Annotated in this window: 57 protein-coding genes (1 of these 57 cut by a window edge); 27 read left to right on the plus strand and 30 right to left on the minus strand. The window is 61.2% G+C overall.

The window, feature by feature from the left end:
* Positions 1-514, plus strand: a 514-nt coding sequence (locus DWB85_RS15000; RefSeq protein WP_205422756.1) for a hypothetical protein, incomplete at its 5' end; no start/stop codon positions are given.
* Between the two features lie 2,218 nt (positions 515-2,732).
* Here DWB85_RS15000 and DWB85_RS15005 read toward each other — a convergent pair.
* Positions 2,733-3,104 (minus strand): hypothetical protein, encoded by a 372-nt coding sequence (locus DWB85_RS15005; protein WP_117956284.1) that lies wholly within the window; start codon positions 3,102-3,104, stop codon positions 2,733-2,735.
* A gap of 171 nt (positions 3,105-3,275) precedes the next feature.
* Between DWB85_RS15005 and DWB85_RS15010 the strand changes: the two genes are divergently transcribed.
* From DWB85_RS15010 to DWB85_RS15020, 3 genes are all read left to right on the plus strand, one after another.
* Complete coding sequence (locus DWB85_RS15010; protein ID WP_117956285.1) at positions 3,276-4,952, plus strand: recombinase family protein; 1,677 nt, start codon at positions 3,276-3,278, stop codon at positions 4,950-4,952.
* A 155-nt stretch (positions 4,953-5,107) separates the two neighbouring features.
* On the plus strand, positions 5,108-5,923 hold the full coding sequence (locus tag DWB85_RS15015) for an outer membrane beta-barrel protein (RefSeq protein ID WP_133300633.1): 816 nt from the start codon (positions 5,108-5,110) through the stop codon (positions 5,921-5,923).
* A gap of 67 nt (positions 5,924-5,990) precedes the next feature.
* Positions 5,991-8,183: a TonB-dependent receptor gene (locus tag DWB85_RS15020; protein WP_117956287.1), complete on the plus strand. Its 2,193-nt coding sequence runs from the start codon at positions 5,991-5,993 to the stop codon at positions 8,181-8,183.
* Between the two features lie 4 nt (positions 8,184-8,187).
* Here DWB85_RS15020 and DWB85_RS15025 read toward each other — a convergent pair whose 3' ends face one another.
* Positions 8,188-10,056 (minus strand): hypothetical protein, encoded by a 1,869-nt coding sequence (locus tag DWB85_RS15025; protein WP_117956288.1) that lies wholly within the window; start codon positions 10,054-10,056, stop codon positions 8,188-8,190.
* 87 nt (positions 10,057-10,143) lie between these two features.
* Here DWB85_RS15025 and DWB85_RS15030 point away from each other — a divergent pair, with 87 nt between their 5' ends.
* The gene (locus tag DWB85_RS15030) at positions 10,144-10,539 is read left to right on the plus strand and encodes a SirB2 family protein (RefSeq protein WP_117956289.1); all 396 of its coding nucleotides are present in this window, start codon (positions 10,144-10,146) and stop codon (positions 10,537-10,539) included.
* Between the two features lie 35 nt (positions 10,540-10,574).
* On the opposite strand, the gene DWB85_RS15035 is transcribed toward DWB85_RS15030, so the two are convergent.
* Positions 10,575-10,934 carry a hypothetical protein gene (locus DWB85_RS15035; RefSeq protein ID WP_117956290.1) on the minus strand — a complete coding sequence of 120 codons (360 nt, stop codon included), beginning with the start codon at positions 10,932-10,934 and terminating at the stop codon, positions 10,575-10,577.
* Positions 10,935-10,996: 62 nt separating this feature from the next.
* Positions 10,997-12,064: an SPOR domain-containing protein gene (locus DWB85_RS15040; protein ID WP_162846149.1), complete on the minus strand. Its 1,068-nt coding sequence runs from the start codon at positions 12,062-12,064 to the stop codon at positions 10,997-10,999.
* Between the two features lie 110 nt (positions 12,065-12,174).
* Between DWB85_RS15040 and uvrD the strand changes: the two genes are divergently transcribed.
* A complete protein-coding gene (uvrD, locus tag DWB85_RS15045) occupies positions 12,175-14,328 on the plus strand; it encodes a DNA helicase II (RefSeq protein ID WP_117956292.1) in 2,154 nt (717 codons plus the stop codon).
* Positions 14,329-14,341: 13 nt separating this feature from the next.
* Positions 14,342-15,505 carry a TRAP transporter substrate-binding protein gene (locus DWB85_RS15050; RefSeq protein WP_117956293.1) on the plus strand — a complete coding sequence of 388 codons (1,164 nt, stop codon included), beginning with the start codon at positions 14,342-14,344 and terminating at the stop codon, positions 15,503-15,505.
* Positions 15,506-15,517: 12 nt separating this feature from the next.
* Here the strand turns inward: DWB85_RS15050 and DWB85_RS15055 are convergent, their stop codons facing one another.
* Genes DWB85_RS15055 through DWB85_RS15065 form a run of 3 tightly spaced genes read right to left on the minus strand, consistent with a single transcriptional unit; the run spans position 15,518 to position 17,836 of the window.
* Entirely contained in the window at positions 15,518-15,925 is a 408-nt protein-coding gene (locus DWB85_RS15055; protein ID WP_117956294.1) for an acyl-CoA thioesterase, read from the minus strand.
* Between the two features lie 34 nt (positions 15,926-15,959).
* Entirely contained in the window at positions 15,960-17,321 is a 1,362-nt protein-coding gene (locus DWB85_RS15060) for a TRAP transporter large permease (RefSeq protein ID WP_117956295.1), read from the minus strand.
* Between the two features lie 2 nt (positions 17,322-17,323).
* Positions 17,324-17,836: a TRAP transporter small permease subunit gene (locus DWB85_RS15065; RefSeq protein ID WP_239017345.1), complete on the minus strand. Its 513-nt coding sequence runs from the start codon at positions 17,834-17,836 to the stop codon at positions 17,324-17,326.
* Between the two features lie 98 nt (positions 17,837-17,934).
* On the opposite strand from DWB85_RS15065, the gene yaaA reads away from it, so the two are divergent.
* Positions 17,935-18,720: a peroxide stress protein YaaA gene (gene yaaA, locus DWB85_RS15070; protein ID WP_117956297.1), complete on the plus strand. Its 786-nt coding sequence runs from the start codon at positions 17,935-17,937 to the stop codon at positions 18,718-18,720.
* A 9-nt stretch (positions 18,721-18,729) separates the two neighbouring features.
* Complete coding sequence (locus DWB85_RS15075) at positions 18,730-19,329, plus strand: DUF938 domain-containing protein (RefSeq protein WP_117956298.1); 600 nt, start codon at positions 18,730-18,732, stop codon at positions 19,327-19,329.
* A gap of 26 nt (positions 19,330-19,355) precedes the next feature.
* Here the strand turns inward: DWB85_RS15075 and DWB85_RS15080 are convergent, their stop codons facing one another.
* Genes DWB85_RS15080 through DWB85_RS15090 form a run of 3 tightly spaced genes read right to left on the minus strand, consistent with a single transcriptional unit; the run spans position 19,356 to position 22,062 of the window.
* The gene (locus tag DWB85_RS15080; protein ID WP_117956299.1) at positions 19,356-20,501 is read right to left on the minus strand and encodes a GNAT family N-acetyltransferase; all 1,146 of its coding nucleotides are present in this window, start codon (positions 20,499-20,501) and stop codon (positions 19,356-19,358) included.
* Positions 20,502-20,514: 13 nt separating this feature from the next.
* Positions 20,515-21,375, minus strand: a complete 861-nt coding sequence (ubiA, locus tag DWB85_RS15085; protein WP_117956300.1) for a 4-hydroxybenzoate octaprenyltransferase — start codon at positions 21,373-21,375, stop codon at positions 20,515-20,517.
* A gap of 30 nt (positions 21,376-21,405) precedes the next feature.
* Entirely contained in the window at positions 21,406-22,062 is a 657-nt protein-coding gene (locus DWB85_RS15090) for a chorismate--pyruvate lyase family protein (protein ID WP_117956301.1), read from the minus strand.
* 198 nt (positions 22,063-22,260) lie between these two features.
* On the opposite strand from DWB85_RS15090, the gene DWB85_RS15095 reads away from it, so the two are divergent.
* The 4 genes from DWB85_RS15095 (at position 22,261) to brnA (ending at position 25,217) form a co-directional block, all read left to right on the plus strand.
* A complete protein-coding gene (locus tag DWB85_RS15095; protein WP_117956302.1) occupies positions 22,261-23,631 on the plus strand; it encodes an FAD-dependent oxidoreductase in 1,371 nt (456 codons plus the stop codon).
* Between the two features lie 2 nt (positions 23,632-23,633).
* Entirely contained in the window at positions 23,634-24,206 is a 573-nt protein-coding gene (locus tag DWB85_RS15100) for a DUF1415 domain-containing protein (protein ID WP_117956303.1), read from the plus strand.
* Positions 24,207-24,733: 527 nt separating this feature from the next.
* Entirely contained in the window at positions 24,734-24,994 is a 261-nt protein-coding gene (locus DWB85_RS19990) for a BrnT family toxin (RefSeq protein ID WP_117956304.1), read from the plus strand.
* On the plus strand, positions 24,984-25,217 hold the full coding sequence (brnA, locus tag DWB85_RS15110) for a type II toxin-antitoxin system BrnA family antitoxin (RefSeq protein WP_117956305.1): 234 nt from the start codon (positions 24,984-24,986) through the stop codon (positions 25,215-25,217). Before DWB85_RS19990 ends, brnA begins: the two co-directional genes overlap by 11 nt.
* A 109-nt stretch (positions 25,218-25,326) precedes the next feature.
* Here brnA and recG read toward each other — a convergent pair whose 3' ends face one another.
* The 7 genes from recG to DWB85_RS15145 all read right to left on the minus strand — a co-directional run bounded on the left by recG (position 25,327) and on the right by DWB85_RS15145 (position 32,687).
* A complete protein-coding gene (recG, locus tag DWB85_RS15115; RefSeq protein WP_117956306.1) occupies positions 25,327-27,393 on the minus strand; it encodes an ATP-dependent DNA helicase RecG in 2,067 nt (688 codons plus the stop codon).
* Complete coding sequence (locus DWB85_RS15120) at positions 27,393-28,292, minus strand: hydrogen peroxide-inducible genes activator (RefSeq protein WP_117956307.1); 900 nt, start codon at positions 28,290-28,292, stop codon at positions 27,393-27,395. Before DWB85_RS15120 ends, recG begins: the two co-directional genes overlap by 1 nt.
* Positions 28,292-28,675 carry a RidA family protein gene (locus tag DWB85_RS15125; protein WP_117956308.1) on the minus strand — a complete coding sequence of 128 codons (384 nt, stop codon included), beginning with the start codon at positions 28,673-28,675 and terminating at the stop codon, positions 28,292-28,294. The genes DWB85_RS15120 and DWB85_RS15125 overlap by 1 nt, the downstream gene beginning before the upstream one ends.
* Before the next feature lie 18 nt (positions 28,676-28,693).
* Positions 28,694-30,814, minus strand: coding sequence for a bifunctional GTP diphosphokinase/guanosine-3',5'-bis pyrophosphate 3'-pyrophosphohydrolase (spoT, locus tag DWB85_RS15130; RefSeq protein ID WP_117956309.1), 2,121 nt, complete (start codon positions 30,812-30,814; stop codon positions 28,694-28,696).
* Positions 30,815-30,844: 30 nt separating this feature from the next.
* Positions 30,845-31,111 carry a DNA-directed RNA polymerase subunit omega gene (gene rpoZ, locus DWB85_RS15135; protein ID WP_117956310.1) on the minus strand — a complete coding sequence of 89 codons (267 nt, stop codon included), beginning with the start codon at positions 31,109-31,111 and terminating at the stop codon, positions 30,845-30,847.
* Between the two features lie 94 nt (positions 31,112-31,205).
* Positions 31,206-31,823: a guanylate kinase gene (gene gmk / locus DWB85_RS15140; RefSeq protein WP_117956311.1), complete on the minus strand. Its 618-nt coding sequence runs from the start codon at positions 31,821-31,823 to the stop codon at positions 31,206-31,208.
* Positions 31,824-31,835: 12 nt separating this feature from the next.
* On the minus strand, positions 31,836-32,687 hold the full coding sequence (locus tag DWB85_RS15145) for a YicC/YloC family endoribonuclease (RefSeq protein WP_117956312.1): 852 nt from the start codon (positions 32,685-32,687) through the stop codon (positions 31,836-31,838).
* Positions 32,688-32,818: 131 nt separating this feature from the next.
* Here DWB85_RS15145 and rph point away from each other — a divergent pair, with 131 nt between their 5' ends.
* The gene (gene rph / locus DWB85_RS15150) at positions 32,819-33,541 is read left to right on the plus strand and encodes a ribonuclease PH (protein ID WP_117956313.1); all 723 of its coding nucleotides are present in this window, start codon (positions 32,819-32,821) and stop codon (positions 33,539-33,541) included.
* 107 nt (positions 33,542-33,648) lie between these two features.
* Here rph and DWB85_RS15155 read toward each other — a convergent pair whose 3' ends face one another.
* Entirely contained in the window at positions 33,649-34,413 is a 765-nt protein-coding gene (locus tag DWB85_RS15155) for an exodeoxyribonuclease III (protein WP_117956314.1), read from the minus strand.
* A 276-nt stretch (positions 34,414-34,689) separates the two neighbouring features.
* Here DWB85_RS15155 and pyrE point away from each other — a divergent pair, with 276 nt between their 5' ends.
* Both pyrE and DWB85_RS15165 read left to right on the plus strand, forming a co-directional pair.
* Positions 34,690-35,331 carry an orotate phosphoribosyltransferase gene (gene pyrE, locus DWB85_RS15160; RefSeq protein WP_117956315.1) on the plus strand — a complete coding sequence of 214 codons (642 nt, stop codon included), beginning with the start codon at positions 34,690-34,692 and terminating at the stop codon, positions 35,329-35,331.
* An 88-nt stretch (positions 35,332-35,419) separates the two neighbouring features.
* Positions 35,420-36,067, plus strand: coding sequence for a hypothetical protein (locus DWB85_RS15165; protein WP_117956316.1), 648 nt, complete (start codon positions 35,420-35,422; stop codon positions 36,065-36,067).
* 12 nt (positions 36,068-36,079) lie between these two features.
* On the opposite strand, the gene slmA is transcribed toward DWB85_RS15165, so the two are convergent.
* From slmA to coaBC, 4 genes are all read right to left on the minus strand, one after another.
* Entirely contained in the window at positions 36,080-36,727 is a 648-nt protein-coding gene (gene slmA / locus DWB85_RS15170) for a nucleoid occlusion factor SlmA (RefSeq protein WP_117956317.1), read from the minus strand.
* 115 nt (positions 36,728-36,842) lie between these two features.
* Positions 36,843-37,745, minus strand: a complete 903-nt coding sequence (gene argB, locus DWB85_RS15175; RefSeq protein WP_117956318.1) for an acetylglutamate kinase — start codon at positions 37,743-37,745, stop codon at positions 36,843-36,845.
* A gap of 26 nt (positions 37,746-37,771) precedes the next feature.
* Positions 37,772-40,348, minus strand: coding sequence for a phosphomannomutase/phosphoglucomutase (locus DWB85_RS19795; RefSeq protein WP_117956319.1), 2,577 nt, complete (start codon positions 40,346-40,348; stop codon positions 37,772-37,774).
* A 93-nt stretch (positions 40,349-40,441) separates the two neighbouring features.
* Positions 40,442-41,635: a bifunctional phosphopantothenoylcysteine decarboxylase/phosphopantothenate--cysteine ligase CoaBC gene (gene coaBC / locus DWB85_RS15185; protein WP_117956320.1), complete on the minus strand. Its 1,194-nt coding sequence runs from the start codon at positions 41,633-41,635 to the stop codon at positions 40,442-40,444.
* A 101-nt stretch (positions 41,636-41,736) separates the two neighbouring features.
* Between coaBC and radC the strand changes: the two genes are divergently transcribed.
* From radC to DWB85_RS15210, 5 genes are all read left to right on the plus strand, one after another.
* Positions 41,737-42,411 (plus strand): RadC family protein, encoded by a 675-nt coding sequence (gene radC / locus DWB85_RS15190; protein WP_117956321.1) that lies wholly within the window; start codon positions 41,737-41,739, stop codon positions 42,409-42,411.
* A 153-nt stretch (positions 42,412-42,564) separates the two neighbouring features.
* Positions 42,565-42,801 carry a 50S ribosomal protein L28 gene (gene rpmB / locus DWB85_RS15195; protein WP_117956322.1) on the plus strand — a complete coding sequence of 79 codons (237 nt, stop codon included), beginning with the start codon at positions 42,565-42,567 and terminating at the stop codon, positions 42,799-42,801.
* Between the two features lie 11 nt (positions 42,802-42,812).
* Positions 42,813-42,968, plus strand: a complete 156-nt coding sequence (gene rpmG / locus DWB85_RS15200; protein WP_117956323.1) for a 50S ribosomal protein L33 — start codon at positions 42,813-42,815, stop codon at positions 42,966-42,968.
* 116 nt (positions 42,969-43,084) lie between these two features.
* A complete protein-coding gene (gene mutM / locus DWB85_RS15205) occupies positions 43,085-43,897 on the plus strand; it encodes a bifunctional DNA-formamidopyrimidine glycosylase/DNA-(apurinic or apyrimidinic site) lyase (RefSeq protein ID WP_117956324.1) in 813 nt (270 codons plus the stop codon).
* Between the two features lie 57 nt (positions 43,898-43,954).
* Positions 43,955-44,308, plus strand: coding sequence for a hypothetical protein (locus DWB85_RS15210; RefSeq protein WP_117956325.1), 354 nt, complete (start codon positions 43,955-43,957; stop codon positions 44,306-44,308).
* 33 nt (positions 44,309-44,341) lie between these two features.
* On the opposite strand, the gene coaD is transcribed toward DWB85_RS15210, so the two are convergent.
* Both coaD and rsmD read right to left on the minus strand, forming a co-directional pair.
* Complete coding sequence (gene coaD, locus DWB85_RS15215) at positions 44,342-44,824, minus strand: pantetheine-phosphate adenylyltransferase (RefSeq protein ID WP_117956326.1); 483 nt, start codon at positions 44,822-44,824, stop codon at positions 44,342-44,344.
* Between the two features lie 45 nt (positions 44,825-44,869).
* Entirely contained in the window at positions 44,870-45,457 is a 588-nt protein-coding gene (gene rsmD / locus DWB85_RS15220) for a 16S rRNA (guanine(966)-N(2))-methyltransferase RsmD (RefSeq protein ID WP_117956327.1), read from the minus strand.
* An 81-nt stretch (positions 45,458-45,538) separates the two neighbouring features.
* On the opposite strand from rsmD, the gene ftsY reads away from it, so the two are divergent.
* From ftsY to trmB, 6 genes are all read left to right on the plus strand, one after another.
* Positions 45,539-46,948, plus strand: coding sequence for a signal recognition particle-docking protein FtsY (ftsY, locus tag DWB85_RS15225; RefSeq protein ID WP_117956328.1), 1,410 nt, complete (start codon positions 45,539-45,541; stop codon positions 46,946-46,948).
* The gene (gene ftsE, locus DWB85_RS15230; protein WP_117956329.1) at positions 46,945-47,610 is read left to right on the plus strand and encodes a cell division ATP-binding protein FtsE; all 666 of its coding nucleotides are present in this window, start codon (positions 46,945-46,947) and stop codon (positions 47,608-47,610) included. Before ftsY ends, ftsE begins: the two co-directional genes overlap by 4 nt.
* Before the next feature lie 23 nt (positions 47,611-47,633).
* Positions 47,634-48,575 carry a permease-like cell division protein FtsX gene (gene ftsX / locus DWB85_RS15235; RefSeq protein ID WP_117956361.1) on the plus strand — a complete coding sequence of 314 codons (942 nt, stop codon included), beginning with the start codon at positions 47,634-47,636 and terminating at the stop codon, positions 48,573-48,575.
* Positions 48,576-48,721: 146 nt separating this feature from the next.
* Positions 48,722-49,576 (plus strand): RNA polymerase sigma factor RpoH, encoded by an 855-nt coding sequence (rpoH, locus tag DWB85_RS15240; RefSeq protein ID WP_117956330.1) that lies wholly within the window; start codon positions 48,722-48,724, stop codon positions 49,574-49,576.
* Between the two features lie 97 nt (positions 49,577-49,673).
* Positions 49,674-50,051, plus strand: coding sequence for a DUF423 domain-containing protein (locus tag DWB85_RS15245; RefSeq protein WP_117956331.1), 378 nt, complete (start codon positions 49,674-49,676; stop codon positions 50,049-50,051).
* Position 50,052: 1 nt separating this feature from the next.
* Entirely contained in the window at positions 50,053-50,739 is a 687-nt protein-coding gene (gene trmB / locus DWB85_RS15250; RefSeq protein ID WP_117956332.1) for a tRNA (guanosine(46)-N7)-methyltransferase TrmB, read from the plus strand.
* A 9-nt stretch (positions 50,740-50,748) separates the two neighbouring features.
* Here trmB and hemW read toward each other — a convergent pair whose 3' ends face one another.
* The 6 genes in view from hemW to DWB85_RS15280 are tightly spaced (at most 10 nt apart) and all read right to left on the minus strand, a layout consistent with a single transcriptional unit that may run on beyond the window.
* On the minus strand, positions 50,749-51,882 hold the full coding sequence (gene hemW / locus DWB85_RS15255) for a radical SAM family heme chaperone HemW (RefSeq protein ID WP_117956333.1): 1,134 nt from the start codon (positions 51,880-51,882) through the stop codon (positions 50,749-50,751).
* 4 nt (positions 51,883-51,886) lie between these two features.
* Complete coding sequence (gene rdgB, locus DWB85_RS15260; protein ID WP_117956334.1) at positions 51,887-52,483, minus strand: RdgB/HAM1 family non-canonical purine NTP pyrophosphatase; 597 nt, start codon at positions 52,481-52,483, stop codon at positions 51,887-51,889.
* A gap of 7 nt (positions 52,484-52,490) precedes the next feature.
* The gene (locus tag DWB85_RS15265) at positions 52,491-52,931 is read right to left on the minus strand and encodes a DUF4426 domain-containing protein (protein ID WP_117956335.1); all 441 of its coding nucleotides are present in this window, start codon (positions 52,929-52,931) and stop codon (positions 52,491-52,493) included.
* A gap of 7 nt (positions 52,932-52,938) precedes the next feature.
* A complete protein-coding gene (gene metW, locus DWB85_RS15270) occupies positions 52,939-53,529 on the minus strand; it encodes a methionine biosynthesis protein MetW (RefSeq protein ID WP_117956336.1) in 591 nt (196 codons plus the stop codon).
* Positions 53,529-54,677 carry a homoserine O-succinyltransferase MetX gene (metX, locus tag DWB85_RS15275; RefSeq protein ID WP_117956337.1) on the minus strand — a complete coding sequence of 383 codons (1,149 nt, stop codon included), beginning with the start codon at positions 54,675-54,677 and terminating at the stop codon, positions 53,529-53,531. Before metX ends, metW begins: the two co-directional genes overlap by 1 nt.
* Before the next feature lie 10 nt (positions 54,678-54,687).
* Positions 54,688-54,964 carry the 3' portion of a YggT family protein gene (locus DWB85_RS15280; RefSeq protein ID WP_117956338.1) on the minus strand. Its footprint extends 311 nt past the window's final position, so only the last 277 of its 588 coding nucleotides appear in the window; its start codon lies beyond the right edge, outside the window; the stop codon is at positions 54,688-54,690.

Here is a 54,964-nt window from a genome sequence, read left to right on the forward strand (position 1 = left end):
GTATTATGATGTGCCAAGGCTTGAATCTCCCGAGTTTTACAGTGTTTGTTCGCACTTCCATTGTACCAACTTGTTGAGATTCAAGCCTTTTTTATGTCTGATTTATGGGACAGCAGTGACCTCAACCTTCGAAGTAAAAGGTAAGTTTCTGGATCAATTGGAGAAGGTCTTTTGGAAGGAAGAAATTTTCGATGGTATCGATCAACTTGAAGTGCTGATCAACTTTAGTGAAAAGATTGGATACAAGAGGTTCACTCGTTCAGGAAAAGTAACATGGATTGTAGAAAAAAACCGACCTGATCTTCTGGACCGTCTGAAGAAGGAGCTGGTGACTCGTGAGAAAGAATCAGAATACACGACTGTCTCAACGGTCGAGAAACTAGACGAATATTTTCCCTCGGAAATGGAGGTGACATATCCGTTTCGGGAGTATCAATTCTACAAGTGGGACAATTATCAACAGTCGACAATGATTCATCTTGTAGATGACGTCGTGAGATTTTCGGTTACATGATCTCACAGACAATACATTTATCTTAGATGATGCTTTCCGGGAAATTGACCGAGAGAAACTGAACGGGAGACTTGTTGACCCTTCTTGATGTACCGACGAACAGACCGAATTTGTGAGTCGGTATATTCCATTTTACCTTTCTTATTCAACTCAGGTGGAACAGAAAGTTGATAAGGGACCCACTTACTCTTGGGTCTTGAAGAAAGTCGTTCAACAACTTCCTTACAGAACTCAGAATTTACTGGTGGCCTACCTTTGTTAACCCAGATCTGATAAATCAGGAAGATTTCATATTCTGTCTTCCCCCGAATCTCTACACCGGGTGTGAAGTCGTATTTGTTCTGAAGGGACTTAGACGGTGATTTCACTTTTCGTGGATCGACTCCCAGTTCCACCAACCGTTGTTTTTGACGACCTTCTATTAACTCCTTAATGGTCTTAATCGACTGTGTGATCGGTTGGTTGATAGGTATTGAAACATTCACGACGTTTGGGTTCTTAGATACACGAGAAATTTCCTCAACTCTCGTGTCACCGAACAAGTACGAATGTGTTTTCCACCAGTCATCGAACTTGGTTTGACGGACAACTCCCCAGGGACGATAGAAGTCCTCAGATCTCCTCAGATTGTCCTGTAACTCTGGATCGTCCAAACAAAGCTTGTAGTACTCAAACCACAATCGAATGTGTTGACGTCGAGATTTGACCTTTATCTGAGGAGATTTGGACATGGTTTTTCTCGGTGAAAAGTAAAGATCTTATAAATATCAAATATATAAGGAGTGAGTAACGTGAATTATGTCGTATCGGGAGAGTTACGGAAAGAAACTAGAAAGTTTCTACATCTAAGTGATTTAGAAAACTGGTGGGGAGTGACTCTTACTCTGAAGCAAAGAGTGGAGGGACAAAAGCTAGATGAGATTACGTGTCATCAGAATCTACGACATTTTTTGAATGTGATGAACGGTGAAATATTCGGTAATCGTTACAGGAGATTCAACACTGGATTGGAAGTCATCTCTTCATTAGAAAACTCGTGTATAGACAGACTTCATTATCACTTGGCAATCAAAAACCCTCTCCCCAAAAACCCTGACAGATTTGAAAGACTTATTCGAAGTGGTTGGACAAACACTCGGTGGGGATACAACCAAATCGACATCGTTCATCAGATTGATAATGGATGGATCGATTACATCACAAAAGAAAAATACAGAGATACAATAGATTGGTTAAACACTCATAGGAATTGTTGAATATAAATTCCGTTCCTCAACCTTCTATTCAAAAAGGGAGTCAATTGACTTCTTTAATCCGAAGTATTGCCTAATGAAAAGTAAAAGTTCTTTAAAGTCTATTTGGAGTAAAACTATGAACAATATTAGAGAAAAGAGACTAGAAGTTCTTTCGAGTTACTTGGCTGTTATTTGCAGCCAGAAGAACATAGATATTAGAAATCACCTGAAAGATTTAAGAATTAAGCTCTTAAAGAATCAACGTATCTCTAGAGGAGAGTTAGAAATCGTTCTTAAGTTTCTAGTAAATGATTCAAAGGATTCTTTGGATACATTACGTGATAAGTACCTGTGTCTAACACGACCTCAAGTTAACCCTAGAATGACAACCAACACGTTAGAACAGTTCATGTATGGAGGAGATTAGTGGACAATTCAAGAAGACTAATGAATTTTAGAGTCCCCTATATCGTGGGTTCGAATTTCTCGAAAGTGTGTCAGTTGAATAACACGAGTATGACGAATCAGATCATTAGATTCATGGAAATCTATACATCAGAGATGACAGCAAAAATTTCTGATCAGATTCGTAGAAATGAGGACATCGGTAAAACCCTTTCTAACCACCTAGAATCGAAATTTGATGTCAGTAGTATGGAGACACTGGTATCTGATCTAGAATCCTCAAATACGTCAATACAAAAGGATAAACACCAGGCTTCGGATGAACCGGAGAATCAAAATGATTGGAGAAATCATCGATGATCTCCTCCGTAGTTTCTCCCAAAACGAAAACTGAATTGATTTCACGACTCTCCAAATCTCGAGTTACGAATTTGTTGGTTAAAGAGGTCTCGAAGTCAGAGGTGACCTCGATTCAAAAAGAGGTGAAGTCGTTTTTGGGTAACGACGAATCGGTAACCATAATAATGGTCAAGACCAAATAGAGTCCGACGGTGTAAGTGACCGTCGGACCTGATAGATCACTCCTTACCGAATTTCTTTCGGATCTCCCGACTACCCTTTGTTAGCACCTGATCAAACTCACCCTTCATTACGAAAGATTTTACGGATTCAAGACTGTTTTCAACGTCATTGAGAGAACTGCATTGGATCGAGAATTTGCCCTTCCCAAGTTCCAGAACGTGCTTGCCGTACTTGATAGGAAGAAAGTAATTACCCTCTTCATCGATCCAGAACCATACACGGGTAGTCTTCTCACCCATGCGATACTTCTGAACCAGATCCAATTGTCTATTGATCGACTTCAAGAGACGTTCACGACGTAGCACGATTGGATTCTGCTGGTCGGGCTTTTTGACAGGTACAAGGTTTAACGATTGATCAAGCTTCATGATGACCCTCCTCAGGTTGTCCCGGGGACCATCAGACGTTATCCAATTGAAGACAACGAGATAGATCGGAATCTAATAGATCATGGTTGATGCAGATAACATATTGATTTCTAGCAAGAAATTGTGGGTCCAGAGTTGTCTTGTTCTGCAAATTTATCGAATATAGATGTCATGAAACCCTGTCTTCACATCTATACCCGAGTGTCTTCCTCAATTCAGGAGGAAGAGGGGACTTCGTTAGAAAACCAGAAGAACTTGGGTATCAAAAAGTCAGAGGAACTGGGTATCCCTTATAAGGTTTGGAATGAAGGGGGACAGTCTAGTTTTCATGATGACCTCGAAAACCGACCCGTATTGGTAGAACTGTTAAGTCGTATTGAGAACGACGAAATACAAGATCTATTTGTATACAACACGGATAGACTGTCTAGGAATCAGAAAACCTGGGGAATGATCCGATTCAAGTTGTTGGATCACGGAGTCACTCTCCATACCGTGTCTGGACGGATGGAACTCAAGAATCCGATGGATGATTTGATCCTAGGAATAATGAGTGAAATCAGTCAGTACGATAATAAGGTCAGAACGGAGAGATCCCGACAAGGCAGATTCTTGAAAATTCAGTCCGGTAATTGGAGAGGGGGGCCCCCACCTTTCGGTTATCGGATCAATGACAAGAAGCTAGAGGTCGACGAATTCGAAAGTAAGTGGATCAAAAAGATTTTCGAGCTGTACTCGGAGAATGTATCCACAACGAAAATCAGGGAAAAACTGAATACCAATGGAGTACTGACGAGACGGGGTAACTCCAATTGGTCTATGGGGTCGATTCAAAAAATTCTGAGTAACACCGTTTATATTGGATACTACCTTTATACGGATAAGTCCTTAGGTGAAACGGTCAGAATATCGACCCCCCCAATAGTTGATCAGATCACCTTTGATAAGGTCCAGAGAGTAAGAGAACTCTCTTTAAAGAGAAAACAACGACAGAACCCAACTAAAAGATTCTATCTACTCAGAGACCTTCTCGTTTGTGGTCACTGTGGTAGTCAAATGTCTGGTCGTATCAAAGAATCCAAGAATGAATACCATTACTACTGTCCTAAAAAAGAGAGGGATTGGGTAAAGGGTAAGAAGAACCCTAAGAAGTGTAGTAGAGGTCATGGATGTTCCATGATCCGATCCATGAATATCCCAAAAACCGATGACCTTATATGGGGTACCGTGATGGAGACCGTGAGGGATTCGTATCACCTGAAAGAGGAGTTTCGGGACAAGGTCCTACCCGAAATTATTGAGAATCGGAAAGAGGGATCGAAGACTACCAAGAAGTTGAAGGACCGAATCAAAAGGTATCAGAAAGAACTTTCCGAGATTGAGTCGACAATTTCCAAGTTTGAAACCGATGTTCTCCTAAAACGACACTCTGGAAATCCGAATCTAATCAGAAAGAATCTCAAAGAAGAACAGACAAAGATCGAAGAAAAACTGGACCAGTCAAAACAGGAGTTCCAGTTCTTCCAGGTTGAAAACTCTTGGGTGGATTGGTTATCCCTCTTCAAAACCGATGTCGAGAGTAAGTCCAATCTCAGTGACCAAGAGAAACGGGACTACTTACTCAAAATCTTGGATCATATTGAGGTGTTCTGGGATCAGGATGAAAAGTATCATCAACTGAAACTTTCATTCCGAGTCCCCATAGTGAATGACAAGATCGACTACCTGAATCCTGAGAGGAGATCAGAGGGTTGGTCCATCCAGGATGGTGTGGATTTTCTGATGGTCGACGGACATTTGAACAAGGGTCCTGGTCGACCAAAAAAAAACATTGGTGAATCGGTATGATGGAATCTCAGAAAACCCCCAAACCATATTATTCGGTTACGGTGGAATAACAAACTACCCAAAGGGTCCGGCAGGCGTCATAATCATTGGACTGGTGGGTCCGGAACCAGTGGCGTTTCTGGATCTGGTTGGAATAAGCCCGGTGGGACTAAATTATGAACCTTCGCTTTCCCCTGTTTTCACTACTCCTGATCTCCATCTCGAGCGTTGCAGCCGAAGATTCCGCTACTTTCCATGTCAGGGACATGATCGGCGTGGGCGCGGCCTACCAGACCGTGGACGCTGACCTGCGCGCGTCGGTGGGCAAGCTGCCGGAGGTGAAGGTCGACCTGGATGACCTGGGCATCAAGGACGATGATGCGAGCTGGGCACTGGAGGGACGCTGGCGGTTCAAACCCAGGTGGATGTTGGTCGGCCTGGCCTACCAGTTTGACCAGAGCGGGCGTCGCGCTGTTGAAAAAGATTTCAACTTCGATGGCAAGGAGTTCCAGGCAGGTGCTTCCGTTGATACCAAACTCAGCATCGACACCTATATCCTGGACATCATGTATTCGGCCTACAGCACCAGCAACGCCGAGTTTCTGCTGGGGGGAGGCATTCATGCCATCGACCTGGAAACCTCCATCACCGGGCGCGCGTTTGTGGGCAATATCGAACGCGAGGCCAGCACAGGCTCCAGTGAACTGCTGGCACCCCTGCCCAATCTTCGGGCCCAGGCCTATTACAAGCTGAATGACCACTGGGGGCTGGCACTCTACGCGGGTTGGCTCAGCGCCAACTATGGCGACTATGATGGCGGCTTCACCTATATCCATCCTCGCCTGGCCTTCGGCATTGGCGACACCTGGGCGCTGACGCTGGGTTACCAGTACGTCAAACTCGACCTCACCCAGGAGAAGTCGTCCAACCGCGAGAATGAATACGATATCGATTTCAGAGGGCCCACACTGTTCCTGAATTACCGCTTCTAACTGAGGCTGATCCGAGCGGCATTAACGTCTCTGCAATCCTGCAACCATTCCTTCTGGACCTGATTTTATGTCTGTACTTGCCCGGCGGCCTGCCCTGAGGTTGTCGCTATTAGCCTGCGGTGTTGGTCTGGCCCACTATCATTATGTGGCGCAGGCAGCACCGCTGGTGCTGGAAGAGGTGCTGGTCACTGCCCAGAAGCGGACAGAAAACGTGCAGGACATTCCTCTCACGATCAATGTGGTAGACGCCTCCACCATCGACGATTTCAGCATCCGCACCACCACGGACCTGGCCGATTCGGTGCCGGGCCTGGTGATTCAGCACACCCCGCAGAACCTGGCCCAGGTAACCATACGCGGCCTCGGCACCGGCTCGGCCAGTGAGAGTCTCGATCAGTCAGTCGGGCTGTTTATCGACGGCATCTGGACCGGCAGAATCCGCGAGTTCCAGGCCTCGTTGTTCGACCTCGAGCGGGTGGAGGTGATCAAGGGCACCCAGAATACGCTGCTGGGCAAGAACACCAGCCTGGGCGCGCTGAGTATCGTCAGTGTGCGCCCGGGAGAGGAGCTGGCCGGTTACCTGCAGGCGGATTATGAAACCGTTTTTGGCAGTGTATACACCACCGGCGCTGTGGATTTACCCAGCGCCCTGGGCAACTACCGGCTGGCGTTCAACCAAGTCGACGAGGCGGGTTATGTCGACAACCTGACGACCGGTAACGAGGTGCCGGCGCGCGAGCAGTCGACCCTGCGCCTGGGTGCCAACTTCACGCTCGGTGGCAGCGGCGAGCTTTACGCCAGCTACCAGTACGACGACCTGCGCATTCGCGGTGACGCCTTCCAGCCCGATCAGGACCAGCTCGGTTTCATGCAGGGCATGGATCCCGGCGCCGATATCGGCCTGGATCAGCACAAACACGCATACACCTCCTATGGCAGCAGCGGCGATGCCGACGATGAGCAGACCACCCATCGGGCCACGCTGCACTACCAGCAGGGCCTGGGTGATATGACCTTTACGTCGTTCAGCGGCTGGTCGGAGTACGACAACGACCGGCTCACGGACACCGATTTCCTGTCGGTGGATTACCTGACCTCGGTCTTCGCCAGCGACTACGAACAGTTCACCCAGGAATTCCGCATAGCCTCGCCCGTCGGTGAGCGCTTCGATTACCTGCTGGGGGTTTACTACCACGACAGTAGCCTCGAATACGCCAATATCACCGACGCCGCGTTTCCGCCGCCGTATACGCTGGGTCCACTGCCGGTAGACTCCGCCAGCCTCAAGACCTATGACCAGGATACGACAGTGCTGGCAGGCTTTGGCCAGTTGCGTCTGTACCTCGACAGTGCCTGGCAGCTGGACCTGGGCCTGCGCTACACCGATGAGGACAAGGACGCCGTCTGGGGCCGGCAGCGGCTGCGCAGTGGCGGACCGCTGGCCGATATTCTGGCCGATGTGGTGGCGCCGGTAGTGGCACCCACCGAACTGGCCCGCTCGGAACACAACCTCGATGGCTCGGCCAGCCTGCAGTACGATGTCAGCAGTGAATTGACCGGCTATATTTCCTGGGCCAGGGGCAGCAAGAGCGGCGGCTTTACCAATGACGTGGCGGTGCCCGAAGAGGCGGAGTTTGCCACCGAGGAAGCTGAAACCACCGAACTCGGCCTGAAGTGGCAGCTGGCGGATGGTGCAGGCCTGCTCAACGCGGCCCTGTTCAATACCGACATCGATGACTTCCAGGTCGTATCGTTTATCGGCACCGGCTTTCTTACCTCCACCGTACCGGCGCGCAGCCGGGGTCTGGAACTGGAGACCCGCTGGCTGCTCGGCCCGGCGCTGGTGCTGGGCGCAAGCGCCACCTACGCCGATGCCGAGGAAACTGACACCGGCCTGCGCCTGCCCTACGCCCCCGAATGGTCCGCCTCAGTGGACGCGGCCTGGACCCTGCCGATCCCGGGAAGCGCCCTGCAATGGCGCCTGGAGGGCGCCATCAATTATCGCGATGAGCAGTTCCAGCAGCGGGGAGAGACCAGCCCTGACGGTGCCCTGACCCTGGTGGACCTGCGCCTGGCGGTGGCGGCCGCGGCAGGGGACTGGGAGCTGGCCCTGGTGGGGCGCAACCTGCTGGACGAGAGCAGTTCATTTGGCTTCGACTTTCCCTATTTTGGCGGCCAGCTGGTGCCCGCGGGTACGACCACCATTGGCAGTGTCAGCCGGCCGCGGACGTTTGCCCTGCAGGGGCGTTACCGGTTCTGAGACCTTAGTGGCGGTGGCTGCGCTGTCGGCCGCTGCGCTGGTGCATCTGCCGGTGGCTGCGTAACTTCGCCGCCTGCTGTCTCGCCAGTGCCGGCGGCGGGATAAACCTGCCGGGGGTTCGCGGGGTGACACTGGGCAGCTGATCGAGGTTCTCACACAGGCTGAGGCCCCGTTCCAGCGTGCCCGGCGCCGGCATGGCATCGAGGTAGCGGGACACATCTGCCTCGCCGAGAATGCCCGACAACACCAGCCGGGCCCGCTCCCTGATTGCAGGCCGGGCAGCGCGGTTGATGTTGCTCCACTGCACGGTGTAATCACGACAGTCCTCGGTTTCCGTTTCCGGGGCATCGACGAAGGACACTATCCGCTGCACAGCGAAGTAGTGGCTGGTCAGCACCTCTTCCACCAGCATGGCGGTGTCCTCATAGGGGGTGGCATAGGCATACAGCGCGTTGGCCGCGTCCTGGGCGAACTCCAGCCCGAGTTCGCGGGCGCTCAGTTGCAATACGGTTTGGGATACCGGCGCGCCAAAATACAGGATGTCCGCCAGCTGGTAGAGAAAGGTGGATGCCAGCGGATTGGTGCTGAGCAGTTGCAACGAGGGGCTCTGGCGCTCTGCCCGCAGCGTGGCATCGAACACGGTTTCGTTCGTTGGGGTGGTGCCGAGCAGCGCCGGCGGCATGGCGTCGTTGGCATGCGCCAGTTCGTGAATCAGCAGGTTGGCCACCGGCAGGACAATGTCCTGCAGTTGCCGCGACTCGGACGCCTCATACAGGTAGGAGGGTGTCCAGGCGGCCCCGTTGCCGCTGATGTAGAGATCGTAGGAGATAAACTTCAGGCCCTCGCCGAACTCGGTGCGATAGTCGGGCTCCCAGCCGATGGTCTGGCGCTCTTCCGGGGTAAGCCACAGGTCCTGCGGGTCGAGGTACACCGCCCCGGTGGCGGAGGTGTAGAAGGCGGGGCGTATGTCGGCGCCGATGACCACCGCGGTGGCGCCGCGGAACAGCTGCAGCATGGCGGGCGGCAGTTCGCGCAGCACCTGCTTGAAGCGACGCCCCATCCACGGGTGGGAGACCGCCGTGCGCGCCAGTACATCGTAGACCGTGACGCTGGCCTGGAGGTCGCCAATAAATGGCAGGGTCGTCAGGTCGCAGAGCTGGAAGGGTGTGTTCGCCGCTACACAGGCCGGGAGCACGGCGGCCCAGGGCGAGGAGGCGTCGTAAGCGCTAAAGTCCCGGGCGATAACCTGGCTGACCAGGCCGAAGCTGATGGAGGCGCTGGCGATGGTCCCCTCGCTGTCGGTGGCTGAGGCGAACAGCCAGTAATCGCCGGGCGGATAGTCGTCGCCGGGTAGTGAAAACAGCAAGTCAGGACCCACGCGGCGTGCCGGAATAATGACCTCAAGGTCCGGTGAGGCCATGAAATAGCGCGGGCTGTCAGCTCTGTGTACGCCGCGCAGGTCGATGCTGGCAAGGGGCACAGAGAGCGCCCGGTTTGCAGCGTCCCAGTAGGTCTCGTAGTACCAGATTTCCAGCGGACCGCGGTAATCGGGGCGAAAACGGGCCCCCAGAGGAATACTGTCATCGCGGCGCCATAACTGCTTGTCCAGGGACAGCTCGCAGGCACCGTAGGTCGTGTTGCAAATGTCCGTCCAGCGGCCAAAGCTGTAGCCGGGGGCCGGCACCGGCCAGAAGGTCTCCTGGAAATCTTCCTTGATATCGAAGGTGTAGCCGGCGCGATACAGCTGCCGCGTTTCCTCGCCGAACACATAGCCCTGGCCGCTGACCTTCACCGGCATGCGGCAGGCGGCCAGTAACAGGGACAGGGTAATCGCGGCCAGGTGGATGGCGCGCTGGGTGTGGCGTCGGTTCATTTCGCTATTCCAGCAGTTGCGGCGGCAAACCCCGTCCGCTGTCCGCTATTCGACCATGGATTAAAGCATTGCTGGTACACTGGGAGAATGACGCTCTTTACAATCCTCAAGCTGGTCCACGTGAGCTGTGCGCTGGTATCCATTGCCGGTTTCACCCTGCGTGGTTACTGGGCGCTCACGGACAACCCCTGGCGCCAGGCGCGTCTCAGTCGCGTACTGCCGCACCTGGTGGATACGCTGTTGCTCGGGTCGGCGATAGGCATGCTGGTTCTCTGGGGGGCCTCGCCGCTGGCCTTGCCCTGGGTGTTGGCCAAAATACTGGCGCTATTGCTGTATATTGGCCTGGGCATGGTGGTCATGCGCTTTGCCGCCCGCAGGCGCGACCAGCTGCTGGCCTATATCGCCGCACTGGCAACTGCGGGCTACATTGTCGCTGTGGCCCGGACCCACTCGGCGTGGGGCCCGCTGGTGATATTCTGGTGAAAGCCGGGCCGCCCCGGGCGGGCGGCCGCTAAAGTTCAGCCCGGGTTGGCGGCCTTGTATTCCCGAATCTCGGTATTGAACTCGCCGGCGACGGCTTCCTCGGCGGAAACGGCGGCGTTATAGGTGTCCTGTACGGTCTGGTAGGCCTCCATGGCGCCTTCTTCCCCGGCCTTGACCGCGGCTTCCGCTGCGGTCAGCGCGGGTTCCAGGCACTTCATGTAATCCAGGTTCGCGGTCTGAAATGCCTTGACGGCCTTTTGTCCGGCGAGCATCTGTTCCATGGTGGCGGTGGCGCCGTCGGGCATTTCCGGCTGCGCCGGGGGCTCGCAGTCGGCGGCGAGGGCGGAGGTGCTGCCCAGGGCAAGCGCCAGGGCGGTGTACTTGATTGCTTTCATGGTCTTATCTCAGCAGTGTTTCGAGGAATTAGACATTAACAGTAGACGCTGGTTCTGCCAAGTCAGCCGGATTGTCCCACCCACAGTCTGGCCAGGCCGTAATCTGCTTCCAGGCGGCGGGCAATGGCCTCTGCCGCGGCCTTGTCCGGCAGGTCGACAACCCGCACCCGGTAGATGGTGCGGCCATTGCTGTCGCCGCTGGCCACAATGACCCGGCCCTTGCCGGGGTGCAGTTTACTGGCCCAGCTTTCGGCGGTGCTGCGCTGGCTGTAGGAGCTGAAATTGACAAACCAGCTGCCCGCCGCGGCAGGGGCGCTGCTGCTTGCCGGTGCCGGCCTCGCCACCGGTTCCGGTGCCGGCTTTGCTGCCGGGGTCGCCTCGTTGATGGCTTCCTGCTGGGCGGTCAACTGTTTCTCCAGCCCGGTGACAATGGCCTGCAGGCTGCGGTTCTCCCGGCGCAGTTCTGCCACCTGCTGCTCCAGCAGGGTGTTGCGCTCCGCGGCCTGCTCCGCAGCCTGGCGGCTGGCGGTGACCTCGGATGGCGCCGCCGCTGTGCCCAGCTTTGCCTGCAGTTCACGGATCTCTTCCTGCATCCCGGCCCGCTGATCGATGACCCCGTAACCGCCGGCCACCAGCAGCCCCAGGGCGATCAGGGCTACCACTATCATGCCCGGGGAGATCGACAGCTCGCGGCGTTCTTCCTCTTCATATTCCTCGTCTTCAAACGCCTCCCAGTCGTCGCTGTCGCCGGCGGTACTGGCAGTGGCGGCCAGCGGCAGAGCGTCCTCGGCTTCCGGCGGCTCGTCATCGAATGCGCCGGGCGGATTGGGGCTGGCTTCCCACAGGTCGGGTTCTTCCCGCCCGGTGTCCGCGGACTCGCCCCACGGATCCCGGTTAGCAGCCCCCGTTTTGCCGTCCGGGTCTTCCTCCTCCAGCTCCCAGGCCAGGTCCTCATCGCCGAATTCAGGTTCCTCGTCGTCCACCTCGGTGTATATGGCGGCAAAGTCGCTGTCACGATCCGAGTCCTCAAACTCGTTCGTGTCCTCGAAATCGCTGAACAGGCTGTCGCGACGGGACTGGTCCTGGTCTGCTGCCTGCGTTGGCGTGTTGTCGTCGTCCCGATCGCTCATGGCGGACTGTGCCCCGTTGTCCCTGTGTCGGGGGATAGTAGCAGAGCGAACCACCATTTTCTGTAGCGAATTTTTGTCCGCGGGGTGGCTGTCTCGGTTAGAATGCGGCGATGGATGTATCGGATATTCTCTCCCCCCTCAACGAAGCCCAGCGCGACGCCGTTGCCGCCGAAAGCCAGAACATGCTGGTGCTGGCCGGTGCCGGCAGTGGCAAAACCCGGGTGCTGGTTCACCGCATCGCCTGGCTGATCCGCGCCGAGGGTTACTCGCCCTGGTCGATACTGGCGGTAACTTTTACCAACAAGGCAGCCCGCGAAATGCGCTCCCGCATCGAGGAGATGTTGAGCATTCCCGGCCACGGCATGTGGGTGGGCACCTTCCACGGCCTGGCCCACCGCCTGCTCAAGGCTCACTGGAAGGAGGCGGGCCTGCCGCAAAACTTCCAGATCCTGGACAGCGATGACCAGCTGCGGCTGGTCAAGCGGGTCTGCCGTGAACTGGAGCTGGATGAAAGCCGCTGGCCGCCGAAACAGGCCATGTGGTACATCAACTCGCAGAAGGACGAGGGCCTGCGTTCGCACCATATCGAGGCGCCCCACGGCGACCTCTACGCCCAGACCATGCTGCAGGTTTACCGCGCCTATGAGGCCGCCTGCGAACGCGCCGGTATGGTGGACTTTGCCGAATTGTTGCTGCGCGCCCACGAGCTGTGGCTGCAGAGCCCCGAGGTGCTGGCTCACTACCAGGGCCGGTTCCGGGAAATCCTGGTGGACGAATTCCAGGACACCAATACCATCCAGTATGCCTGGCTGCGGGTGCTGGCGGGCAAGCAGATTCCGGTGATGGCGGTGGGTGATGACGATCAGTCGATCTACGGCTGGCGCGGCGCCAAAATTGAAAACATCCAGCGTTTCGGCGATGACTTCAAGGGCACCCACACGGTCCGCCTGGAGCAGAACTACCGTTCCACCCAGACCATTCTGCAGGCCGCTAACGGGGTCATCGCCTTCAACTTCGGCCGGCTCGGCAAGGAGCTCTGGACCGCCGGCGAGCAGGGTGAGCCCATTACCCTCTACGCCGGCTTCAACGAGCACGACGAGGCCCGGTTTATCGTCGAGCAGATCGAGCAGTGGGTGAATAACGGCAACAACCGGGCCTCCACCGCCATACTCTATCGCTCCAACGCCCAGTCCCGGGTGCTGGAGGAGGCGCTGATTCGCGCCGGCATACCCTACCGGATCTACGGCGGCCAGCGTTTTTATGAACGGCTGGAAATTCGCAATGCCCTGGCCTACCTGCGGCTGCTGCAAAGCCGCGGCGACGACGCCGCGGTGGAGCGGGTCATTAACACCCCGCCGCGGGGCATTGGCAGCAAGACCCTGGATGTGGTGCGCAGCTGCGCCCGCAGCCGGGAGCTGTCCCTGTGGCAGGCGATTGCCACGGTGATCGCGGAAAAACTGCTGCCCGCGCGGGCCCTGTCGGCGCTGCAAGGTTTCCAGGTACTGATCAACGAACTGGACTCCGGCACCGATGAACTCAGCCTGGAAGAGCTGGTGGAGCACGTGATCGGGCATGCCGGCCTGATCGAGTATCACCAGAAGGAAAAAGGCGAGAAGGGCCAGGCCCGGGTAGAAAACCTGGAAGAACTGGTCAGTGCCGCCAAGCAGTTTGTCAGCAACGAGGCGGAGGACGGCTCGCCCCTGCAGCAGTTCCTCGACAACGCAGCGCTGGACGCAGGCGATGCCCAGGCCGACGAGCACGAGGACAGTGTCCAGCTGATGACGCTGCACTCGGCCAAGGGCCTGGAATTTCCACTGGTATTCCTCGCGGGTATGGAGGAGAACCTGTTTCCCCATCGCATGTCTATCGAGGAGCCCGGGAGGCTGGAGGAAGAGCGCCGCCTGTGTTACGTCGGCATTACCCGGGCCATGGAGCAGCTGGTAATCACCTATGCCGAGTCCCGGCGCCTGCACGGCAGCGAGAGCTTTAATGCGCCGTCGCGATTCATTCGCGAAATCCCCGCCGAGCTGCTGCAGGAGGTGCGCCTCAACAACACGGTGGCGCGCCCGGTCAGCAGCCTCAGCCAGGCGACCGTGCCGGATACCGGACTGAGCCTGGGCCAGCGGGTCTATCACCAGATTTTCGGTGAGGGCACCGTGCTAAACTTCGAGGGCAGAGGCAGCAGCGCCCGGGTAGAAGTCAACTTCGATGACGAAGGCAGCAAATGGCTGGTCTTGCAGTACGCCAATTTGCAGCTGGTATGACAGGAAAATAACAATGGCAACGGCTCCTGCGGAAAAGCGCTTCGCCCCGGTCATCATCCTCCTGCTGGTGGCGGCGCTGGTTGCCGTGATCGGCCTCTGGGCCACCGACAAAGCCGGTCGCCAGGGCAGCGCCCACCAGGGAGAGGCGCTGGCCACCTCGGACGAGGTATTCGAGTGGAAGCTGGTTACCACCTGGCCCAAGAACTTTCCCGGCCTGGGCTCGGCGGCGGAAAACCTGGCCCGCATGGTCGACGAGATGAGCAATGGCCGCCTCAGGATCCGGGTCTACGGCGGCGGTGAAATTGTCCCTGCCCTGGGGGTGTTCGATGCCGTCTCCCAGGGAGTGGCCGATGCCGGCCATGGCGCTGCCTACTACTGGAAGGGCAAGGTGCCCTCGTCGGTGTTCTTCACCGCGGTGCCCTTTGGCCTCAACGCCCAGGAAACCTTTGGCTGGCTGCACTACGGCGGTGGGCTGGAGCTCTGGGAGGAGGCCTACGCGCCCCACAACCTGGTGCCCATGGGCGGCGGCAGTACCGGGGTGCAAATGGGCGGCTGGTTTAACAAGGAAATCAACTCCATCGCCGATTTACAGGGCCTGAAAATGCGTATTCCGGGCCTCGCCGGGGAGGTGTTTACCGCTGCCGGGGGCACCTCGGTTACCCTGCCGGGCAGCGAACTCTATACGTCCCTGCAAACCGGGGTAATCGATGCCCTGGAGTGGGTTGGGCCCTACAACGACCGGATTTTCGGCTTTCACCAGGTGGCCAGGTACTACTACTACCCGGGCTGGCACGAGCCTGGTTCGGTACTGGAATTTATCGTCAACAGGGATTCCCTGGCCGCGCTGCCCGCAGACCTGCAGGCCATTGTGCGCTATGCGGCCCGCGCTTCCAGCCAGGATATGCTGGACGAGTACACGGGGCGCAATAACGAATCCCTGCGGGAGCTGATTGAAGAGCATGGCGTGGAGCTGCGGCGCTTCCCCGATGATGTGCTCAGGGCGCTGTGGCAGGGTACCCGCGAGGCGCTGGACAAACTGGTGGCCAACGACCCCATGGCGGCGCGTGTCTACGCGTCCTACGCAGAATTTTACAAGGGAGTGCGCAACTACCACCACATCTCCGAGCAGTCCTACATCAACCTGCGTGACGTGGTGCTCGAAGATGAGGACTTTTAGGGCCTGCTCACCCTAAGCGGACGGGCCCTGGCGCTTGATGGCGCGGGTGCGGCCGTTGTCGTCGATAGCGACGAAGACGAACTCGCCTTCGGTCACCTTCAGCGGCTCGCCATCGTGCTTGGAATTGATCCACACCTCGACAATGATGCGAATGGAGCTGCGGCCGATTTCCAGTACGTCACAGTAGCAGGACACCACCGCGCCCACGTGGACCGGTGTCAGGAAGGCCATGGCATCAATAGCCACGGTGGCCACCCGGCCACCGGCGACCTCGGCGGCGGTGACCATGCCGGCAATATCCATTTGCGACATCAACCAGCCACCGAAAATGTCCCCGTTGGGATTGGTGTCCTTGGGCATGGCCACGGTCTGCAGGGCCAGGTCGCCGTGAGGCACGGGGGTGCTGTCGATGTCGTTCATGCGCTTGCGCCTGGTCAGGTTGTCGGGTTGATCGTCACTTTTGCAGCAGGGCGGGTAGCCAGGTGGCCATTTGTGGCCAGAACCACAACGCCGTCATCAGTAGTAGCTGGATGATTATAAAGGGTACCACCCCGCGGTAGATAGCCCCGGTGGGCACGGAGTCCGGCGCTACCCCGCGCAGGTAGAACAGGGCAAAGCCAAAGGGCGGGGTGAGGAAAGAGGTTTGCAGGTTGAGGGCGATCATGATGCCCAGCCAGATCGGGTCCAGGCCCATGGCCAGCAGGATCGGGCCGACGATAGGCACCACCACGAAGGTAATTTCGATAAAATCGAGGATAAAGCCGAGCAGGAAGATCACCACCATGACTACCAGGGTCGCGCCCATCACCCCGCCCGGCATGTCGAGGAAGAAGCCGTGAATAAGCTCCTCCCCGCCAAAGCCGCGGAATACCAGTGAGAACACCGCGGCGCCGATAAGAATCATGAACACCATGCAGGTGACGCCCATGGTGTCGATCACCGCTTCCCTGAGCAGGGCAAAGTTGATCTGCCGGCGGGCCAGCGCCAGGCACAGGGCGCCCACCGCGCCAAAGCCGGCGGCCTCGGTGGGCGTTGCGGCACCGACCAGGATGGACCCCAGCACCAGTGCTATCAGTACCAGCGGCGGCAACAGGCCGCGCAGGACTTCCCCCGGGGAGACCGGTTCTGCATCCGCCGGTGGCGCAGCCTCGGGGTTAAGGCGAGCGATAACGGTCAGGTAGATGATATACAGGGCCACCAGCACCAGGCCGGGAATGAGGGCGCCCACGAACAGGTCGCCCACGGATACCGTCTGGGTGCTGAACACCTTCATTTTCAGCTGCGCCTGCTGGTAGGCGTTGGCGAGGATGTCTCCCAGCAGCACCAGGGCGATGGAGGGGGGAATGATTTGCCCCAGGGTGCCGGTTGCGCAGATGGTGCCGGTGGCCAGCGCCGGGCTGTAGCCGGCGCGCAACATACTGGGCAGCGACAGCAGCCCCATGGTGACTACCGTGGCGCCGACAATGCCGGTACTGGCTGCCAGGAACATACCGACCACCACCACCGAGATGCCCAACCCACCCTGCAGGCGGCCGAATACCCGCGACATGCTGCCCAGCAGTTCCTCGGCAATGCGCGACTTTTCCAGGATGGTGCCCATGAGGATAAACAGCGGCACCGCGATCAGGGTGGTGTTGTTGATAGTGCCGAACACCCGACCGGGGAAAGCGGCGAGAAAGCCGGCGTCGAATACCCCGGCAAGAATGCCGCCGGCGGCAAAGGCCAGGGCGGTACCGGCCAGGGTGAAGGCGACCGGGTAGCCGAGCATCAACAGCAGGCAGACCGCCAGGAACATGTACAGCGAGAGATACTCCATGCTCAGCCCTTGCCGTCTGCCAACACCAGCGCATTGCGCAGGGTTTCCGCCACGCCCTGCAGCAGCAGATTGATGCCGAGGGCCGGGATCAATGCCTTGAGTGCGTAAACCGCGGCAATGCCCCCCAGTTCCGATGAGGTTTCGCGCATGGCCCAGGATTCGCTGACAAAGTCCCAGCTCACGCCGATAATAAACAGGCAAAGCGGGAGCAGGAATACCACACCGCCGAGGGCGTTCACCCAGGCCCGGCCGCGAGCGGTAAACCCGCGGTAAAAAATATCCACCCTTACGTGCACATTGTGCTTCAGGGCGTAGCCGGCGCCGAGCAGGAACAGGGTGGCGTGCATGTAGGTGACCAGCTCCTGGGCAAAAATCGAGCCGCTGTTAAAACCGTAGCGCATGACCACGATAACAGTGGTGAGCAGCGCCATGGCGAGCACCAGCCAGGCCAGCGCACGGCCAAAATGGTCGGTAAAGGCGTCTATGGTCTGCACAAACTTGCGCACGAGGGCCATGCGGATCAGGTCTTTTTTATTGCACGGTGGGCAGAGTATCATAGCCCACTCGCCGAAGGGGACTCCCCGGCGCTGCACTAACCGACAGGCCCTGAGTAATGCTGACTGTGATTTCGCCGGCGAAAACGCTGGATTTTGATACCCCGCCCACCACCCGCAAGGCCACCCAGCCGCTGTTTATCGAGCGCGCTGGCGAACTGGTCGAGGACGCCCGCAACATGAGTCCCGACGATATCCGTGCGCTGATGGGAGTCAGCGACAATATTGCCGAGCTCAACCACGCCAGGTTCATGAACTGGTCCGCGCCCTTCAGCCTGGACAACGCCAAGCAGTCGGTACTGGCGTTCAAGGGCGACGTTTACACCGGGCTGGAAGCGGAGACCCTGAGCGCCGACCAGCTGGGTTTTGCCCAGAAGCACCTGTGCATCCTGTCCGGCCTGTACGGGGTGCTGCGCCCGCTGGACTTGATGCAGCCCTACCGGCTGGAGATGGGTCTCAAGTTCGCCAACCGGGGCGGCAAGAATCTCTACCAGTTCTGGGGCGATGACATCAACAAGGCGGTGGCCAGGCTGCTGCAAAAATCCGGCTCCCGGGTGCTGGTCAACCTCGCCTCGAACGAGTACTTCAAGTCGGTGCAGGCGCGCCAGCTGGATGCGGAAATCATCACTCCGGTGTTCAAGGACCTCAAGAACGGCAAGTACAAGGTCATCAGCTTTTACGCCAAGAAAGCCCGCGGCCAGATGGCGCGCTATATCATCGAGAAGGGCCTCAACGAGCCGACGGGCATGAAGCGCTTCCGCAAGGACGGCTACCGCTACAACAAGGCCGAGTCCAGCGCCCATGAGTGGGTGTTTACCCGCGACGAAGCGCCGGCGGCAAAATAGGCCGGCGCCGTGGACAGCCTGCCCTTTTCCCAGGCCTGCGAGAACAACAAGGGTCCCATCCTGGCGGTGCTGGCGGAAGCCTTCGCCGACCGCACCCGGGTACTGGAAATTGCGGCCGGAACCGGCCAGCACGCCTGCTGGTTTGCCGGTCATCTGCCGCAGCTGCAGTGGCAGCCCACCGAGCTGGCGCAAAACCTGCCCGTGCTGGCGCCGCGCTGTGGCGCCTACGATGGCGCTAACCTGCTGCCGCCCTGCGCGCTCGATGTCAGCTCCCGGCCCTGGCCCTGCGGCGATTTTCCGGACGCGGTTTTCACCGCCAACAGCCTGCATATCATGCCCTGGGACTCGGTACAGGACCTATTTGCCGAGCTCGGCGCCCGCGCCGCTGGCGATACCCTGCTGGCGATTTACGGCCCGTTCAACTACCGCGGCCAGTACACCTCGGACAGCAACGCCAGGTTTGACCAGTGGCTGGCACAGCAAAGCCGCCACAGCGCCATCCGCGATTTTGAACAGGTGGACGCGCTGGCAGTGGCGACGGGCTTTGCCCTGGAGGCCGATGCCGGGATGCCCGCCAACAATCGCCTGCTGCTCTGGCGCAAAGCCTGAGCGGACATGAAACGCCCAGCGGATAATCAGCGGCTTTGCTTGAAGGGCAGCAGGGTTTCCGCTTCCTTGCGGTAGGCTTCGGTGTGGGGTCGCTCCCGGCGGGTGAAGTCGGCCACCGCCGCTGACAGGCCGGGATCGGCTATCCAGTGGTTGGAGAAGGTTGTCACCGGGCGGAAGCCGCGCTGGATCTTGTGTTCACCCTGGGCGCCGGGATCGAAGCGGCCGATGCCCTGCTCGATGCAGTACTCGATGCCGCGGTAGTAGCAGGCCTCGAAATGCAGGCAGTCAAACTCCTGTTCACAGCCCCAGTAGCGGCCGTAAAGCGTATCCGCGGAGCGGAAGTACAGGGCGGCGGCAACGGCACTGCCAGCATGGCTGGCCATGACCATGATGACCTGGTCGCCCATGCCCGCCGCCACCCGGGTAAAAAACGCCCGGGTCAGGTAGCCGCCGTGGCCGCTGCGTTTGGCATAGGTGTACTGGTAGAAGTGATAGAACTTTTGCCAGTGTTCGTCGCTGATCTCGTCGCCCACCAGGGTCTGCAGCTCCAGGTTTTGTTCCTGCACCCGGCGGCGCTCGCGTTTGAGTGACTTGCGCTTGCGACTGCTGAAGCCGGCGAGGAAGTCGTCGAAGTCCCGGTAGCCTTCATTGAACCAGTGAAACTGGGTGGCCCGGCGCTGGTGAATACCCCGCGTGAGCAGCTCGGCGGATACCGATTCCTCGGGGAACAGCAGGTGCCAGCTGGAGAGCTCCCGGGCGCGGGCAAACTGTTCCAGCGCCTGAATGGCCAGCTGCCAGGCCTCCCCGGCACTGAGCTCGGCGCGGTGACAAAGCCGCGGTCCGGTGGCGGGGGTGAAGGGGATGGCACTGACCAGCCTGGGGTAATACTGCAGGCCGCTCTGCTCCCAGGCCTGGGACCAGGACCAGTCAAACACGTACTCACCGTAAGAATGGGGCTTGAGGTACAGGGGCAGGGCCACCACTGCCGTTTCGCCGTCCCGCAGCAGCAGGTGGCAGGGCTGCCAGCCGGTCTCGGCGGTGGTGCAGCCGGTCTGCTCCAGCCCCAGCAGGAACCGGTGCCGCAGGAAGGGGTAGTCAGTGCCGCAGAGGGCTTCCCACTCGGCGGCATCCACCTGCTCCAGGCTGGTGACGAACTCGGCGTTCACGGGCACCGCAACTCCCGGATCAAAGGGCGTAGTCCAGCAGCAGGCCGATGAAGATCACCGCGCCTACCCAGTTGTTGTGAAGAAAAGCCTTGAAGCATGCGGCCGGGTCCCGTTCGCGTATCAGGTACTGGTGGTATACGCACAGGCCCGCCGCGCCGACCAGCCCCAGGTAATAGAACAGGCCGAGGTCGAAGCTGACACCGGCTGCCGCCATCAGCGCCAGGAATGCCAGCTGCAGCAGGCCGATCATGTGCCGGTCGCGATCGCCGAACAGGATGGCGGAAGACTTGATGCCGACGACCAGGTCGTCCTCGCGGTCGACCATGGCGTACTTGGTGTCGTAGGCCATGGTCCACAGCAGGTTGGCGCCATACAACAGCCACAGCTCCGTGGGTAGTTCCCCGGTCTGGGCGGCAAAGGCCATGGGGATGCTCCAGGAAAATGCGGCGCCCAGCACGACCTGCGGCAAGTGGGTAAAGCGCTTCATGAAGGGGTAGGTGGAGGCCAGGGCCACGGCGCCGAAGGACAGCTTTATGGTCAGCGGGTTGGTGAACAAGACCAGCACGAATGCGCTTAGCAGTAAGCCCAGGAACAGCAGCCGGGCGTCTGCCACCGATACGGCGCCGGTGACCAGTGGCCGCCCGCGGGTGCGGTTTACATCCCCGTCCCAGTGGCGGTCGGCGAGATCGTTGACCACGCAACCGGCGGAACGCATGAGGAAGGTGCCGAGGCAAAAAATCAGCAGCAGGTCCCAGTCCGGTCGCCCCTGCGCGGCAATCCACAGGGCCCAGAGGGTGGGCCACAGCAGCAGCAGGGTGCCGATCGGCTTGTCAAAGCGGATCAGCTGGAGCAGGGCCTGGAATTTGGACTCGGTGGACATGGTGCGCTTGTTTGGGGCCAGACCCCAAGCTTACTGTTTCGGGCTGACAATTGCAGCGCTGACTTTGCCGCGCTGGGTCCTGTGTACGGGAAGCACGCCGGGCCAGGGCTCGAAGGCCTGCAGGAATACCTCACTGACCATCAGCGTGCGACCTGCAATAGTAAAGCGCGAGCGCCTTGCCCAGGCCGGCCCCTGCTGGCGCAGGCCAGCCGGGACATAGTCGCAGGCGCCGTTGAGCCGGGCGACCTCGAAGGGGCTGCGGCGCATCCCCGGGTGGCTGAAAAGAATGGCGCCGAGAGGGCGATTCTGCAGTCGCCGCAGGTGCGCCAGCTTGCCGGTCAGGCTGGAGATGGGCAGCACCGAGCGGGCGAAAACCACCCTGTTGCTTCCCTGGTTCAGGGCGACTTCCCGCACCAGCGCCAACTGCCGGTTCGGTAAGCCCAGCAGCTGGCGTTCCGACGGCAGCGGCACTTCCCAGCCCTGGTAGAGCCGGCGGACACTGAATGTGCCCCGCTGCTGGTCGATCAGCCTGCCGGTGAGGGAGCCATCGTCCAGCAGCCAGCGCCGTACCGCCGGCGCCAGCTCACCGGTGGTGAGCTGTTCCACCGGTCGCCACAGGGGTTCGCGCCGCACCCGGTGAATGGCGCGGGGCGGATGAACATTGGCTGTGCGGGTGTGTTTATTCATGCAGTGGCGAGAATGCGCGATCAGCACGCCCCTTGCAAGGCGTTGCTGGCCTGAAATGCCACTGGCCGCGACCCACATAGCCCTTGCACAATTTTCACACAACCCTATAGTGTTGCCCCCTGAATTTGTTTCCCCGGCGCTGTCGTCAGCATTGGGGAGTAACCTCCGGAAACAGAGACAGCACGAGCGAGCACAACGATGAGTAGATGGGAATGTATAGTCTGCGGCCTGATATACGACGAGAAGGAAGGCTGGCCCGATGACGGTATCGCCCCCGGAACCCGCTGGGAGGACGTCCCCGAGGACTGGCTCTGCCCCGACTGCGGCGTGGGCAAGGAGGACTTCGAACTGCTCGAGGAGTCGCCGGTGGACGATACTCCCCATCATGAGGAACCGGTGGTCGATACGGTTCACTCGCCGGTGGTGATCCTCGGCACTGGCCTCGCCGGCTACGGCCTGGCCAAGGAGTTCCGCAAACACGATACGGACACGCCGCTGATCCTGATTACCTCCGATGACGGCCGCTCCTACTCCAAGCCGATGCTGTCTACCGGCTACACCAAGGACACGTCCACCGACGACCTGGCGCAACTGGATGCCGGCAGCATGGGCCGTATGCTCAAGGCCAGCGTGTGGACCATGACCAGGGTCAGCGCTATCGACACCGAGAACCAGCTGATCAAGGTGGGTGACGCTGAGACCGCGGTCCACTACGGCAAGCTGGTACTGGCGCTGGGCGCCGATGTGATCCGGCCGCCCATCGAAGGCGATGGCCTGGACAAGGTTTACTCGGTTAACGACCTGCTGGATTACGACGACTTCCGCACGGCGATGAAGAAGAACGACGTCAAAAAAGTCTGCCTGATCGGCGGCGGCCTGATCGGCTGCGAGTACACCAATGACCTGATCAACGGCGGCTTCCAGACCGAAACCGTGGACCCGCTGGGCTACTGCCTGCCGACCCTGTTGCCCGAGCCCGCCGGCAAGGCGGTGCAGGCGGCGCTTGAGGAGCAGGGCGCGAAGTTCCACTTCGGCCCGCTGGTGACCGAGGTCAACAAGGCTGATATCGGTGTGGAGGTAAAGCTCAACAACGGTGAAACCATTGTCGCCGACCTCGTGGTCTCGGCGGTGGGTGTGCGCCCCCGCGTCGAGCTGGCCCAGGCATCCGGCATCGAAACCAACCGCGGCGTGGTGACCAACCGCCTGCTGGAGACCAGCGCGCCCAACGTGTACGCGATGGGTGATTGCGCCGAGGTGGCCGGACACGTGCTGGTTTATGTCGCGCCGCTGATGGCCCAGGCCCGGGCCCTGGGCAAGACCCTGGCCGGCGAACCCACTGAGGTCAGCTACCCGGCCATGCCGGTTACCATCAAGGTCCCCGCCTGCCCGGTCACCGTGGCCCCTCCCCCTGCCGGGGTCGAAGGCGAGTGGAGCTTTGAAATTGATGGCCACAACGTCAAGGCCGAGTTCCGCGACGCCAGCGGCGCCCTGCTGGGCTTCGCCCTTACCGGTGAGGCAACGCGGCACAAGATGGCCCTGCAGAAGGAACTGCCGGCGATCATGGCCTGAGCATGCCCAATCCCGGGCGTGCCGCAGAGCAACAGACCCGCCGCTGGCTCGAGGAATTTGTGGTGGGGCTGAACCTCTGCCCCTTTGCCCGCCCGCTGCTGGATTCCCCCCGGCTGCGCATTGCCAGCTGTGCCGCGGACGAACTTGCGGCGCTGCAACAATTCTTTCTCGCCGAGCTGGACCTGCTGCAGTCCTCCCCGGAGATGGAAGTGGCCACCAGCCTGCTGGTTTTTACCGGCGCCCTGGGCGACTTCGACGACTACCTGGGCTTTCTCGATCTGGCCCAGGAGCTGCTGGATGCCGCCGGCCTGCGCGGTGTGCTCCAGTTGGCCAGCTTCCATCCCGACTACCAGTTCGAGGGCGAACCCGCCGCTGCCGCCAGCCACTTCAGCAATCGCTCCCCCTGGCCGACTATCCACCTGATCCGGGAAGATATGCTGGAGCGGGTGCTGCTGGACTTTCCCGACCCGGAGGGAATTCCCGGCCGCAATGTCCAGCACCTGCAGGCCCTGGGGCCGGAAGAACTGCAGTCGCGCTGGCTGGCGCTGAAACGTTCCGGGCCGACAGACCCATAAAACCAGCGAAATCGGTTACCAGCGGCAGCAACGCGTTTCCGCGGAAGCGCGCTGTGCAGTCGTCCTGGAGTGAAGCCGGAAGGCATATGCTGATCTGACACAACACCGCCATGTATTTGCGGGGCTTGTTATGTCTGCGACCCGCAGTAAGGAATGGCCGTATGCCTGCGCACACTGAATTGTTACAACTGATAAGCTGTTAATGTGCGCAAGTCTCTTTGTTGGGTTAAGCTAGAACCACGAGACTTCGAGAAGGAATTCGAGTCATGTCAGTATCTGCGCCGGGCAGTACATCATTGCATCAGTCCACTCGGGCAGTAGGTTCCATCCTTTCGCGTTTCCGCGGAAACATTTTTCCCTTCCACGCTTGGCGCAAATTAATAAGTTGCGCCAATTCGCCCCTGGCGGGGCCGGACGCCCAAACCGCTACGCGGTTTCTTCGCCTTTGCGCAAGGCGTTATGGGCTCCTCCCGTACCCATCCCACCTCTTGTCAGGACGCTAATATTGGTATATTTTCTATACCACTATGAAGTTCCAGTACGACCAAAGAAAGAGCGCATCTAATCTCAGGAAGCATGGGATAGATTTTGAGCAGGCGCAATTCCTGTGGGATGACCCTAACTTAGTTGAGTTAGCCGCGAGGTCTGATGATGAACCAAGATCAATCGTAATCGCTCGTTTCAATAGGCAGTACTGGTCTGCCGTTTTTACCCTTAGAGACGAGGAGATTCGATTAATATCGGTCAGGCGATCTCGAAAAGCTGAGGTAGAGCTCTATGAAAGCTAAAGATTTTGACAAAAAATTCGACCAGGGTAAGGAAGACATAGTTGAAGACCTGGATCTTTCCAGTCTCAAACGGCCGAATCAAACACCGCGACGAGTTAACGTAGATTTTCCCGAATGGATGATTGTCTCTCTGGACAGAGAGGCGGCACGGCTGGGAGTCACGCGACAATCGATCATCAAAGTCTGGCTGGCTGAACGCCTTGAACACGCCTCTAACAAGTAAAGCAGGCGGATGGCTTCGCCGCGGACTCTTCAGGCGTTATTCTGCGGAGAGCGGCAACATAAGTTAACTTCAGGCACACTGCGGTAAAAGCCGCTGCACGATTCGCGCCTCACACCTTGGCAAATTCGCGCTTGCTGCCGGTCCAGCGCTTGATCAGGGGTTCGATCAATTCCGGGTGACTGGCCTGGATTTGGGTCGCCAGTGACTGCACCTGGTCCAGCAGGTGATTGTGCGCCGGCAGCTGGGCGATGCGAAATTCCATCAGGCCGGTTTGCCGGGTGCCGAGTACTTCCCCGGGGCCGCGCAGCTCCATGTCCTTTTCGGCGATAAAAAAGCCGTCGTTGCTGGCGCGCATGGCCTGCAGGCGCTGTTTGCCATTGAACGACAGGGGGCTCTGGTACAGCAGCACACAGTGGCTGGCGGCGGTGCCGCGGCCCACGCGGCCGCGCAGCTGGTGTAACTGGGCGAGGCCCAGTCGCTCCGGGTTCTCGATGATCATCAGGCTGGCGTTGGGAACATCCACGCCCACCTCGATGACGGTGGTGGCGACCAGCAGGTCTATATCGGCAGCCTTGAATGCCGCCATCACGCTGTCTTTCTCGGCGGGCTTCAGGCGCCCGTGCACCAGCCCCACCCGCAGCCCGGGCAGTGCCGCTGCCAGTTCCGCGGCGGTGGCCTCGGCGGCCTGCGCCTGCAGTACATCGCTTTCCTCTACCAGGGTGCAGACCCAGTAGGCCTGGCGGCCGCCGGCGCAGGCCTTGCTGACCCGCTCGACAATCTGCTCGCGGCGGCTGTTGTCGATGAGTACCGTCTCCACCGGTTGCCGCCCCGGCGGCAGTTCATCGATCACCGAGCAGTCCAGGTCGGCGTAGGCCACCATCGACAGGGTGCGGGGAATCGGTGTCGCGGTCATCACCAGCTGGTGCGGGCGGCCGATGTTCTGCCCCGATTTTTCGGTCAGCGACAGTCGCTGGTGAACCCCGAAGCGGTGTTGCTCGTCCACCACCACCAGGCCGAGCCGGTCGAACAGGACATCGCTCTGGAACAGGGCGTGGGTGCCGACCACCAGTCCAGCGTCACCGGCGGCGATGGCCTGCAGTGCCGCCTGACGTTTTTTGCCTTTACTGCGTCCGCTGAGCCAGGCAATGTCAATGTCCAGGCCGGCGAACCAGGTGGCGAAGTTGTTGCGATGTTGCTCCGCCAGGATTTCAGTGGGCGCCATGATCGCCACCTGGTAGCCGCTGGCAATGGCCTGCAGGGCAGCGGCAGCCGCCACCAGGGTCTTGCCGGAACCGACATCGCCCTGCACCAGTCGCAGCATCGGGTGGGGGCGGGCAATGTCGGCGTTGATCTCCGCCATCACCCGCTGCTGGGCGCCGGTGGGCTGGAAAGGCAGCGACGCCAGGAAGCGCGCCAGCAGCGCCGGGTCGCCGCCCAGCACTGGCGCGCCCTCTGCCTGTTGCTGCGCCCGCAGTCCCTGCAGGGTGAGGTTGTGGGCCACCAGCTCCTCGACCGCCAGCCGCAGCTGGGCCGGGTGCTCGCCATCGCGCAGGGCGTCCTGGGGGGCGTCCGGTGGCGGCGAATGCAGGTAAATCAGCGCATCGCCCAGACCGTAGGCGAGATGGTGGTCGGCTGGCAGCAGCTCCCGGGGGGCACTGTGCCTGAGCCGGCTGACCGCCTGCATGCACAGGTTGCGCCACTGGTTCTGGCCAATATTGCCAGTGGCGGGATACACCGGCGTCAGCGCTTCCTCGACGGGTACATCGGCGGCGTTTACCTGGCGGTACTCCGGGTGATACATCTCCAGCCCGCTGCTGCCGCGACGCACCTGGCCGAAGCAGCGCAGCCGGGTGCCGGGGCTGAGACTGTTTTTTTGCGCGGCGGAGAAATGAAAAAAGCGCAGGCTGATGGTGCCGCTGCCATCCTGCAGGCGAACCACCAGGCTGCGGCGCCGGCCGAAGGCAATGTCGGCCACCCGCACCTCTCCCTCTATCACCACGTCCACCCCTTCCCGGGTAGCGCCTATGGGAGTGACCCGGGTGCGGTCCTGATAGCGCAGCGGCAGGTGAAACAGCAGGTCCTCTACCCGGTGGATACCGGCGTCAGCGAGTTTGGCTGCCAGCTTGGGGCCAACGCCGCGGAGCTGGCTGACCGGGTCAGCGGCAATGCCCGACACTAATCTTTCAGCGCCTCGGCGAGTACATCAATGGCCTGGTGGCGGGGGTAGCTCACCCGCCAGGCCAGGGCAATCGTGCGGTGGGGGTTGGGGTCGGAGAACGGCCGCAGGACCAGCTCCTGTTCGCCGTAGGAAGCCACATTGGCCGCCGACTCGGGCAACACGGTGATGCCCATGCCGCTGGCGACCATATGTTTGAGGGTCTCCAGTGAACTCCCTTCCACCACCGCCTGGTCGCGGGCATTGTGCGCGGCGATGGATTCCTGCAAGCCCGGGCAGGCCTCGAGCACCTGGTCCCGGAAGCAGTGACCCTCACCCATCAGCAACACCCGGTGTTCCGCCAGGGCTGCCGGGTCAATTCTGTCGCTGGCGGCCAGGGGGTGGTCCTTCTGCAGCAGCACCATGAACGGTTCATCGAACAGGGGGCGGGTTACGACCTCCGGTTCGGTAAAGGGCAGGGCGATGAAAATGGCGTCCAGGGCGCCGCTGCTCAGCTTTACCCGCAAATCGGCGGTGTAGCTTTCCTCAATGTACATGGGCATGCCCGGCGCCAGTTTGCGGATGCGCGGCACCAGCCGGGGAAACAGGTAGGGTCCCACGGTGTAGATGGCGCCCACCGAGAGCACACTGCCCAGCGGGTCCTTGCCCTGCTCGGCGAGGTGTACCAGGTTGTGAATTTCCTGGAGTACGGTGCGGGCCTGTTTGACAATGCGCTCGCCGATGGGTGTTGGGCTCACCTTGTGCCGGGCGCGTTCGAACAGGCTGATACCCAGCTCTTCTTCCAGTTTTTTTATGGCGATGCTGAGCGTGGGCTGGCTGACGTTGCAGGCGTCGGCCGCCTTGCGGAAGTGCCCCGCTTCCGACAGGGCGACCAGGTAGCGCAGTTCAGTGAGCGTCATCAGACAGCCAGAATGGCTTCAACTTCGATGTCCACCGCTTTCGGCAGGGCGGCGACCTGGACGCAGGCGCGGGCCGGGTAGGGCTCGCGGAAGTACTCGGCCATGACCTCATTGACCGCGGCAAAGTCGCCCAGGTCGGTGAGGGAAATATTGATCTTGACGGCCTTGTCCAGGGAACCGCCCGCCGCCTCGGCGATAGCGGCAAGGTTGTCGAATACCTGCTTTGTCTGGGCCGTGATGTCGCCGCTGACCAGCTCCATGGAGCCGGGAACCAGCGGGATCTGGCCGGAGACCCATACCGTATTGCCCACTTTCACGGCCTGCGAGTAGGGGCCAATCGCTTCCGGTGCATTGGGGGTGGAGATAATGGCGCGGTTGCTCACGTGCTTGCTCCTGCTTGCCTAGTTCTTGAGACGGACTACCTTGCGCACGGAACTGGTGCTGCGCAGGCGTTTCATGATTCGCGCCAGGTGGACGCGGTTCTTAACCAGCATCTCGAGGTCGACGAAGGTAAACTGGTAATCCTTGTCCTCGGTGGAGATTTTCTCGATGTTAACGCCCATGGCGTTGATGCGGGTCGCCAGCACGGCGATCATGCCGCGGCGATTCTCTACCTCGATGCGCAATTCCACTGCGTATTCGCCTTCGACCTGGTCGTCCCAGCGCAGGGCCACCAGGCGTTCGCTGTTCTCGCGCATGTCGTTGAGGTTGTTGCAGCGCTCGCGATGCACAACCACGCCTTTTTCCGAGCTCAGGTAGCCCTCAATGGGGTCACCGGGTATCGGGTGGCAGCACTTGGCGTAGGTGAGCATAAAGCCCTCGGTGCCGCGGATCGCCACCGGGTGGGCGTGGTCCGGTTCGGAGTGGTCCGCATCCTCCTCGCCGAGGATTTGCTGGGCGGTGATCGCCGGCAGTCGGTTGCCGCGGGCGATGTCCTCCAGCAGCTGCTCCAGGCCGGGGTACTGGTGCTCGCCGAGAAACTCCTCCAGCTCGTCTTCCGGGATGGTCTCCAGGCTGCTGTCCATGGCAGCCAGGGCCCGGTCCAGCAGTCGCCGGCCCAGGGCGACCGAGTCTTCCCGGGTCTGGTGCTTGAGGAAGTGGCGGATGTTGGTCCGGGCCTTGGCGGTCACCGCGTAGTTGAACCAGGACGGGTTGGGGCTGGCGCCTTTGGCGGTGAGAATTTCCACCGTCTGACCGCTCTGCAGGGGCTCCGACAGGGGCGCCAGGCGGCGGTTGATGCGGCAGGCCACACAGCTGTTGCCGACATCGGTATGGACCGCGTAGGCGAAATCGACGGCGGTGGCACCCCGGGGGAGTTCCATGATGCGGCCCTTGGGGGTGAACACGTAGATCTCGTCCGGGAACAGGTCGATCTTGACGCTTTCAATGAATTCCAGCGAGTTACCCGCCCGTTGCTGCATTTCCAGCAGTCCCTGGACCCACTCCCTGGCCCGGGCATGGCTGCCATTGGTGGACTGGGTGTCGCTCTTGTACAACCAGTGGGCGGCGATGCCGTTGTTGGCCATGTCCTCCATCTCCCGGGTGCGGATCTGGATTTCAATGGGGACTCCGTGCATGCCCATCAATATGGTGTGCAGCGACTGGTAACCGTTGGCCTTGGGAATGGCGATGTAATCCTTGAACTCCCCGGGCACCGGCTTGTACAGGCTGTGCACGCAGCCCAGTACGCGATAACAGGTGTCCACGGAGTCGACGATGATGCGAAAAGCGTAGATGTCCATGATCTCGGAGAAGGACTTCCGCTTGGACTTCATCTTCTTGTAAATGCTGTAGAGGTGCTTTTCCCGGCCCATCACCTCGGCTTCGTGGCCCTCCTGGGCCAGGGTGGCCTCTATCTGCTGGCGGATTTTGTCGACCAGCTCCTTGCGGTGGCCGCGGGCGTTGCGCAGGGCCGCCTTGATGCGGCGGGCGCGCATGGGGTGCAGGGCGGAAAAACCCAGATCCTCGAATTCCATACGCACGTTGTTCATGCCCAGGCGCATGGCGATGGGGGCGTAGATCTCCAGGGTCTCCCGGGCGATCCGCCGGGCCTTGCTGGTCTGCAGCACGCCCAGGGTGCGCATGTTGTGGAGCCGGTCCGCCAGCTTGACCAGGATAACCCGTATGTCCCGGGCCATGGCCAGGGCCATCTTCTGGAAGTTCTCCGCCTGCTTCTCTTCCAGCGACTCGAACTCCATCTGGGTCAGCTTGCTGACCCCGTCAACCAGCTCCGCCACCGGGGCGCCGAACTGCTCGCCGATGGCGGACTTGGGAATGCCGGTGTCCTCGATGACGTCATGGAGCATGGCGGCCACCAGGCTCTGGTGGTCCATGTGCATGTCGGCGAGGATGATGGCCACCGCCAGCGGGTGGGTAACGTAGGGCTCGCCGCTGCGCCGCAGCTGGCCATGGTGGGCCTGCTCGGCGAAGTAGTAGGCGCGTTTTACGCTATTGCTTTGCTCCGGGGTGAGGTAGCTCTGGAGCGTGTGGGTGAGGGCATCGATCGGCTGAACGGCGTTCATGGATATGCTGTTCTGCGATGCCCCTTCAGCTTAGAGGGGCTCGCTGCTGGCCTCCATCATGACTTCAGCCAGTTCCTCCTCGGCTTCCAGCTCGTCCTCGCGAGTGAGGATGTCGGGGGTGATCAGGCCTTCGGCGATTTCGCGCAGGGCGATCACGGTGGGCTTGTCGGATTCCTCCTGGACCAGGGGATCCTTGCCGCCGGTGGCCATTTGCCGGGCGCGCTTGCTGGCTACCATGACCAGCTCGAAGCGGTTAGCGACGTTTTCCAGGCAATCTTGAACGGTTACACGTGCCATGAATAAAATTTCCATTAGTGAGTAATTAAACAGGACCGGAAATTATACCCGTGTGCGGGTCATTGCTCCAGCGTGAATAATGCCCGCCGGGGGCTCAGCTGAACAATTTGTTGAGCAGCGGTTCCAGGGTCTGGCGCTGCTTGCCCGTGGCCAGGCGGTGGCAGCTGACAATGGCCTGCAACTCCGCCACCGCCCGGTCGAAATCTTCGTTGACCACCAGGAAATCGCTCTCCACATAGTGCGACATCTCCTCGACCGCTTCGGCCATGCGGCCCTCGATGGTGTGGGAGTCATCCTGGCCGCGGGCGGTCAGGCGCTGTAGCAGGGTCAGCCGGGAGGGGGGCAGGATAAAGATCGCCCGGGTAGCCGGCAGCAGGCGTTTCACCTGGGCCGCTCCCTGCCAGTCGATCTCGAGAATGACATCGGTACCGGCGGCCAGTTGCTCTTCCACCCAGGCCTGGGAGGTGCCGTAGAGGTTGCCAAAGACCCTGGCGTGCTCGAGGAAGGCCGCTTCTTCCAGCATGGCGAGGAACTCAGCCTCGCTCACAAAGTGATAGTTAACGCCGTGTTCCTCTCCCGGGCGCATCTCCCGGGTGGTGTGGGAGACCGAGACCCGCAGGTCCGCGGTGCGCTCGATCAGGGCGGCCACCAGGCTGGTCTTGCCGGCCCCCGAGGGTGCGGAAACGGTATACAGGGTTCCGGTGCGACTCATCGGCAGGTGCCCTTATTCAATATTCTGGATTTGTTCACGCATCTGCTCGATCAGTACCTTCAGCTCCACCGCACTCTGGGTGGTGCCGCTGGAGGTTGACTTCGACGACAGAGTGTTGGCCTCGCGATTGAGCTCCTGCATCAAAAAATCCAGGCGCCGGCCACAGGGACCCCCCTTGTCCAGGGTCCGGCGAACCTCGGCCACGTGTGCGTCGAGCCGGTCCAGTTCCTCATCGACATCGGCCTTTTGCGCCATGTGCACCAGCTCCTGCTCCAGCCGGCCCTGGTCGACCTCCACATCCAGTTCGGCGATCCGGGCGACGACCCTGTCGCGCTGCTGCTGCAGCAGTTGCGGCACGCGCTGACGGGTCTCCGCCACCGCGGCTTCCACCTGGCTGATCCGTTCGTCGATCAAGGCCGAGAGTTTTTCTCCTTCCCGGGCACGGTTGTCGGCCACGGTGTCCAGCGCCTGTTCAAACAGCGATCGGGCCGACCGGTGCAGTTCCTCCTCGGAGTGCTCGGGGGCGCTGCAGACGCCGGGAAACTGAAGTACTTCCAGTGCTGTGGGTTGGCGGGTGTCGATAACTGCAGTCACGCGTTTGGCGGCCGCTGCCAGCTGTTGCAGCTGCTCCTGGTTGATCTCCAGGGATGCGCTGCGTTCGGGATGAGGCTGGATCCGCATCATGCAGTCCATCTTGCCCCTGGCCAGCTTGCGCGCCGCCAGTTCGCGCAGGCGGGTTTCCAGCGCGCGCAGGCTGTCTGGCAGCTTGAAGCTGCAATCCAGGTAGCGATGATTGACGGATCGCAGCTCGACGGTCAGCACGCCCTGCTCGGTATTGCTGCTCTCCCGGGCAAAAGCGGTCATGCTGTGGATCCTGGCCAATACTGCGCTTCCTTGTAATTTAACGTGGGCTGGAAAGTGTAGCAGCTTGCCGGGACTGCTCACAGTGGGCTGCGACGCGTATACTTGCGCATTCTTTACAGTGGAGAGCTTGCATGCAACGCCCCAGCGGTCGCAACCCGAATGAGCTTCGGGACATTACCATCACCCGTAATTTTACCTGTCACGCAGAGGGTTCCGTCCTCATCTGCTTCGGCAATACCAAGGTTATTTGCACCGCCAGCGTGGAGGAGGGGGTGCCCCGTTTCCTGCGCGGCAAGGGCAGCGGCTGGGTCACCGCCGAATACGGGATGCTGCCGCGCTCGACCGACAGCCGCATGGGGCGCGAGGCCGCTCGCGGCAAACAGGGTGGCCGCACAGTGGAAATCCAGCGCCTGATAGGACGCTCCCTGCGCGCCGCCCTCGACCTGAAAAAGCTCGGCGAGAATACCATCACCATCGACTGCGACGTGATCCAGGCCGATGGCGGTACCCGCACTGCCTCCATCACCGGCGCCCTGGTGGCGCTGGTGGACGCCATCAACTACCTGCAGCGGCAGAAAATCATCAACACCGACCCGCTGCTGGAGATGGTGGCCTCGGTATCCGTGGGGGTCTACCAGGGGGTGCCCGTGCTGGATCTGGACTATCCCGAGGATTCGGCCGCCGATACTGACATGAATGTGATCATGGGTGAATCAGGCGGCTTTATCGAGGTGCAGGGCACCGCCGAGCAGGCACCGTTCAAGCGCGATGAGCTCAATGCCATGCTGGACCTGGCCAGTGAGGGGATTTTCCAGCTGATCGGGAGGCAGAAGGCGGCGCTGGCGGAGGGTTGAGGTTTTCGGCACTTGCTTTGTGGGCGCGCCGGTTGGACCTAGCAGATGTAAGTTCCTGGCTTTACCGGGATGACGTGCCCCCAGGATGACTAACGGGCTGTGGAGGACTACAGCTCGATGTCGTAATCCATGATCACCGGGGCGTGGCTGGAGAACTCGCGGCTCTTGTAGATAGCGCCGTAGTCCACCGCGTATTGCAGCCCCTTGGAGATCACGTGGAAGTCGGTGCGCCAGCCATTCTTGCTGCGGTCGCCCCCGGGCCACCAGGTGAATTCGTCCTGGTCGGAATTGATCTCACGGAAGGCGTCCACGTAGCCTTCGGTGAACAGCTCGTTCATCCACTGGCGCTCCTCCGCCAGAAAGCCCGATACGGTGCTGTTGCTCTCGGTGTCCTGGACATCGCCGGGGGTGTGGGCAATATTCCAGCCGCCACAGATAATGAATTCACGGCGCTTGTTGCGGACCTTTTGCAGATGGTTGCCCAGCAGCTCGAAAAATTCGTTCTTGCGGGCCTGTTGCCCAGCGTTTCCCGGTTCGGCGTGAGGCGCCAACAGACAGCCCACGCTGATGTTTTCGTAGTCCGCCTGGATGTAACGGCCTTCCATATCGAAGTCGGCGAAACCGAGGCCAGTCATGATGGCCTTGGGCAGTTGGCGGCAGTAAATGGCCACGCCATTGGCCTTGCCGTCGATGTCGTCGAAGAAATAAGGATTATAGTCTTCCGGGAAGAACAGGTTGTCCTGCAGGTCGTACTCAGAGCACTGTAAATCCTGGATGCAGACAACGTCGGCGTCCTGTTCTTTCAGCCAGTCGTAAAATCCATTTTCAGCGGCCTTCCTGATGCCGTCGGCGCTGAAGCTGATGATGCGCATTAATAGCCCCTTGATATGAGAGCGTGTATTATGTCCAACCCAGGCGGGCCACCTGTTTCAGGCGGCCTCACGGACAGTCCAAACTCGTATTCCGATTACTACTGATTTCAGTCCCGCTACTGTTACTGTTTATTTGTCTACTCCGCCAACTCATGGGCTCGGAGCAGTAGTAGAGACCGGGTAGCCGCTCATTCTATCCGGGAATGGGCGGATAACAAAGTCCGGAATCGGGTGGCAGTTGTGAATTCAGGCCACACCTTGAGGAGAATAATCCCCATGCAGGCGTACCAGACGGAATTTATTGAGCTGGCGAAAGAGTACGAAGTGCTCAAGTTCGGCGAGTTTACCCTGAAATCGGGCCGCATCAGCCCCTATTTTTTCAATGCCGGGGCATTTGACAGTGGCCGGGCGCTAGCCGCCCTGGGTCGTTGCTACGCCAACCGCATAGCCGCCTCCGGCATCGAATTTGATGTGCTGCTGGGGCCGGCCTACAAGGGTATTCCCCTGGCGACCGCGACCGCGGTGGCCCTGGCCAACGACCACGGCCTGGATGTGCCCTTTGCCTATAACCGCAAGGAAGCCAAGGCCCACGGCGAGGGTGGGGTGATGGTAGGGGCGCCGCTGAGAGGCCGGGTGCTGGTGATTGACGACGTCATCACCGCCGGCACTGCGGTGCGTGAAGTGATCGCCATGATCGAGGGGGCGGGCGCGAGGCTGGCAGGTGTCGCCATCGGCCTCAATCGCCAGGAGCGGGGCGAGGGCGAACTGTCGGCCATCCAGGAACTGGAAAAAAACTATGGCGTGCCGGTGCTCAGTATCATCGACATGAGCCACATCATCGCCTACCTGGAGCAAACCGGCGAATCCGCAGAGGTGCTTGCGAAGATGAAGGAATACCGCGATCGCTACGGGGTGTGACTTGTTCCTGCCAGCACCAGCGCCTATATTGGGCGGCATGAATCGCAAGCACTCACTAATTTGCGGCGTTACTGTCGCGGCATTGTCCATGTTGCCGTTTACCGCTTCCGCGGTAGAGCTGTACCGCTACACCAATGACCAGGGCAACATGGTGGTCGACTACCAGGTACCGCCGGAGTACGTCAAACATGGCTACGAGGTCCTCAACGACGAGGGCGTGGTGGTGCGGGTGGTCCCGCGGGAACTGTCCGAGGAAGAGCAGAAAGAGGCCGACGCCCGCAAGCGCCTGGAAGAGGAGGCCCTGGCCGAGCAGCAGCGGCTGCGGGAGTGGGACGAAGCCCTGCTGCTCCGCTACAGCTCCATCGAAGATATCGAGGCCGCCCAGGAGCGCGCCCTGCGTGATCTGAGAATCCGGGTCAGCATCCTCAAGTCCAACAAGCGCTCCCTGAAACAGCAGGTGGAAAATTACCAGGCCCAGGCCGCGGAAATGGAGCGCATGGGCAATCAGGTAGACGAGGCGCGGCTACAGGCCATCGCCGACCTGCAGGCGGAAATTGCAGTCAGCGACCGGGCCATCGCCGATCGCAATGAGGAAATTGAGGAAGTCCAGGCCGCCTACCAGGCGGATATCGAGCGTTTTACCGTGTTGCTGGACATGGTGGAGTTCCGGCGCAACATGATGGCCCAGCAGCGGGCGGAACAACAGAAGAATACGCGGCAAGACCCGCGCCGCTGATCAGGCCTGGCCTCAGCCCTGGCCCAGGGGCTGGGCAAAGCCACCCTGTCCTGGCAGCGGCTGGCTGACGGCCTCCTTGAAGAAACCACTTATCAGCAGTTCCCACTGCAGCTTCCAGTCCTCGGTCGGCGAGCGCTTGAAGCCGGAACGCACGTACTGGGATATGCGCCCTTCGGCGGTGGACATCAGCAGGTTGGCAGCAGCGGCAACGGGAATGACGGGGCGCAGGCCCTCGCGCATTTCCGCTTCCCGGATAACCTGCTTGAGCTGGGTTTCGAAGCGGTCAAACAGCTGGGCAACCCGCAGATGCAGGCGCTCGGTCTCGCCGGCCAGGGCGTCGCCGGTAAGGATACGGGTAATGCCGGGGTTGCGCTCGGTGAAGGCCAGCAGCAGCATCAGCATTTTTTCACAACGGCCTGCGGCGCCGGGTTCCTCGGCGAGGATGAGCTTGATGCGACTGAACAGGGTGTCCTCGATGAACTCGATCAGTCCCTCGAACATCTTGGATTTACTGGGGAAATGCCGGTAGAGCGCGGCTTCCGATACACCCACGTGTTTTGCCAGTCCCGCAGTGGTGATCCGGTTGCCGGGATTGGCCTCCAGCATCTGGGCAAGAGCTTCCAGAATCTGCTGGCGCCGTTGGGACTTTCTGGGAGGCATGAAAATTACACGTCGCTCGGATTGTGTCCATGCTAGCGATTACCCGTGGGCCCTGCAATAAGCAGGGGCGAAAATTGCCTGAGAATATAGTGCCAACGGGCACTGGGTCACACAATCAGTGGCGCCTGTTGGTAATCAGGGTGCCAATACCCTCGTCGGTGAAGATTTCCAGCAGTACTGCGTGCGGCACCCGACCATCGATGATGTGCGAGCTGGCGACTCCGGATTTTACCGCGTCCAAAGCGCAGCTGATCTTGGGCAGCATGCCGCCATGGATAGTGCCGTCGGCGATCAGCGCATCCACCTCGTCGGTGCTGAGGCCGGTGAGAACATCGCCGCTTTTGTCCAGCAGCCCGGAGACGTTGGTCAGCAGCATCAGTTTTTCCGCCTGCAGCACCTCCGACAGCTTGCCCGCTACCAGGTCGGCATTGATGTTGTAGCTGTTGCCCTCGCGGTCGACCCCGATCGGGGCGATAACCGGTATGAAGTTACTGCCGAGAATGACCGACAACACCTCGGTGTCAATCTGCTCCACCTCGCCCACATGGCCGATATCAATAATCTCCGATGCGTCCAGTTCCGGGCTGTGGCGGCTGACCTTGAGCTTGCGGGCGCGGATGAGCTGGCCGTCCTTGCCGGTAACGCCGATGGCCTTGCCGCCGTTGCGGTTGATGGAAGAGACGATCTCCTTGTTCACACTGCCCCCGAGCACCATCTCAACCACATCCATGGTCTGGGCGTCGGTAACGCGCATGCCGTTGACGAACTCGGTGTGTATGTTGAGCTTTTCCAGCAGCTGGCCTATCTGCGGGCCGCCTCCGTGGACGACCACGGGGTTCATGCCCACCAGTTTCATCAGTACCACATCGCGGGCAAAGCTCTCGTGCAGCTCGGGGTCTACCATGGCGTTGCCGCCAAACTTGACCACCACGGTCTTGCCGGTGAAGCGCTGGATATAGGGCAGGGCTTCGGTGAGAACCCGGGCGATGTTAAGAGCTGCGGCGCGGTCGAGAGACATGTGATACCTGTTGGAGCCGGAGTGGCTCAGAAGTTCAGTTCCAAAGTGGAGTCCACCAGCGCTATCTGCTCGCGGAACTCGCTCATGATCATTTCCAGCGCTGCCTCGCTGGTGGCCTCAAAGCGGGCAGTGAGCACCGGGTTGGTGTTGGACGCCCTGAGCAGGCCCCAGCCCTCGGAAAAATCGACCCGGATGCCATCCATGGTATTGACCTTGCCGGAGGAGAAGTCGGTGTTGCGAACGATGCGGTCCATCAGCGCGTACTTGGCTTGCTCGGCGACCGGTATGAGAATCTCCGGGGTGTTGACGGTTTTCGGGAAGCTGTCGATGATGTCGTCGAGGCTGTCGCCCTGGGTACTCATGATCTCCGCCAGGCGGCCAGCGGCGTACATCCCGTCATCGAAACCAAACCAGCGTTCGCCGAAGAACATGTGGCCGGAGAACTCGCCGCCGAGCAGGGCCCCGGTCTCGGCCATTTTTTCCTTCATGAAGGCGTGGCCGGTCTTCCACAGTACCGGCCGGCCGCCATTGCCGGTGATCAGCTGGGTCAGGTTGCGGCTGCACTTGACATCGAATACCACGTCGGCCCCCGGATTCCGCGACACCACGTCCTGGGCGAAGATCATCAGCAGGACGTCCGAACGAACGATGTGGCCGCTGCCGGTGACGATAGCCAGGCGGTCACCGTCGCCGTCGAAGGCAACGCCGAAGTCGGCTTCCTCGCGCACCACCGCATCGCTCAGGGCGCGCAGGTTGTCCTCGTTGGAGGTGTCCGGGGAATGGTTGGGGAAGTTGCCGTCGACGCTGCAGTACATGGGAACAACCTCACAGCCGAGCTCCTCGAACAGCAGCGGGGCGACATCGCTGGCGGCACCATTGCCAGCGTCCACCACGATCTTTAGCGGCACGGCGATGGCGATGTCATGGGCCACCTGGTCGATATAGGCAGGCACCACATCTTCCCTGATCATGCGGCCGTTGCCCTTGCTGAATTCCGCCCGGATAACCCGGTCGCGGATATCCTCGATGCCGCCGGCGTGGATGGTATGCTGGTTGAGCACGATCTTCAGGCCGTTATCCGTCTTTGGATTGTGGCTGCCGGTAATCATCAGCCCGGAGCGGCACTTGAGGTGGTGGGTGGCGAAATAGAGTACCGGGGTGGGCACCAGGCCGATATCGATAACGTCCCTGCCGGATTCCATCAGCGCTCGCACCAGCGCCGACTTCAGCGCCGGGCTGGAGTTGCGGCCGTCGCAGCCCACCAGCAGCGACTGCTCCTGCATTTCCCCCGCCAGGGTGCCGATAGCGAGACCGATTTTCTCCATAAGCTCCACGGTGAGCTCGCTGTCAGCGTCACCGCGAATATCATAGGCGCGAAAGATGTGAGCGGGAAAATTACTGGGAATCCTGGCGGGCGATGCCGGTTCTTCCTCGACCTCGAGGTCCAGTTCCAGTACCTCGTCCAGGTCGCCGGCGGACGAGCCCTCTGCGAACTCGGTGACCGCGTCGGTTTCGCTGCTGCCGGCGGCAGGCGCAATGCTGCCTCCTTCTGCCTGGCGCAGGGCGCGCAGGGTGGCCCGGCGCAGCTGGCGGGCAACGGCAACCAGTTCCGGTATGCTCAGGTTCAGCTCTGACTTGCGGTCGGCGGCGGCGATCATCCGGCTGACATCATCCTCAATGATCCGCGGCATGCGCAGGGCAACAATGGCGAAGCCGCCCAGCGCCGCCACCAGGGAGAGTCCGAGGACCAGGTAAATCGGTCCGCTGGATGCCCCCAGGGAGGCAATCAGTTCTGTCGAGGGGGTGAAGGCGACCCGCCAGTTGCTGTCGGGTATGGTCGTGTAGCGCTGGTACCTGGTGGCGTTGCCGCTGCCGGCCTGGGCGATGATATTGGTGCTTGTTTTACCGTCGATGGCGGTGTAGATCTGCTCCAGGGCGTACTTGCCGGTGCCGGCGTTTACTGCCTGCAGCTCCCTGGAGAAGGCTGCATTGTCGATGGTTGCGACCAGTACCGCACGCCGGTCCAGGTGCTCGACCAGCTCGGCAATCGTCGTCAGCCAGCGGTCTTCAAACTGAAAAGCTTCGGGCAGGGTTTGCTCACCGCGGGCGGTGCGCCTGACCAGGTCGACTTCGATGTGATTGCGCAGGCCCCGGGTCCCGCGCTCGAATTCCGCCGTACCCATATCACCCACGGGCACCAGCTTCAGGGTCAGCAGGTCGGGGAAGTAGGGCAGAATCGCCTGTTCCAGCGCCTTTATCTCCTCCTGCCCGCGGCCGGCAATGGCGGCCCGGGCCAGTGGCGACCGGGCGGTGCTCTGCAGGCGCTCGCGCATCAGGGCGATACGGGCGTTGATATTGGTTGCCTGCTGCGTGGCGTAGGCGCCGGCGACCCGCTCCGCCTGCCGGGTTTTGACCCCGGGCTCGCGGACCAGCAGCAGGTAGGTGAAGCTGACCACGATGACCAGCAGGGTGACCAGCAGGCCTGTACCCGCGGTCTTGTAGGTGGCGTTACCGGAGGCCGCAATACCCTGGGGATTGGCCGCTTGCTGGCGTTTTGGCTCGCTGTTGGAGCCCTGTTTCTTGTTTTTCAGTTTATTCAGCATTATCCCTGGCCGACATTACCGATGTAGCACATGTTATTACGCCGGGCGCCCCGGGTGAACGCGCATTGCGACTTTTTATCAGGGTCCGCGGGTTCAGCAGCGGCTGGCGACCAGTTCCACGATCTGGCGGGCAATGGTGGCCTTGCTGGCGCGGGCCAGGCTCTGTTCGCCATCAGGCCACAGCACCGTCACCGCGTTCTCGGCGCTGTTGAAGCCAATGTCGCTCGCCGAGACATCGTTGGCAATGATCATATCCAGGCCCTTGCGCTGCAATTTCGAGCGGGCGTAATGCAGGACATCCTGGGTCTCGGCGGCGAACCCAACCGTGAAAGGCCGATACTCGCCGGCGGCCACGGTGGCGACAATATCCGGGTTCTTCACCAACTCCAGGCTAATGCTGTCGGCGGCGCCTTTTTTGATCTTTTGCGTCTGCACCTGTGCCGGGCGATAGTCGACCACCGCTGCACAGGCGATAAAAATGTCACAGTCGCTTACCAGCTGCTGGCACTTCTCCAGCATTTCCCGGGCACTTTCCACCCGGTGGCACTGCACGTGTTCCGGGGCCTGCAGATTGACCGGACCGCTGACCATGGTGGTGCGGGCGCCGGCGTCCACGGCCGCCGCAGCCAGGGCATAGCCCATCCTGCCCGAACTGTGATTGGAGATATAGCGCACCGGGTCCAGCGCCTCCCGGGTCGGGCCGGCAGTAAGCAGTACCCGTTTTCCCGCCAGCAGGCCGCTGCTGAACATGGCCGCTGCCGCCTCGGCGATAACCGGCGGCTGTTCCATGCGGCCCGGGCCGACGTCGCCGCAGGCCTGTTCCCCGGTGGCTGGTCCGACAATCCGGAAGTTGCGCTGCGCCAGGGTTGCGACATTGGCGGCGGTGGCGGGAGCTCGCCACATTTGCTGGTTCATCGCCGGGGCGAGGAGTCTGGGCGCTGCTGTGGCCAGGGCAACGGTGGTCAGCAGGTCGTCGCCGCGGCCGGCGGCCAGGCGGGCGATGAGGTCCGCGGTGGCCGGTGCTATCAACAGCAGGTCTGCCCAGCGGGCGAGTTCGATATGCCCCATGCCCTGCTCCGCTTCCTCGTCCAGCAGCTCGGTGTGTACCGGGTGGCCCGACAGCGCCTGCAGGGTCAGCGGGGTGATGAACTCACGAGCGCCCCGGGTCATGATGACCCGCACCGTGGCACCGAGTTCCTGTAGCTGGCGCACCAGCTCCGCCGACTTGTAGGCGGCGATACCGCCGCTCACGCCGAGGAGGACATTGCGATTAAATAGATGTGCCATTAGCGGACCTGAATTGCCACAATAGTTGCCTGAAGGCATGGAACGATACCACCTGCTCCCGGTATTTGACACCGGGGCGGGCGGGCACAGGGAGGAGCGCCGTGGCAGAGTCGGGATGGGAACCGGGAGAGGGACCCCGGGACAGGTTGTTGTTGCGCGGGCCCCAGAGCCTGGCCGATGCGGAGTTGCTGGCGGTGCTGCTGCAGACCGGTTACCGGGACTGCAATGCGGTGGTCCTGGCCCGCCAGCTGCTGCAGCAGTTTTCCGGACTTGCCGGCCTGCTGCGGGCGGATGCCGCCAGTATCCTGGCCTGCCAGGGCGTGGGCCACGCCAAGTACGCGCTGTTACGGGCCTCGGTGGAGCTGGCCCGGCGGCTGGCGCTGCAACAGCTGGAGGACGTCGATGTCCTGTCCAGCCCCCAGCGCACCCGGCAGTTCCTGCAGCACCATCTCGGCGGCCAGGTAAGGGAAATCTTCAGCGTCATCTTTCTCGACAACCAGCACCGGGTCATTTGCTGTGACGACCTGTTTCTCGGTACCCTCGACGGCGCGGCGGTCTATCCCCGGGAGGTGGCGGTGCGGGCGCTGCAGTACCGGGCCGCCGCTGTTATCTTCGCCCACAATCATCCCTCCGGTGTCGCCGAACCCAGCAGCGCCGACCGGCGCATCACCGAGCGGCTGGTCGCGGCCCTGGGGCTGCTGGACATCCGGGTGCTGGACCACATTATTGTCGGCGCCGGCCAGGAGTTTTCCTTTGCCGAGGGCGGCCTGCTGTGAGTAGCGCGGTGCGCAAACTCCGTGGCGGGTAGTCCTTGCCTTGGGCTGGACGTTCTGGTATAAAGTCGCGCTCCGCGCGGCTGGGGTCCTTTTTTTGGGGCCCGTAGAGGCCTCTTAACTATTTAATTCCCCCGATTTGGGAGAGACAGGATCATGGCAAGAGTATGTCAGGTTACCGGCAAGCGCCCGGTTACCGGAAACAACGTATCACACGCAAAAAACCGCACCCGTCGCCGGTTTTTGCCCAACCTCCACAAGCACCGTTTCTGGGTGGAATCCGAGAAGCGCTTCGTCAGCCTGCGGGTGTCCTCCAAGGGGATGCGTATTATCGACAAGCGAGGCATTGAAAGCGTTCTTGACGATATCCGTGCCCGCGGCGAAAAGGTATAAGGAGTAGCACGATGAGAGACAAGATTCGCATGAATTCGTCAGCTGGCACTGGTCACTTCTACACCACTGACAAAAACAAGCGCACCACCCCCGACAAGCTGGAAATGAAAAAGTACGATCCCGTTGCCCGCAAGCACGTGATCTATAAAGAAGGCAAGATCAAGTAATCAGCCTTACCGGCGCACGTCGAAAAACCCCGGCCAGACCGGGGTTTTTTGTGTCTGCAGCCGGGAGACTATTGCCAGTGTGAACAGGCTCTGATGTCAGTCAGCGATAGCAGCGAATGCCCGAACTTCCAGAGGTAGAAACCACCCGCCGGGGCGTGGCTCCCCATGTGAGCGGCCGCAAGGTCCAGTCCCTGCTGGTGCGGGAGCGCCGGCTGCGCTGGCCCATTCCCGATGACCTGCCGGCAATAATTGCCGGGCAACAGCTTGCCGCGGTAGAGCGCCGGGCCAAGTACCTGCTGTTTCACACTGCTCCGGGATCGGTGCTGGTGCACCTGGGCATGTCCGGGTCACTGCGCCTGGTCAGCCCGGCGGAGCCCGCCGCTTTCCACGATCATTTCGACATGGTGTTCAGCGGCGGTAACATCCTGCGCTACAACGATCCCCGCCGCTTTGGCTGTTGCCTGTGGCAGCCCGCGGGTGAAACCCACCCGCTGCTGGCCGGGCTGGGTCCCGAGCCCCTGTCCGCCGATTTCGACGGCGAGCTGCTCTACCGCCGTGCCCGCGGACGCCGGGGGCCGGTCAAATCCTTCCTCATGGACCAGAAGGTCGTGGTCGGGGTTGGTAATATTTACGCCAACGAGGCCCTGTTTCTCGCCGGTATTCGCCCCAACAGAGCGGCGGGCCGTATTTCCCGGGTCCGCTACCAGGCGCTGGCTGATCGCATTAAGCAAGTGCTTACTTCGGCGATAGAGCAGGGTGGCACTACCCTGCGCGACTTTGTTGGCGGTGATGGCAAGCCCGGATATTTTGCCCAGCAGCTCTACGTGTACGGTCGCCAGGGATTGCCCTGCAAGCAGTGCGGGGAAAAATTGCAGGAAAGTCGAATTAGTCAGCGAACTAGCGTGTACTGCGTGGCTTGCCAGCGATGAACAGGCTACACTAAAAACTCCATAGGGGACGGGGAAGGGACCTCGGGGAGAAATACAATGAAAACAAACAAAAGCGCGCGGCGCCTGGTAACAGCCCTCATGATTTCCTGCCTGATGGTGCCGCAGGCACTGCTGGCGGAATCGGCAATCGATGAAAGCCCGAACGAGTGGGCCATGGTGGGAGACCTGCTGGTAGCCCGGCCGGTGGGCCTGGTAATGACAGCGGGTGGCGCGGCGGTATGGCTGGTGAGCCTGCCCTTCACCCTGCTGGCGGGACACGCCGGAGAGGCGGCCGAGACCCTGATCCTGGGGCCCGGTGAAACCACCTTCATGCGCTGCCTGGGTTGCCGCAACACCGGCTATACCCACAAGGACGTCGAGGCCATTCGCGCCGCCCGCGAAGACGGTTAAGCCGCGGAGCGTTCGCTCCGCCCCTGCCCTACATCAGGAGAAACGCGCCTCCAGTGCCGTCGCCACAGGTGCCGGCACGAAGGGCGTGATGTCGCCATTCAGGGCGGCTATTTCCCGCACCAGGGACGAGGAGATATACGACAGGTGTTCCGAGGGCGTCAGGAAGATGCTCTCGAACTCCGGGTAAATGGCCCGGTTCATATTGGCCAGCTGAAATTCGTATTCGAAATCCGCCACCGCACGCAGGCCGCGCAACACGCAGCGGGCGCCCTGGCTCTTGGCGAAGTCGGTGAGCAGGTTGCTGAACCCGGTCACCTCCACATTATCCAGGTGCGCCAGGGCAGTGCTGCACAGGTCCACCCGCTGCTCCAGGTCGAACAGGGGGGTTTTCTTCTCGCTGTGGGCGATGGCGACCACCACCTTGTCGAACAGCCGGGCAGCCCGCTCCGCGAGATCGACGTGGCCGTTGGTAATAGGGTCGAAAGTACCCGGGTAGATGACCGTGTTGGTGCGCATTGCTGTCTGCCTGGCAGTGGTTGGAGCCGCGGATGGTAACCCGATTCAGGCTGGAGCGACAACGAACAGGCGGTAGCACACCTCGCCGGCGCGCTTTTCCCGGTGCAGTGCCCAGGTGGCCGGCAGGTCCGGGAGTTGTTCGCGAGCGCCGGTTTCGATGTACACCAGTCCATTGGCGCTGAGCTGCTGCCGGCCGGCGAGCAGCTCACAGCTGGGGCCGACCAGGTCGAGGCCGAACGGCGGATCGATAAAGACGATGTCCCAGCTGCTGGCCGCCCGCTCGAGGAAACTGGCCGCCTCGATCCGGTGACAGTGTCCCCGCTCCCGGGCTCCCAGGGTGTTCAGGTGATGCTCGATCTGGCCCAGGGCGGCAGAGTCCCGGTCGACGAAATCGCAGCTGGCAGCGCCGCGCGACAGGGCCTCGAGACCCAGGGCTCCGCTGCCGGCGAACAAATCCAGGCAGCGGGCGCCGTGGATGTCCGGTGCCAGCCAGTTGAACAGGGTCTCCCGGACCCGGTCGGGGGTGGGGCGCAGGCCGGCGACCGGCTGAAATGTCAGTTTGCGGCCCCGCCACTGGCCGCCGATAATCCGCAACTGGCTGCCCTTGCCTCGCGCTTTTGTGCCTTGCGACATTTAATCACTCTGTACAGCAGTGGTAGGATAGGCGCTTTCGCGGCGACCCTTCTGGTGACCGCAGACTGTAACACGACCAATATGAAATTTTTCAAGCGCAAGAAAAAGCCGGAGGCGCCCGCGCCTGCCGAGGAAGCGGTAGTACCGGCGGCGGAAGATTCGGCGACCGGCTCTGGCAATGCCCCGGGAACGGATCCGGTAAGGCCAGAACCGGCTGTTCCCGAGGACGCTGCTGCCGCGCCCGGGGTGCAGGCTCCGCTGCAATCGCAAGCGGCACCGGAACCAGAACTGCAACCGGCTGCTGAACAACAGCCGGCGCCCGAGCCTGGATCAACGTCGCCGCCCGGACCCGAGACGCAGCCGGCGCCCGGGCCTGGACCAACATCGCCGCCCGGACCCGAGACGCAGCCAGCGGTCGCTGGCCAGCAGCCAGGGCCCGGGGCAGCCACCCCGCTGGCGGTCCCTGAAACTCCGGCGCCAGCCCCCGAAAAGGTAGAGGAACCGGCCAGCGAGCCCTCACCTCAGGCGGCGCCAGCAGCCACTCCCGCCGACAGTGACAAACCCGGCTTCTTCTCCCGCCTGCGCCGCGGCCTGGGCAAAACCAGCGACAACCTGGTCCAGGGGCTGGGCAACCTGTTCCTGGGGCGCAAGGAAATCGATGCCGACCTGCTGGAGGAGCTGGAGTCCCGTCTGCTCATGGCCGATGTGGGGGTGGAGGCGACCATGGAGATCATCGACCGCCTCACCCAGCGGGTGTCGCGCAGGGAACTGACCAATCCCCAGGCCCTGCAGGGAGCGCTCAAGGAGGAATTGCTGGCCCTGCTCAAGCCCTGTGAGCAGCCGCTGTCAGTAAGTGGTCACAAACCTTATGTGATACTGATGGTAGGGGTTAACGGTGTCGGCAAGACGACCACGATAGGCAAGCTGGCGAAGCGCTTCCAGACCGAGGGGCGCTCCGTCATGCTGGCGGCGGGGGATACTTTCCGCGCCGCCGCCGTCGAGCAGTTGCAGGTCTGGGGTGAGCGCAACCAGGTTCCGGTTATTGCCCAGCACACCGGCGCCGACAGCGCCTCGGTGGTGTTCGATGCCCTGCAGGCCGCCCAGGCTCGGCAGATTGATGTCCTTATCGCCGACACTGCCGGCAGATTGCACAACAAGGACAACCTGATGGAAGAGCTGAAAAAGGTGGTGCGGGTCATGGGCAAGCTGGATGATTCGGCACCCCATGAAGTGATGCTGGTGCTGGATGCGGGCACCGGCCAGAACGCCCTGGCCCAGGCCGACCATTTCCGCCAGTGGGTCGGCGTTTCCGGGGTCAGCCTGACCAAGCTGGACGGCACCGCCAAGGGCGGGGTGATATTTGCCATTGCCCGCAAACTCGGGCTGCCCATTCGTTTTATCGGTATTGGCGAGTCGGCGGAGGATTTGCGTCCCTTTGAAGCCGATCCGTTTATCGAAGCCCTGTTTGCCGGGGATGACGCCGTTGCATGATCAGCTTTGAACGGGTGAGCAAGCGCTATGCGGAGGGTCACGATGCCCTGCGCGAGGTCAGCTTTGCCATAGCCCGGGACGAGCTGGTGTTTCTCACCGGTCATTCCGGTGCCGGCAAGAGCACCCTGATGCGCCTGATCATGCTGATGGACCGGGCCACCCGCGGGGTGGTGTCGGTAGACGGCACCGACCTGGCCCGGGTGCCCAATCGCAGCATTCCCGCCCATCGCCGGGATATCGGCGTGGTATTCCAGAACCATCAACTGCTGTTCGACCGACCGGTATTCGATAACGTGGCCCTGCCGCTGATAATTGCCGGCTACGATTACCGGGAAATTGGTCGCCGGGTGCGCGCCGCGCTGGACAAGGTCGGTTTGCTCAAGCGCGAGCGGGCCATGCCGGTCACCCTGTCCGGCGGCGAGCAGCAGCGGGTTGGTATTGCCCGGGCGGTGGTGGGCAAGCCGAAAATCCTGCTCGCCGACGAGCCCACCGGCAACCTGGACCCGGCGCTCTCCGCGGAAATCATGGCGCTGTTTGAGGAATTTAACCAGGTGGGCGTGACCGTGTTGATTGCCAGCCACGACCTGGCGCTGATTTCCAGGTTGAGGCACCGCATTATCACCCTGCGCGAGGGTCGCCTGGTAACCGGGGGTGGGTTGTGAGCCGGGCGCGGACTGAGGGCGCGGTGCACAGTCGAGCCCGTTTTGCTGACCGCTATAACGCCTGGCTGCGGCATCATCGACTGTCGGCCGCCGACAGCCTGCACCGGGTGCTGGAAAACCGGGTCTCCAGCCTGATGACCTGGCTGGTTATAGGCATCGCCCTGGCACTGCCGGTAGGCCTGGACGTGGCGCTGGACAACGCCACTGAGCTCAGTGCCGGCTGGGACAGCCCGGCGCAGATATCCCTGTTCCTGGAGGACGGGGTGAGTAGCGAGCAGGCCCTGGCGCTGGCCCGGGAGATTGAAGGCAGTGCTGATGTGGCCGCGGTCCTGTACGTGTCCCGCGAAGACGCCCTGGCCGAGTTCAGTGCGCTTTCGGGCTTTGCCGATGTTCTGGCCAGCCTCGAGGACAATCCCCTGCCCAACCTGCTGCTGGTTACCCCTGCAGCGGCCCTGGACGGGGCCGCGACTGGCGACCTGCGTGCCCGGCTGGCCGCAGAGAACAATGTCGCCGAGGCCGTGCTGGACATGGCCTGGCTGCAACGCCTCAACAGCCTGATGGACTTGAGCCGCCGGCTGGTGCTGGCGATTGGCGCATTGCTGGTGCTGGGGGTGCTCCTGATACTCGGCAACACGATACGCCTGGCTATTGAAAACCGGCGGGAGGAGATCGTGATCGTCAAGCTGGTTGGCGGCAGTAACCCCTTTGTCCGCAGGCCGTTTCTTTACACCGGGCTGTGGTACGGGGTCGGCGGCGGATTGTGCGCCGCCCTGCTGGTCAGCCTGTCACTGTGGTTTCTGGGCGCGCCGGTGGCTGATCTGGCGGCGCTCTACCAGAGTGACTTCAGCCTCCGCGGGCTGGGCCTGATGGGGGCTCTCAACCTGCTGATCCTGGGCGGCTTGCTCGGCCTGGCGGGGGCCTGGCTGGCGGTTACCCGGCACCTGGCCGATATCCAGCCGCGATGATGGCAGCTTTCTGGACAGGTGACGTAACATATTGATTATATTGATATTTATTTAATAATTATTTTTTGCCGGCGGGAACTTTCCCGTGATTAGCACTCTAATACAAAGAGTGCTAATATTGCCCGCCACTTAATGGAGATTCGACTATGAGTAACAGCCTGCTACCTGTAGACCAGATGGTACCGGGAGCCAATCTCGCCGCCTATGTCCAGGCCGTGGGCAGTATCCCTGTACTCAGTCCCGAGCGCGAGCGTGAGCTGGCCGAGGATCTCTATTACAACGAAAGCCTCGATGCGGCCCGGGAGCTGGTCATGTCCCACCTGCGCTTCGTGGTGCACATCGCCCGCAGCTACTCCGGCTATGGCCTGGCGGAAGCCGACCTGATCCAGGAGGGCAATGTTGGTCTGATGAAGGCGGTCAAGCGCTTCAACCCGGAAAAAGGGGTGCGCCTGGTGTCCTTCGCAGTGCACTGGATCAAGGCCGAGATGCACGAATTCATCCTGCGCAACTGGCGTATCGTCAAAGTGGCCACCACCAAGGCCCAGCGCAAGCTGTTCTTCAACCTGCGCAGCCAGAAAAAGAGCCTGGCCTGGCTTAGCGCCGATGAGGCGAAAGCCGTTGCCGACGACCTCGGTGTGGACGTCAAGGAGGTGCATCGCATGGAGGGCCGCCTGGCCAGCCGCGACCTGGCCTATGACCTGCCCAGTGACAGCGACGAGGAGGATAACTGGCAGGCACCCCAGTACTTCCTGGAGGACCAGACCTCCGATCCGGCGATGGCGGTGGAAGAAGGTGACTGGCAGCAGAATTCGGAAGCCCGCCTGCACAGTGCACTGGCGGACCTCGATGAGCGCAGCCGCGATATCCTGGCCCAGCGCTGGCTGGCGGAAGAGAAGGCCACCCTGCACGAACTGGCCGACCAGTACGGCGTATCCGCCGAGCGCATTCGCCAGCTGGAAGCCAATGCAATGAAAAAGCTGAAGGTCGCGATCGCCGCCTGAGCGAATAAACTTGCTTGAAGGAGCCCTCGCGGGAGGCGATGATGACATTAATCATCGCAATCCGGAGGGCTCCGGCAATTCAGGGCTGACAAAAATCATGGCAAAACTCTTCATTACCCTGGCATCGCTCAGTGGCATGCTGGCCGTTGTCTTTGGCGCCTTCGGCGCCCACGGGCTGCGCAACCGGCTGGATGACTACCTGATGGGCGTGTTTGAAACCGCGGTGCAGTACCACTTCTACCATGCCCTGGCCCTGCTGGCCGTTGGCGTGATCGCACTCGGCCAGCCGCAGACAGTGATGCTCAAGAGCGCCGGTTGGCTGTTTGTCATCGGCACCCTGGTGTTCTCGGGCAGCCTCTACCTGCTGGCGCTGACCGGGCTGAAGTGGCTGGGCGCCGTCACGCCCCTGGGCGGGCTGGCGTTTATTGCCGGCTGGGCCTGCCTGGCCGCTGCCGGCTGGAAACTGCTGGGCTGATATGAGCGACGGGAAAGTCCAGCGCAGAATCCGCAGTTACGTGCTGCGCACCGGGCGCATGACCCCCGGGCAGGAGCGGGCCTTCGAGGAGAACTGGGCGCGCTGGGGGCTGGAGCACGGTGATGGGGCCCTGGATTTCGACGTCTGCTTTGGCCGCCCCGGACCCCGGGTGCTGGAAATCGGCTTCGGCATGGGCCAGTCCCTGGTGGCCATGGCGGCAGCGGCGCCGGAGAAAAATTTTGTCGGCATAGAAGTGCACAAACCGGGCGTGGGACGCCTGCTGCACGCCATGGCCGCGGACCATGTAGACAACATCAGGGTCTACTGCCACGACGCGGTAGAGGTGCTGGAGGACTGTATCGCCGATGCCTCGCTCGACACCGTACAGGTATTTTTCCCCGATCCCTGGCACAAGAAGCGCCATCACAAGCGGCGGCTGATCCAGCCGGACTTTGTCGCCCAGCTCACGCGCAAGCTGAAACCCGGCGGAATTCTCCACCTGGCCACCGACTGGGAAAACTATGCCGAGCAGATGATGGCGGTGTTGTCCGCCGCCGAAGGCCTGAGCAACCAGGCCGGGCCGGGGCAGTTCGCTCCGAGGCCCGAATCCCGCCCGCTGACCAAGTTCGAGGCCCGCGGCGAGCGTCTTGGCCACGGTGTTTGGGACCTGCTGTTCCAGCGCGACTGACGAACCTGGTTAGCCCGGCAGGAACTCGGCGATTACCGTATCCAGGAACCTGCGTCCCAGCGCTGTCGCGCTGATGTTGTCCGCCCGCTGCGCCAGCAACTCCCGCGCCAGCAAGTTCCCCAGCGCCGGCTGCAGGCTGTCCGCGGCCAGGCCGGTCACCTGCTCGAACCAGGGCAGGCTGAAGCCCTCGTTGAGGCGCAGGGCGAACAGCATGAATTCACTGACGGTCTCCGCAGCGTCCAGTTCGCGGCTGCTGGCGGTAAAACGATCACCGGCCAGGTAATCCCGCGGCGCCCGGGTCTTGGCGTAGCGCAGGATACCGCCCTCCGGGCGGGTGATCTTGCCGTGGGCACCGGCGCCCAGCGCCAGGTAGTCGCCGAACGACCAGTAATTGAGGTTGTGGCGGCACTGTGCGCCGGGCCGGCTGTAGGCGGAAACCTCGTACTGCCGGTAACCTCCTGTGGCCAGCAACTGCTCGCCCGCGTCCTGGATATCCGCCAGGGTGTCCTCCACCGGCAGGACGGGCGGCCGCTTGTTGAATACCGTGTTGGGCTCAATGGTCAGCTGGTACCAGGACAGGTGCGGCGGGGCGAAGCCGATGGCGGTGCGCAGGTCCTCCAGTGCGTCGGCTTCGCTCTGCCCCGGCAGGCCGTGCATGAGGTCGAGGTTGAAGCTGTCGAAACCCGCGGCCCGGGTGTGGTCGACCGCGGCCCGGGCCTGCTCGGTGTCGTGGACCCGGCCCAGCGCCTGCAGCTTGTCATCCTGGAAACTCTGGATACCCAGTGACAACCGGTTAATGCCGGCCTGGCGAAAGCCGAGGAACTTGTCGGCTTCGGCGCTGCCGGGATTGGCCTCCATGGTTGCCTCCAGGTTCGGTGCCAGCGCCAGCAGCTGCCCCACACCCTGCAGCAGTTGCGCAATGGATTCGGCACTGAACAGGCTGGGGGTACCGCCACCGATGAACAGGGTCTGTACTTGCCGCCCTGCCGCCAGTTGCCGGTCATGGCGCAGGTCCGCCAGCAGGGCCTGGATATAGTCCTGCTCGGGTATCTGCGCTGCCTCGTGGGAATTGAAGTCGCAATAGGGGCACTTGCGCTCACACCAGGGCAGGTGGATGTAGAGGCTCAGCGGTGGCAGCGGCATGGGCCTAGCGATTGCTGGCCAGGGCCTGCAGCAACAGGGCGCTGGCCCGGGCCCGGTGGCTGATCCGGTTTTTCTCCTCGGGCGCCAGCTGTGCGCTGCTGCAGTCGTGCTCGGGGACATAGAACAGCGGGTCGTAGCCGAATCCCTGCTCGCCCTGGGCGGCAAACAGTATGCGCCCCTCCCAGCTGCCCTGGCAGACCAGCGGCATTGGGTCCAGGGCGTGACGCATATACACCAGCACACACTGGAACCGGGCGCTGCGCTGCTCTTCCGGCACGCCCTCCAGGGCGGCCAGCAGTTTGGTGTTGTTGGCGGCGTCGCCGCCGCCAGCGTAGCGGGCGGAATGAATGCCCGGGGCGCCCTGCAGGTAATCCACCGCCAGCCCGGAGTCATCGGCAATAGCCGGCAGGCCGGTGTGCTGGCAGGCGGCCCGCGCCTTGATGATGGCGTTTTCCACAAAACTGAGGCCGTCCTCCGCCACCGCCGGCACCGCGAATGCGGCCTGTGACCTGATATCCATCGCCAGGGGCGCCAGTATGCGCCTGAATTCCTTCAGCTTGCCGGCGTTGCCGCTGGCGAGCACGACGATCTGCTGGTCCATGGCGCCCTCAGTCCTCGTACATCTTGTGTTTCAGCTCGAAGGTATAGGTCTCGGTGGCGCCCTCGGGGCGGAAGAATATCTCGAAGAAACGGTGCTCCTCGTTGAGGAAGCGGATCTCGGCAATATAGTAAATTGCCGGGCCTTCCCGCACTTCCTGGAACTCCAGTTCTTCCTGCTTCTGCAGCAGGTCCCGGGTGCTGCCCTTGAGCTGCATGGGCCGGCCCACGTCGCCGCCCTCGGGCAACTTCTCCCGCACCGACAGGTTGAGAATCGCCCGGTCCTTACCCCGGACAATGCCGTAGGCGGCGGCCACCTCGGGTTCGATAAAGGTGGTGTTGACCACGCTGTAGTGCAATTCGTAGGGGCCGTAGCTTTGCGACTGCTGGGCCTGGGCGGGCGCCACCTGCAGGGCAATGACGGTGAACAGGATGGTAATGAAACGGTACATGATGACCTCAGCGGGTGATGTGGTAAATCGCCGTAGTGGCGAACAGGTTGGGCCAGGCGTTGGCCAGCAGCGGCTCGCGCTCTGTATTACCTACTACGTCGCGAGCCAGTATGCGGATGCCTCGCTCCCGGCACAGGGCCTCGAAGTCACGCACGGTGCAAAAATGGATGTTGGGGGTGTTGTACCAGGTGTAGGGCATGAACTTCGATACCGGCATGCGGCCCCGGGCGCCCAGGTAAAGGCGGCACTTCCAGTGGCCGAAGTTGGGGAAGGTCACAATGCACTGGCGGCCGATACGCAACATTTCCTCCAGCACCCGGTCCGGGTAGTGCACCGCCTGCAGGGCGTGGGCCAGCACCACGGTGTCGAAGCTCTGGTCCGGGAAGTTGCCCAGGCCCTTGTCCATGTCCTGTTCGATAATGTCGAGGCCGCGGCCGATGGCCGCGTTGATATTGTCCTGGTCAATCTCGATGCCGGTGCCGCGCACCTGGCGCTGGTCGCGCAGGGTCTGCAGGAACTCGCCACTGGCGCAGCCCAGGTCCAGCACCCTGGAACCGGGTTCTATCCAGCGCAGGATGTGGGACAGGTCCTGGCGCATCAGCCCTTACCTCCAACCCGCCGCATGTAGGCGTTGAAGGCGGCCAGGTAGCGGGGTATGGGCATGAGGAAAGCGTCGTGGCCCTCGTCGGCGTCTATTTCGGTATAGGTCACCGGCCGCTCGGCGGCGATCAGGGCATCGACGATCTCCCGGGAGCGCGCCGGGGAGAAGCGCCAGTCGGTGCTGAAGGAGGCGACAAAAAAACTGCAGCGGGCGTTGCGGAAGGCCCTGACCGGATCGTGGTCGTATTCCCGGGCCAGGTCGAAGTAGTCCAGCGCCCGGGTCATCAGGATGTAGGTGTTGGCATCGAAGCTGCCGGAAAACTGGCTGCCCTGGTAGCGCAGGTAGCTCTGCACCTGGAATTCGATGTTGTCCTCGTCGCCCATCTCGAAGCTGCCGGAGCGCAGCTCGCGGCCGAACTTGTTGGCCATTGCCTCGTCGGACAGGTAGGTAATGTGGCCGACCATGCGGGCCAGCGCCAGTCCCTGGGCCGGGGTGGTTTGCTGGTAAATGTAGTTACCGCCGGCGAATGCCGGATCGGAAATAATCGCCTGGCGGGCGAGCTCGTTGAAGGCCAGGTTCTGGGCACTGAGTTTCATCGCCGCGGCGATGACCACGCAGTGCCTGAGGCGGTCGGGGTACTCCAGTGACCAGCGCATGGCCTGCATGCCGCCGAGGCTGCCGCCGATAACGGCGGCCCAGCAGTCTATGCCCAGCCTGTCCGCCAGCCGGGCCTGGCTGTGAACCCAGTCACGGGCGCGCAGGGGCGGGAAGTCCGGTCCCCAGGGCCTGCCGCTGTCGGGGTTGATACTGGTGGGGCCGGTGGAGCCATGACAGCCGCCGAGGTTATTGAGGCTGACCACGAAGAAGCGCTCGGTGTCGATGGGCTTGCCCGGACCAATACATTCGTTCCACCAGCCGGGTTTGCGGTCATCCTCGCTGTGGTAGCCGGCGGCGTGGTGGTGGCCGGAGAGGGCGTGACAGATCAGTACCGCGTTGCTCCTGTCGGCATTGAGTTCGCCGTAGGTCTCGTAAACCAGGTCATAGCGGTCGAGCGTTCTGCCGCAGGCGAGGGTCAGCGGCTGGTCGAAATGCGCCAGCTGGGGCGTGACAATGCCCAGGGACCGGCTGTCGCGGGGTGCGGCCATCAGCGCTTACTCAGAGACCGATGACCAGTGCCGGGTGCAGGCCCACCCCGGTAGCCATGTGGCGCAGGGCAATCTGGATAACATTGATGAGGATGAACAGCAGGATCGGGGAAAAATCCATGCCGCCCATGGGCGGCAGCAACTTGCGGAAGGGCGCCATTACCGGTTCGGTGATCTGGTACAGCAGGAAAACCGCGGGATTGCCGCTGCCGGGCGCCAGCCAGCTGAGGATAATCATCGCCAGCAGGGCGAAAAAATAAATATTCACCAGCAGCCCGACCAGGCCC

It is taken from the genome of Seongchinamella sediminis (genome assembly GCF_003457605.1).
Lineage (GTDB): Bacteria > Pseudomonadota > Gammaproteobacteria > Pseudomonadales > Halieaceae > Halioglobus > Halioglobus sediminis.

What these genes read in the sequence shown, in the direction of transcription:
- DWB85_RS15005 (WP_117956284.1), bottom strand. Translation starts at nt 3,104, where the DNA reads ATGAAGCTTGATCAATCGTTAAACCTTGTACCTGTCAAAAAGCCCGAC.
- DWB85_RS15010 (WP_117956285.1), top strand. Translation starts at nt 3,276, where the DNA reads ATGAAACCCTGTCTTCACATCTATACCCGAGTGTCTTCCTCAATTCAG.
- DWB85_RS15015 (WP_133300633.1), top strand. Translation starts at nt 5,108, where the DNA reads ATGAACCTTCGCTTTCCCCTGTTTTCACTACTCCTGATCTCCATCTCG.
- DWB85_RS15020 (WP_117956287.1), top strand. Translation starts at nt 5,991, where the DNA reads ATGTCTGTACTTGCCCGGCGGCCTGCCCTGAGGTTGTCGCTATTAGCC.
- DWB85_RS15025 (WP_117956288.1), bottom strand. Translation starts at nt 10,056, where the DNA reads ATGAACCGACGCCACACCCAGCGCGCCATCCACCTGGCCGCGATTACC.
- DWB85_RS15030 (WP_117956289.1), top strand. Translation starts at nt 10,144, where the DNA reads ATGACGCTCTTTACAATCCTCAAGCTGGTCCACGTGAGCTGTGCGCTG.
- DWB85_RS15035 (WP_117956290.1), bottom strand. Translation starts at nt 10,934, where the DNA reads ATGAAAGCAATCAAGTACACCGCCCTGGCGCTTGCCCTGGGCAGCACC.
- DWB85_RS15040 (WP_162846149.1), bottom strand. Translation starts at nt 12,064, where the DNA reads ATGAGCGATCGGGACGACGACAACACGCCAACGCAGGCAGCAGACCAG.
- uvrD (WP_117956292.1), top strand. Translation starts at nt 12,175, where the DNA reads ATGGATGTATCGGATATTCTCTCCCCCCTCAACGAAGCCCAGCGCGAC.
- DWB85_RS15050 (WP_117956293.1), top strand. Translation starts at nt 14,342, where the DNA reads ATGGCAACGGCTCCTGCGGAAAAGCGCTTCGCCCCGGTCATCATCCTC.
- DWB85_RS15055 (WP_117956294.1), bottom strand. Translation starts at nt 15,925, where the DNA reads ATGAACGACATCGACAGCACCCCCGTGCCTCACGGCGACCTGGCCCTG.
- DWB85_RS15060 (WP_117956295.1), bottom strand. Translation starts at nt 17,321, where the DNA reads ATGGAGTATCTCTCGCTGTACATGTTCCTGGCGGTCTGCCTGCTGTTG.
- DWB85_RS15065 (WP_239017345.1), bottom strand. Translation starts at nt 17,836, where the DNA reads ATGGCCCTCGTGCGCAAGTTTGTGCAGACCATAGACGCCTTTACCGAC.
- yaaA (WP_117956297.1), top strand. Translation starts at nt 17,935, where the DNA reads ATGCTGACTGTGATTTCGCCGGCGAAAACGCTGGATTTTGATACCCCG.
- ubiA (WP_117956300.1), bottom strand. Translation starts at nt 21,375, where the DNA reads ATGTCCACCGAGTCCAAATTCCAGGCCCTGCTCCAGCTGATCCGCTTT.
- DWB85_RS15090 (WP_117956301.1), bottom strand. Translation starts at nt 22,062, where the DNA reads ATGAATAAACACACCCGCACAGCCAATGTTCATCCGCCCCGCGCCATT.
- DWB85_RS15095 (WP_117956302.1), top strand. Translation starts at nt 22,261, where the DNA reads ATGAGTAGATGGGAATGTATAGTCTGCGGCCTGATATACGACGAGAAG.
- DWB85_RS15100 (WP_117956303.1), top strand. Translation starts at nt 23,634, where the DNA reads ATGCCCAATCCCGGGCGTGCCGCAGAGCAACAGACCCGCCGCTGGCTC.
- DWB85_RS19990 (WP_117956304.1), top strand. Translation starts at nt 24,734, where the DNA reads ATGAAGTTCCAGTACGACCAAAGAAAGAGCGCATCTAATCTCAGGAAG.
- brnA (WP_117956305.1), top strand. Translation starts at nt 24,984, where the DNA reads ATGAAAGCTAAAGATTTTGACAAAAAATTCGACCAGGGTAAGGAAGAC.
- DWB85_RS15120 (WP_117956307.1), bottom strand. Translation starts at nt 28,292, where the DNA reads ATGACGCTCACTGAACTGCGCTACCTGGTCGCCCTGTCGGAAGCGGGG.
- spoT (WP_117956309.1), bottom strand. Translation starts at nt 30,814, where the DNA reads ATGAACGCCGTTCAGCCGATCGATGCCCTCACCCACACGCTCCAGAGC.
- rpoZ (WP_117956310.1), bottom strand. Translation starts at nt 31,111, where the DNA reads ATGGCACGTGTAACCGTTCAAGATTGCCTGGAAAACGTCGCTAACCGC.
- gmk (WP_117956311.1), bottom strand. Translation starts at nt 31,823, where the DNA reads ATGAGTCGCACCGGAACCCTGTATACCGTTTCCGCACCCTCGGGGGCC.
- DWB85_RS15145 (WP_117956312.1), bottom strand. Translation starts at nt 32,687, where the DNA reads ATGACCGCTTTTGCCCGGGAGAGCAGCAATACCGAGCAGGGCGTGCTG.
- rph (WP_117956313.1), top strand. Translation starts at nt 32,819, where the DNA reads ATGCAACGCCCCAGCGGTCGCAACCCGAATGAGCTTCGGGACATTACC.
- DWB85_RS15155 (WP_117956314.1), bottom strand. Translation starts at nt 34,413, where the DNA reads ATGCGCATCATCAGCTTCAGCGCCGACGGCATCAGGAAGGCCGCTGAA.
- pyrE (WP_117956315.1), top strand. Translation starts at nt 34,690, where the DNA reads ATGCAGGCGTACCAGACGGAATTTATTGAGCTGGCGAAAGAGTACGAA.
- DWB85_RS15165 (WP_117956316.1), top strand. Translation starts at nt 35,420, where the DNA reads ATGTTGCCGTTTACCGCTTCCGCGGTAGAGCTGTACCGCTACACCAAT.
- slmA (WP_117956317.1), bottom strand. Translation starts at nt 36,727, where the DNA reads ATGCCTCCCAGAAAGTCCCAACGGCGCCAGCAGATTCTGGAAGCTCTT.
- argB (WP_117956318.1), bottom strand. Translation starts at nt 37,745, where the DNA reads ATGTCTCTCGACCGCGCCGCAGCTCTTAACATCGCCCGGGTTCTCACC.
- DWB85_RS19795 (WP_117956319.1), bottom strand. Translation starts at nt 40,348, where the DNA reads ATGCTGAATAAACTGAAAAACAAGAAACAGGGCTCCAACAGCGAGCCA.
- coaBC (WP_117956320.1), bottom strand. Translation starts at nt 41,635, where the DNA reads ATGGCACATCTATTTAATCGCAATGTCCTCCTCGGCGTGAGCGGCGGT.
- rpmB (WP_117956322.1), top strand. Translation starts at nt 42,565, where the DNA reads ATGGCAAGAGTATGTCAGGTTACCGGCAAGCGCCCGGTTACCGGAAAC.
- rpmG (WP_117956323.1), top strand. Translation starts at nt 42,813, where the DNA reads ATGAGAGACAAGATTCGCATGAATTCGTCAGCTGGCACTGGTCACTTC.
- mutM (WP_117956324.1), top strand. Translation starts at nt 43,085, where the DNA reads ATGCCCGAACTTCCAGAGGTAGAAACCACCCGCCGGGGCGTGGCTCCC.
- DWB85_RS15210 (WP_117956325.1), top strand. Translation starts at nt 43,955, where the DNA reads ATGAAAACAAACAAAAGCGCGCGGCGCCTGGTAACAGCCCTCATGATT.
- coaD (WP_117956326.1), bottom strand. Translation starts at nt 44,824, where the DNA reads ATGCGCACCAACACGGTCATCTACCCGGGTACTTTCGACCCTATTACC.
- rsmD (WP_117956327.1), bottom strand. Translation starts at nt 45,457, where the DNA reads ATGTCGCAAGGCACAAAAGCGCGAGGCAAGGGCAGCCAGTTGCGGATT.
- ftsY (WP_117956328.1), top strand. Translation starts at nt 45,539, where the DNA reads ATGAAATTTTTCAAGCGCAAGAAAAAGCCGGAGGCGCCCGCGCCTGCC.
- ftsE (WP_117956329.1), top strand. Translation starts at nt 46,945, where the DNA reads ATGATCAGCTTTGAACGGGTGAGCAAGCGCTATGCGGAGGGTCACGAT.
- rpoH (WP_117956330.1), top strand. Translation starts at nt 48,722, where the DNA reads ATGAGTAACAGCCTGCTACCTGTAGACCAGATGGTACCGGGAGCCAAT.
- DWB85_RS15245 (WP_117956331.1), top strand. Translation starts at nt 49,674, where the DNA reads ATGGCAAAACTCTTCATTACCCTGGCATCGCTCAGTGGCATGCTGGCC.
- trmB (WP_117956332.1), top strand. Translation starts at nt 50,053, where the DNA reads ATGAGCGACGGGAAAGTCCAGCGCAGAATCCGCAGTTACGTGCTGCGC.
- hemW (WP_117956333.1), bottom strand. Translation starts at nt 51,882, where the DNA reads ATGCCGCTGCCACCGCTGAGCCTCTACATCCACCTGCCCTGGTGTGAG.
- rdgB (WP_117956334.1), bottom strand. Translation starts at nt 52,483, where the DNA reads ATGGACCAGCAGATCGTCGTGCTCGCCAGCGGCAACGCCGGCAAGCTG.
- DWB85_RS15265 (WP_117956335.1), bottom strand. Translation starts at nt 52,931, where the DNA reads ATGTACCGTTTCATTACCATCCTGTTCACCGTCATTGCCCTGCAGGTG.
- metW (WP_117956336.1), bottom strand. Translation starts at nt 53,529, where the DNA reads ATGCGCCAGGACCTGTCCCACATCCTGCGCTGGATAGAACCCGGTTCC.
- metX (WP_117956337.1), bottom strand. Translation starts at nt 54,677, where the DNA reads ATGGCCGCACCCCGCGACAGCCGGTCCCTGGGCATTGTCACGCCCCAG.